The sequence below is a fragment of the Lentzea sp. NPDC006480 genome (assembly GCF_040611995.1).
Classification (GTDB): domain Bacteria; phylum Actinomycetota; class Actinomycetes; order Mycobacteriales; family Pseudonocardiaceae; genus Lentzea.
Genome location: NZ_JBEXPJ010000009.1, coordinates 1 through 55,976 on the forward strand (window position 1 = coordinate 1; position 55,976 = coordinate 55,976).

59 protein-coding genes and 1 tRNA gene (1 of these 60 running past the window's edge) are annotated in these 55,976 nt (G+C 68.4%); 27 read left to right on the top strand and 33 right to left on the bottom strand.

Going from position 1 to position 55,976, the window contains the following annotated elements:
• Positions 1 to 335 precede the first annotated feature (335 nt).
• Complete coding sequence (locus ABZX92_RS05775) at positions 336 to 1,184, top strand: bifunctional DNA primase/polymerase (RefSeq protein WP_355554479.1); 849 nt, start codon at positions 336 to 338, stop codon at positions 1,182 to 1,184.
• Positions 1,185 to 1,301: 117 nt separating this feature from the next.
• Here the strand turns inward: ABZX92_RS05775 and ABZX92_RS05780 are convergent, their stop codons facing one another.
• Positions 1,302 to 1,547 (bottom strand): hypothetical protein, encoded by a 246-nt coding sequence (locus ABZX92_RS05780; RefSeq protein ID WP_355554481.1) that lies wholly within the window; start codon positions 1,545 to 1,547, stop codon positions 1,302 to 1,304.
• A gap of 200 nt (positions 1,548 to 1,747) precedes the next feature.
• Here ABZX92_RS05780 and ABZX92_RS05785 point away from each other — a divergent pair, with 200 nt between their 5' ends.
• The 7 genes from ABZX92_RS05785 to ABZX92_RS05815 all read left to right on the top strand — a co-directional run bounded on the left by ABZX92_RS05785 (position 1,748) and on the right by ABZX92_RS05815 (position 5,814).
• Positions 1,748 to 2,065, top strand: coding sequence for a hypothetical protein (locus tag ABZX92_RS05785; RefSeq protein WP_355554483.1), 318 nt, complete (start codon positions 1,748 to 1,750; stop codon positions 2,063 to 2,065).
• Complete coding sequence (locus ABZX92_RS05790; protein WP_355554485.1) at positions 2,065 to 2,535, top strand: hypothetical protein; 471 nt, start codon at positions 2,065 to 2,067, stop codon at positions 2,533 to 2,535. The genes ABZX92_RS05785 and ABZX92_RS05790 overlap by 1 nt, the downstream gene beginning before the upstream one ends.
• Positions 2,535 to 2,927: a hypothetical protein gene (locus ABZX92_RS05795; protein WP_355554487.1), complete on the top strand. Its 393-nt coding sequence runs from the start codon at positions 2,535 to 2,537 to the stop codon at positions 2,925 to 2,927. The genes ABZX92_RS05790 and ABZX92_RS05795 overlap by 1 nt, the downstream gene beginning before the upstream one ends.
• Before the next feature lie 173 nt (positions 2,928 to 3,100).
• The gene (locus tag ABZX92_RS05800; protein WP_355554488.1) at positions 3,101 to 3,379 is read left to right on the top strand and encodes a hypothetical protein; all 279 of its coding nucleotides are present in this window, start codon (positions 3,101 to 3,103) and stop codon (positions 3,377 to 3,379) included.
• Between the two features lie 238 nt (positions 3,380 to 3,617).
• Positions 3,618 to 4,283 (top strand): DUF3987 domain-containing protein, encoded by a 666-nt coding sequence (locus ABZX92_RS05805; protein ID WP_355554490.1) that lies wholly within the window; start codon positions 3,618 to 3,620, stop codon positions 4,281 to 4,283.
• 346 nt (positions 4,284 to 4,629) lie between these two features.
• Positions 4,630 to 5,583, top strand: a complete 954-nt coding sequence (locus tag ABZX92_RS05810; protein ID WP_355554492.1) for a site-specific integrase — start codon at positions 4,630 to 4,632, stop codon at positions 5,581 to 5,583.
• 57 nt (positions 5,584 to 5,640) lie between these two features.
• Positions 5,641 to 5,814 carry a hypothetical protein gene (locus ABZX92_RS05815; RefSeq protein WP_355554494.1) on the top strand — a complete coding sequence of 58 codons (174 nt, stop codon included), beginning with the start codon at positions 5,641 to 5,643 and terminating at the stop codon, positions 5,812 to 5,814.
• Positions 5,815 to 5,877: 63 nt separating this feature from the next.
• Here the strand turns inward: ABZX92_RS05815 and ABZX92_RS05820 are convergent, their stop codons facing one another.
• From ABZX92_RS05820 to ABZX92_RS05860, 9 genes are all read right to left on the bottom strand, one after another.
• Positions 5,878 to 6,516, bottom strand: coding sequence for a hypothetical protein (locus ABZX92_RS05820; protein ID WP_355554495.1), 639 nt, complete (start codon positions 6,514 to 6,516; stop codon positions 5,878 to 5,880).
• A 444-nt stretch (positions 6,517 to 6,960) separates the two neighbouring features.
• Positions 6,961 to 7,034 (bottom strand) — tRNA-Pro (locus ABZX92_RS05825).
• Positions 7,035 to 7,216: 182 nt separating this feature from the next.
• Positions 7,217 to 8,332: a histidine kinase gene (locus ABZX92_RS05830; RefSeq protein ID WP_355554497.1), complete on the bottom strand. Its 1,116-nt coding sequence runs from the start codon at positions 8,330 to 8,332 to the stop codon at positions 7,217 to 7,219.
• Entirely contained in the window at positions 8,329 to 8,961 is a 633-nt protein-coding gene (locus ABZX92_RS05835) for a response regulator transcription factor (protein WP_355554499.1), read from the bottom strand. The genes ABZX92_RS05830 and ABZX92_RS05835 overlap by 4 nt, the downstream gene beginning before the upstream one ends.
• A gap of 43 nt (positions 8,962 to 9,004) precedes the next feature.
• Positions 9,005 to 10,426: a ribosome biogenesis GTPase Der gene (gene der / locus ABZX92_RS05840; protein WP_355554501.1), complete on the bottom strand. Its 1,422-nt coding sequence runs from the start codon at positions 10,424 to 10,426 to the stop codon at positions 9,005 to 9,007.
• The gene (locus tag ABZX92_RS05845) at positions 10,423 to 11,055 is read right to left on the bottom strand and encodes a lysophospholipid acyltransferase family protein (RefSeq protein WP_355554503.1); all 633 of its coding nucleotides are present in this window, start codon (positions 11,053 to 11,055) and stop codon (positions 10,423 to 10,425) included. The genes der and ABZX92_RS05845 overlap by 4 nt, the downstream gene beginning before the upstream one ends.
• Positions 11,052 to 11,738, bottom strand: coding sequence for a (d)CMP kinase (gene cmk / locus ABZX92_RS05850; protein ID WP_355554668.1), 687 nt, complete (start codon positions 11,736 to 11,738; stop codon positions 11,052 to 11,054). Before cmk ends, ABZX92_RS05845 begins: the two co-directional genes overlap by 4 nt.
• A gap of 93 nt (positions 11,739 to 11,831) precedes the next feature.
• Positions 11,832 to 12,725 carry a hypothetical protein gene (locus ABZX92_RS05855; RefSeq protein WP_355554505.1) on the bottom strand — a complete coding sequence of 298 codons (894 nt, stop codon included), beginning with the start codon at positions 12,723 to 12,725 and terminating at the stop codon, positions 11,832 to 11,834.
• Positions 12,722 to 13,444, bottom strand: a complete 723-nt coding sequence (locus tag ABZX92_RS05860; RefSeq protein WP_355554507.1) for an NUDIX domain-containing protein — start codon at positions 13,442 to 13,444, stop codon at positions 12,722 to 12,724. The genes ABZX92_RS05855 and ABZX92_RS05860 overlap by 4 nt, the downstream gene beginning before the upstream one ends.
• Before the next feature lie 95 nt (positions 13,445 to 13,539).
• Here ABZX92_RS05860 and ABZX92_RS05865 point away from each other — a divergent pair, with 95 nt between their 5' ends.
• Genes ABZX92_RS05865 through ABZX92_RS05875 form a run of 3 tightly spaced genes read left to right on the top strand, consistent with a single transcriptional unit; the run spans position 13,540 to position 18,124 of the window.
• On the top strand, positions 13,540 to 14,571 hold the full coding sequence (locus ABZX92_RS05865) for a 5'-methylthioadenosine/S-adenosylhomocysteine nucleosidase (protein WP_355554508.1): 1,032 nt from the start codon (positions 13,540 to 13,542) through the stop codon (positions 14,569 to 14,571).
• On the top strand, positions 14,568 to 16,721 hold the full coding sequence (locus ABZX92_RS05870; protein WP_355554510.1) for a hypothetical protein: 2,154 nt from the start codon (positions 14,568 to 14,570) through the stop codon (positions 16,719 to 16,721). The genes ABZX92_RS05865 and ABZX92_RS05870 overlap by 4 nt, the downstream gene beginning before the upstream one ends.
• Positions 16,718 to 18,124 carry a hypothetical protein gene (locus tag ABZX92_RS05875; protein WP_355554511.1) on the top strand — a complete coding sequence of 469 codons (1,407 nt, stop codon included), beginning with the start codon at positions 16,718 to 16,720 and terminating at the stop codon, positions 18,122 to 18,124. The genes ABZX92_RS05870 and ABZX92_RS05875 overlap by 4 nt, the downstream gene beginning before the upstream one ends.
• On the opposite strand, the gene aroH is transcribed toward ABZX92_RS05875, so the two are convergent.
• From aroH to ABZX92_RS05905, 6 genes are all read right to left on the bottom strand, one after another.
• Positions 18,114 to 18,476 carry a chorismate mutase gene (gene aroH, locus ABZX92_RS05880; protein WP_355554513.1) on the bottom strand — a complete coding sequence of 121 codons (363 nt, stop codon included), beginning with the start codon at positions 18,474 to 18,476 and terminating at the stop codon, positions 18,114 to 18,116. The genes ABZX92_RS05875 and aroH overlap by 11 nt on opposite strands.
• Before the next feature lie 10 nt (positions 18,477 to 18,486).
• Entirely contained in the window at positions 18,487 to 21,474 is a 2,988-nt protein-coding gene (locus ABZX92_RS05885; RefSeq protein ID WP_355554515.1) for a S8 family serine peptidase, read from the bottom strand.
• A gap of 143 nt (positions 21,475 to 21,617) precedes the next feature.
• On the bottom strand, positions 21,618 to 21,938 hold the full coding sequence (locus ABZX92_RS05890) for an STAS domain-containing protein (protein ID WP_355554517.1): 321 nt from the start codon (positions 21,936 to 21,938) through the stop codon (positions 21,618 to 21,620).
• A gap of 10 nt (positions 21,939 to 21,948) precedes the next feature.
• The gene (locus ABZX92_RS05895) at positions 21,949 to 22,695 is read right to left on the bottom strand and encodes an ATP-binding protein (RefSeq protein ID WP_355554519.1); all 747 of its coding nucleotides are present in this window, start codon (positions 22,693 to 22,695) and stop codon (positions 21,949 to 21,951) included.
• Complete coding sequence (locus ABZX92_RS05900) at positions 22,695 to 23,639, bottom strand: hypothetical protein (RefSeq protein WP_355554521.1); 945 nt, start codon at positions 23,637 to 23,639, stop codon at positions 22,695 to 22,697. Before ABZX92_RS05900 ends, ABZX92_RS05895 begins: the two co-directional genes overlap by 1 nt.
• Before the next feature lie 64 nt (positions 23,640 to 23,703).
• A complete protein-coding gene (locus ABZX92_RS05905) occupies positions 23,704 to 24,804 on the bottom strand; it encodes a DUF1015 family protein (protein WP_355554523.1) in 1,101 nt (366 codons plus the stop codon).
• A gap of 18 nt (positions 24,805 to 24,822) precedes the next feature.
• Between ABZX92_RS05905 and ABZX92_RS05910 the strand changes: the two genes are divergently transcribed.
• From ABZX92_RS05910 to ABZX92_RS05930, 5 genes are all read left to right on the top strand, one after another.
• Positions 24,823 to 25,296, top strand: coding sequence for a TrkA C-terminal domain-containing protein (locus tag ABZX92_RS05910; protein WP_355554525.1), 474 nt, complete (start codon positions 24,823 to 24,825; stop codon positions 25,294 to 25,296).
• A gap of 5 nt (positions 25,297 to 25,301) precedes the next feature.
• The gene (locus tag ABZX92_RS05915) at positions 25,302 to 26,474 is read left to right on the top strand and encodes a cation:proton antiporter (protein WP_355554527.1); all 1,173 of its coding nucleotides are present in this window, start codon (positions 25,302 to 25,304) and stop codon (positions 26,472 to 26,474) included.
• A 61-nt stretch (positions 26,475 to 26,535) separates the two neighbouring features.
• Entirely contained in the window at positions 26,536 to 27,693 is a 1,158-nt protein-coding gene (locus ABZX92_RS05920; RefSeq protein WP_355554529.1) for a S8 family serine peptidase, read from the top strand.
• Positions 27,690 to 27,911: a hypothetical protein gene (locus ABZX92_RS05925; protein WP_355554531.1), complete on the top strand. Its 222-nt coding sequence runs from the start codon at positions 27,690 to 27,692 to the stop codon at positions 27,909 to 27,911. Before ABZX92_RS05920 ends, ABZX92_RS05925 begins: the two co-directional genes overlap by 4 nt.
• Positions 27,912 to 28,075: 164 nt before the next feature.
• Positions 28,076 to 28,435, top strand: coding sequence for a DUF6319 family protein (locus tag ABZX92_RS05930; protein WP_355554670.1), 360 nt, complete (start codon positions 28,076 to 28,078; stop codon positions 28,433 to 28,435).
• A gap of 58 nt (positions 28,436 to 28,493) precedes the next feature.
• On the opposite strand, the gene ABZX92_RS05935 is transcribed toward ABZX92_RS05930, so the two are convergent.
• The gene (locus tag ABZX92_RS05935) at positions 28,494 to 29,465 is read right to left on the bottom strand and encodes an NADPH:quinone oxidoreductase family protein (RefSeq protein WP_355554532.1); all 972 of its coding nucleotides are present in this window, start codon (positions 29,463 to 29,465) and stop codon (positions 28,494 to 28,496) included.
• A gap of 1 nt (position 29,466) precedes the next feature.
• A complete protein-coding gene (locus ABZX92_RS05940; RefSeq protein ID WP_355554533.1) occupies positions 29,467 to 30,261 on the bottom strand; it encodes an SDR family NAD(P)-dependent oxidoreductase in 795 nt (264 codons plus the stop codon).
• 135 nt (positions 30,262 to 30,396) lie between these two features.
• Here ABZX92_RS05940 and ABZX92_RS05945 point away from each other — a divergent pair, with 135 nt between their 5' ends.
• Both ABZX92_RS05945 and ABZX92_RS05950 read left to right on the top strand, forming a co-directional pair.
• Positions 30,397 to 31,149: an SDR family oxidoreductase gene (locus tag ABZX92_RS05945; RefSeq protein ID WP_355554535.1), complete on the top strand. Its 753-nt coding sequence runs from the start codon at positions 30,397 to 30,399 to the stop codon at positions 31,147 to 31,149.
• A 3-nt stretch (positions 31,150 to 31,152) separates the two neighbouring features.
• Positions 31,153 to 31,605 (top strand): MaoC family dehydratase, encoded by a 453-nt coding sequence (locus tag ABZX92_RS05950; protein WP_045314872.1) that lies wholly within the window; start codon positions 31,153 to 31,155, stop codon positions 31,603 to 31,605.
• Here ABZX92_RS05950 and ABZX92_RS05955 read toward each other — a convergent pair.
• Positions 31,592 to 32,161, bottom strand: a complete 570-nt coding sequence (locus ABZX92_RS05955) for a TetR/AcrR family transcriptional regulator (RefSeq protein WP_355554537.1) — start codon at positions 32,159 to 32,161, stop codon at positions 31,592 to 31,594. The two genes, ABZX92_RS05950 and ABZX92_RS05955, sit on opposite strands and share 14 nt — an antisense overlap.
• A gap of 38 nt (positions 32,162 to 32,199) precedes the next feature.
• On the opposite strand from ABZX92_RS05955, the gene ABZX92_RS05960 reads away from it, so the two are divergent.
• On the top strand, positions 32,200 to 33,249 hold the full coding sequence (locus ABZX92_RS05960; RefSeq protein ID WP_355554539.1) for a DUF2855 family protein: 1,050 nt from the start codon (positions 32,200 to 32,202) through the stop codon (positions 33,247 to 33,249).
• Here the strand turns inward: ABZX92_RS05960 and ABZX92_RS05965 are convergent.
• The 3 genes from ABZX92_RS05965 to ABZX92_RS05975 form a co-directional block, all read right to left on the bottom strand.
• Positions 33,239 to 33,424: a DUF397 domain-containing protein gene (locus ABZX92_RS05965; protein WP_355554541.1), complete on the bottom strand. Its 186-nt coding sequence runs from the start codon at positions 33,422 to 33,424 to the stop codon at positions 33,239 to 33,241. The two genes, ABZX92_RS05960 and ABZX92_RS05965, sit on opposite strands and share 11 nt — an antisense overlap.
• A 9-nt stretch (positions 33,425 to 33,433) precedes the next feature.
• Positions 33,434 to 34,246 (bottom strand): helix-turn-helix transcriptional regulator, encoded by an 813-nt coding sequence (locus ABZX92_RS05970; RefSeq protein ID WP_355554543.1) that lies wholly within the window; start codon positions 34,244 to 34,246, stop codon positions 33,434 to 33,436.
• Positions 34,247 to 34,485: 239 nt separating this feature from the next.
• Positions 34,486 to 35,112, bottom strand: coding sequence for a 3'-5' exonuclease (locus ABZX92_RS05975; protein ID WP_355554545.1), 627 nt, complete (start codon positions 35,110 to 35,112; stop codon positions 34,486 to 34,488).
• A gap of 66 nt (positions 35,113 to 35,178) precedes the next feature.
• Here ABZX92_RS05975 and ABZX92_RS05980 point away from each other — a divergent pair, with 66 nt between their 5' ends.
• On the top strand, positions 35,179 to 35,901 hold the full coding sequence (locus ABZX92_RS05980) for an aminoglycoside phosphotransferase (RefSeq protein ID WP_355554547.1): 723 nt from the start codon (positions 35,179 to 35,181) through the stop codon (positions 35,899 to 35,901).
• Here the strand turns inward: ABZX92_RS05980 and ABZX92_RS05985 are convergent.
• The 3 genes from ABZX92_RS05985 to ABZX92_RS05995 are packed head-to-tail and all read right to left on the bottom strand — an operon-like array spanning position 35,891 to position 39,001.
• Positions 35,891 to 36,649: a glucose 1-dehydrogenase gene (locus tag ABZX92_RS05985; RefSeq protein ID WP_355554549.1), complete on the bottom strand. Its 759-nt coding sequence runs from the start codon at positions 36,647 to 36,649 to the stop codon at positions 35,891 to 35,893. The two genes, ABZX92_RS05980 and ABZX92_RS05985, sit on opposite strands and share 11 nt — an antisense overlap.
• Complete coding sequence (locus ABZX92_RS05990) at positions 36,649 to 37,845, bottom strand: acetyl-CoA C-acetyltransferase (protein WP_355554551.1); 1,197 nt, start codon at positions 37,843 to 37,845, stop codon at positions 36,649 to 36,651. The genes ABZX92_RS05985 and ABZX92_RS05990 overlap by 1 nt, the downstream gene beginning before the upstream one ends.
• A 10-nt stretch (positions 37,846 to 37,855) precedes the next feature.
• Positions 37,856 to 39,001, bottom strand: a complete 1,146-nt coding sequence (locus ABZX92_RS05995; protein ID WP_045314878.1) for an acyl-CoA dehydrogenase family protein — start codon at positions 38,999 to 39,001, stop codon at positions 37,856 to 37,858.
• Positions 39,002 to 39,093: 92 nt separating this feature from the next.
• On the opposite strand from ABZX92_RS05995, the gene ABZX92_RS06000 reads away from it, so the two are divergent.
• Complete coding sequence (locus ABZX92_RS06000) at positions 39,094 to 39,717, top strand: TetR/AcrR family transcriptional regulator (protein ID WP_355554553.1); 624 nt, start codon at positions 39,094 to 39,096, stop codon at positions 39,715 to 39,717.
• Between the two features lie 8 nt (positions 39,718 to 39,725).
• Here the strand turns inward: ABZX92_RS06000 and ABZX92_RS06005 are convergent, their stop codons facing one another.
• Together ABZX92_RS06005 and ABZX92_RS06010 are read right to left on the bottom strand one after the other, a co-directional pair.
• Entirely contained in the window at positions 39,726 to 39,998 is a 273-nt protein-coding gene (locus ABZX92_RS06005) for a GlsB/YeaQ/YmgE family stress response membrane protein (protein ID WP_355554555.1), read from the bottom strand.
• 100 nt (positions 39,999 to 40,098) lie between these two features.
• Positions 40,099 to 40,878 (bottom strand): sporulation protein, encoded by a 780-nt coding sequence (locus tag ABZX92_RS06010; protein WP_355554557.1) that lies wholly within the window; start codon positions 40,876 to 40,878, stop codon positions 40,099 to 40,101.
• Positions 40,879 to 41,011: 133 nt separating this feature from the next.
• On the opposite strand from ABZX92_RS06010, the gene ABZX92_RS06015 reads away from it, so the two are divergent.
• The 4 genes from ABZX92_RS06015 (at position 41,012) to secA2 (ending at position 48,674) form a co-directional block, all read left to right on the top strand.
• A complete protein-coding gene (locus ABZX92_RS06015) occupies positions 41,012 to 44,110 on the top strand; it encodes a carboxyl transferase domain-containing protein (protein ID WP_355554672.1) in 3,099 nt (1,032 codons plus the stop codon).
• 10 nt (positions 44,111 to 44,120) lie between these two features.
• Positions 44,121 to 45,410: an MFS transporter gene (locus tag ABZX92_RS06020; RefSeq protein ID WP_355554559.1), complete on the top strand. Its 1,290-nt coding sequence runs from the start codon at positions 44,121 to 44,123 to the stop codon at positions 45,408 to 45,410.
• A 76-nt stretch (positions 45,411 to 45,486) separates the two neighbouring features.
• Positions 45,487 to 46,317 carry an oxidoreductase gene (locus tag ABZX92_RS06025; RefSeq protein WP_355554560.1) on the top strand — a complete coding sequence of 277 codons (831 nt, stop codon included), beginning with the start codon at positions 45,487 to 45,489 and terminating at the stop codon, positions 46,315 to 46,317.
• 71 nt (positions 46,318 to 46,388) lie between these two features.
• Positions 46,389 to 48,674, top strand: coding sequence for an accessory Sec system translocase SecA2 (gene secA2, locus ABZX92_RS06030; protein WP_355554562.1), 2,286 nt, complete (start codon positions 46,389 to 46,391; stop codon positions 48,672 to 48,674).
• A 3-nt stretch (positions 48,675 to 48,677) separates the two neighbouring features.
• Here secA2 and ABZX92_RS06035 read toward each other — a convergent pair whose 3' ends face one another.
• The 5 genes from ABZX92_RS06035 to ABZX92_RS06055 all read right to left on the bottom strand — a co-directional run bounded on the left by ABZX92_RS06035 (position 48,678) and on the right by ABZX92_RS06055 (position 54,684).
• Entirely contained in the window at positions 48,678 to 48,932 is a 255-nt protein-coding gene (locus tag ABZX92_RS06035) for a hypothetical protein (RefSeq protein WP_355554674.1), read from the bottom strand.
• A 43-nt stretch (positions 48,933 to 48,975) separates the two neighbouring features.
• On the bottom strand, positions 48,976 to 50,088 hold the full coding sequence (locus ABZX92_RS06040; RefSeq protein WP_355554564.1) for an aromatic ring-hydroxylating dioxygenase subunit alpha: 1,113 nt from the start codon (positions 50,086 to 50,088) through the stop codon (positions 48,976 to 48,978).
• Positions 50,085 to 51,185, bottom strand: coding sequence for an N-methyl-L-tryptophan oxidase (gene solA, locus ABZX92_RS06045; RefSeq protein ID WP_355554566.1), 1,101 nt, complete (start codon positions 51,183 to 51,185; stop codon positions 50,085 to 50,087). The genes ABZX92_RS06040 and solA overlap by 4 nt, the downstream gene beginning before the upstream one ends.
• A complete protein-coding gene (locus ABZX92_RS06050) occupies positions 51,182 to 53,545 on the bottom strand; it encodes an FAD-dependent oxidoreductase (protein ID WP_355554568.1) in 2,364 nt (787 codons plus the stop codon). The genes solA and ABZX92_RS06050 overlap by 4 nt, the downstream gene beginning before the upstream one ends.
• Positions 53,546 to 53,676: 131 nt before the next feature.
• Positions 53,677 to 54,684: a DUF4037 domain-containing protein gene (locus ABZX92_RS06055; RefSeq protein ID WP_355554570.1), complete on the bottom strand. Its 1,008-nt coding sequence runs from the start codon at positions 54,682 to 54,684 to the stop codon at positions 53,677 to 53,679.
• Between the two features lie 42 nt (positions 54,685 to 54,726).
• On the opposite strand from ABZX92_RS06055, the gene ABZX92_RS06060 reads away from it, so the two are divergent.
• Together ABZX92_RS06060 and ABZX92_RS06065 are read left to right on the top strand one after the other, a co-directional pair.
• A complete protein-coding gene (locus ABZX92_RS06060; protein ID WP_355554572.1) occupies positions 54,727 to 55,050 on the top strand; it encodes an MmcQ/YjbR family DNA-binding protein in 324 nt (107 codons plus the stop codon).
• A 36-nt stretch (positions 55,051 to 55,086) separates the two neighbouring features.
• Positions 55,087 to 55,920, top strand: coding sequence for a hypothetical protein (locus tag ABZX92_RS06065; protein WP_355554574.1), 834 nt, complete (start codon positions 55,087 to 55,089; stop codon positions 55,918 to 55,920).
• Here the strand turns inward: ABZX92_RS06065 and ABZX92_RS06070 are convergent.
• Positions 55,905 to 55,976, bottom strand: partial view of an IclR family transcriptional regulator gene (locus tag ABZX92_RS06070; protein WP_355554576.1) — the 3' end only. 699 nt of this gene lie beyond the right edge of the window; the window shows 72 of its 771 coding nt (coding positions 700–771); the start codon falls outside the window, past its right edge; it ends in the stop codon at positions 55,905 to 55,907. The two genes, ABZX92_RS06065 and ABZX92_RS06070, sit on opposite strands and share 16 nt — an antisense overlap.

Consider the following 55,976-nt stretch of genomic DNA (forward strand, 5'->3'; position numbering starts at 1 on the left):
GTCACGAGTGCGACGACCGTGCCGGTGCCGACGGAGAGGGCGAGCAGGAGCAGCACCAGGCCCGCGACCTGGGCGATGCCCGTGTGCTGCCAGCGACACCGACCACGGCATGTCCAGAAAGGACCGCCTGACCATGACCACTGACCAGACTGTTCAGGCCGCCGCCAACGCCGCGCTGTGGCTGGCAGTGCAACGCGACTGGCACGTGCTGCCGCTCAACTCCGGAACCAAGCACCCCGTTGCCGGGCTGTCGCGACTGCCGCGCAGACGTCCGCGACCGCGACGCACCCGACTGTCCATGTCTGGCGCGCGGCGATGGTGCGCTGTGCCACGGTGTGTGGGCCGCCACCACCAACTCCGACGTGATAAGCCGCTGGGCAAACCGTTGGCGCACCAGCGTGTGGGCCGTGCACCTCGGGGCGTCCGGGCTGTTCGCGGTCGACCTGGACGCGCACGGCGGCACCCCGCCCGCGCAACCTCTCAACGGCCTCCCCTGGCCACAGGCTGACCCGCCACCGGCCGACGGCATCGACACTTACGCGACTCTCGCCGCCTTGTCCGGTGGCGTGGTGGACACCACGACGTTCGCCACCGACACACCAACCGGCAGGCTGCACCTGGTGCACACCGACGGAGAACGCCGGTGGAAAACCAGCCGCGGCTACGTCCGCGACGGCGACGACACCGTGCGCACCGGACTCGGGTGGCAGATCGACATCAAGGCCAACGGCGGCTACGTCGGGCTGCCCGGCTCTGTCAGCACGGCAGGCCCATACCGCCGCGCGTCGACCACCACGACGCCCACACCGCCCGCAGCTTGGCTGGTCGACGCGCTCACACGCACCGGCCACGACCGCACCGCCACCCCGGCCCGGAGACCGCCGGTGTGTGGTGGCGGTCGACGAGCACCGGCCTGCGCGCGCTACGCCGCGTCCGCGCTGCGGTCCGCGTGCTCCCAACTCGCGGCGATGGAGCCCAACACCGGCCGCAACCGCAAGCTGTTCCGCTCCGCCTCCCGGCTGGCGGGGATGGCAGAGGCCGGATGGATCGATCGGCCCGCCGTGGAGGCAGCGCTGGCGCAAGCGGCACACCACGGAGGGCTCCCGGCCGGAGAGATCCGCTACGCCCTCGCGTCCGGGTTCGCCCGGCCCCGGCGAGCACCCGACATCAGGAGCGCCGCGTGAGTCCTACCCGCACCACCGCACCACGGCACCCGACACAGAAAGGAGGACCCGAGCGTGAGCATCACCGAGGACACCACCACCCACCACGACACCGACTCAGACGCCACCCGCGAGGCCTCACCCGCCGACCGTCCGGCAATCCAGATCGGCGGCGAGGCCGAGACGATCCGCGTTCTCACGACCGCGCTCGGGCAGGGCGCGTTGCCCGATGTCTACGTCTCGAGCGGGCAGCTGGTGCACCTCTCGCGTGTGTCCGGCAGTGCCGCCAACGCGGCCGAGCACGCCCACCAGGCTGCCGCCGGAGCGCTCCCAGTGCGGGCCGACCCGCTCACCGCACCCTCGCTTGCCTGGCTGCTTGCACACCACACGTTCCTCTACCGCGACAAGCTCAACAAGCAAACCGACCAGTGGGAGCAGGTCGAAGCCAGCCCCACCAAAGCCGCCCTGTCCGCCGTGCTGACCACCCACTACTGGCCCGACGTCCGGCCGCTCACCGTCTCGGTGTTCTCGCGCCCGGATTTCAGATGGTGTTCCAGAACCCAGGCCAGCCTGTGGACGTCATCGTGCTGCGATCGAGCGTGGAGATCGCGATGGCGCTCAACCTCTCCGGCGTGCCGATCCTGTCACGCCTGTCTGCTCGGCAGCTCGCGCGGCTGGTCGTCGCAGGAGTGCGGCGCTACGGGATCGAGCGAGTGCGTGAGCTGGCGCTGATCAACCGGATGGCCAACCTGGTGGACGAGGACACGGCGCCATCGATCCGGCCCGAGGTGCTTGAGTTGCAGGAACGCATCTGGACTGGGGGCAGGCAGCAGACCTGCACGGACGCGACGTTGGTGCTGACTACGGCGGTCGAACGCAGCCGCGGTTTGGTGGTGGCGTGATGGCGGCCGACGGTGCGGGCTTCGTGCCCAAAGTCGAACTGTCGGCCTACGAGCGTGAGCGGCCAGTGCTGGACGAACACCTCCTCGAAGTGCGTCGCGTGCGGTTCTACGCGGCCGGGCACCGGTGGCCGCTGGTGCTCGGTGACGACGAGATCGCCGTGGCGCTGCACCTGGCGGTTGCAGAGCTGACAGCCGACCCCGACGAGCTGGCGGAGGTCGCGTTCTGGAGCGTGCAGTACGCGAGCCTGGACCACATCGCGGCACTCGCGCGCGAGACCAGGGCGTTCCTTGTGCACTGTGCCGTGGGCGCAGTCCCGGAGCCTGAGCGCGGCCGGTTCCTGCGGCGCTGGCACAGCGCGGAGCGCTACCGCGCGTGCGTGCAGGCCGCGACGATGCTGTGCACGCACGCGCCACGGTCGCCGCGCACGCTCCCGGCCGCCGATGGCCCGGCGCCATGGCAGGTGGCGTGATGCGGGCGCACCTGGGCCGTGAGGGTTTCGAGTTGTCGGCACGGTTCCGTGTCAGCGGCCGTGGTCCGACGGTAATCGCGGCGCGGTTCAACATCCCGCTGCGGTTCGAGGACCTGGTGTCGATCCTGTACAGCTGCGAGCTCACCGGCGAGCAGCTGGGCGACGCCGACCGCATCCGGGAGACGGTGCTGGACGTGTTGCTCAACCACGGCGGGAACAAGGTCGCGGTCGACAAGGCGCGGCTCGAACGAGCGAACGAGGCGGGCGCGGCCGGCGTCGACCGGCCCCGGCTGACGACGTGCAAGCGGCGGGTCGCCGAGCTGTTCCTCACCGCCGACAACGGGTTGCGTGACTCGCGCGAGCAGTCGCCGATCCTGCGCCGCACCGGCTGACGCGTCGATCACGCCACGTGATCACGCGCGCGTCTGACGTCAATTGACGTCGGGAGCGCGAATCCGCGCGCACTCGCGTCCTACGCGTGCGTGTGTGTGCGTATGCGCATCGCGCGCCGGACGTTGCCTGACAACGGTTCTGACGAACTTCCGTCCCTTCGGGACGATCACCCTTGGTCACCTTCTGGAGAGGTCTACGGGCATGGGCGCCGGACCCCGCACTGGACGGGACGCCAACCAACGAGCCGCCCTCCGGCCGATGGCTGCACCCCGTTCGGGACACCGGCACCGAAGCGACACCCGGACTGGGCGAGCTGGAAAAGCTGGCCGCCCACGCCCGCGAACGGGTCGCCCAGGTGCGGCTGTGGCTGCCGCAGATCGAGGAGGCGGTGTTCGACTGCTACCTCGGCAACCTGGCCTCCCAGCTCGACCCGCACACCGAGGCCGACTAGGTCGGCGTTCTCGCCACTCTGCTCGGTGCCGCCGGGGCGCACCTCGGTCCTGGCCCGCACCTGCAACTCGGGTACGAGCGGCACCCGCTGTTGATCTGGCCAATGCTCATCGGGCAGACCGGCGTAGGCAAGAAGGGCACGGCCTACAACGCCGCGAAAGCGCTGCTCTCGTTCACCGACAACGACTTCGTGGCCCAGAACATCCACTCCGGACTGTCTAGCGGAAGGCCTGGCGTCGGTGTACGCCGCCGACACCGAACCCGGCAAGGCAGGCCGCAAGCCGCGGCTACTGCCCGACGGGGACTGCCGTCTGCTCGCGTACGAACCCGAGTGGGGAACCGTTATGGCCAGGATGCGCCGTGAGGGCAACACGTTGTCCGCGACGCTGCGCGCGGCGTGGGAGGGCGGCAACCTGTCCACCCTCAACGTGGACGCGCGCGTGGCCCGCCAGTCGCACATCAGCATCAGCGCCCACATCACCCCGAAGCAGTTCCGCGAGAAGGTCTCCGCCGCCGACATGGCGGGCGGCACCTACAACAGGTTCCTCCCTATCGCGGTCGCGCAGTCCAAGCTGCTCGACACACCGGCCCCGGCCGATCCCACGCTGATGCTCCAGCTGGGAGCCTCGCTGTTCGAGCGACTTCAGCACGCTGGCGACATCGGCGCGGTGGGGTTCACCGACGCCGGAGCACTGGCGTGGCGACGGCTCTACATCGAGTTCGCCAGCCGCGACGGCGACACCGAGACACCGGTCGAGGAGTTCATCTCCCGCGCTGCACCCCACTGCCTGCGCATCGCCGCGATCTACGCTTGCTCGACCATGCCGACCGTATTGGCCCCGGCCACCTCGCCGCCGCATCCGCCCTGGTCCGCTATTCGATCGCCTCCGCAACGGCTGTTCTAAGCCCGAACGACACTGTGGCGCGCCTGGCGGCATGGATTGCCGAGGCCGGACCTGAGGGGCGCACACGCAAGGACGTCACCGTGGAGTTCTTAGGTGGCAACGCAAAGCGGGCGGGCGTTGACCCCTCACGCCTACTCGACCAACTGGTCCAGCGCGGCCGGATCGAGCGCACCACCCGACCACCTGCAAGCGAGCGCGGCCGACCAATCGAGGTCTACCGCGCTCAACCCGGACGAACTTGACGAACTAACGAACTATGCCACCTGACCTGCGGAAACGCTCTTGACTAGTTCGTCACCGACGAACTAGTCAAACACAAAACCGCAGGTCACGGCCACCGATCGGCGTGAAGCTATCGGTCGACATCGAGCACCTGCCTGACCGTCCGACGCCGTACCGGGCTCGCGTGCGGTGGACCGATCCGGTGACCGGCAAACGTCCCTCTCGCTCGCACTCGTGTGAGACCGAGGACGAGGCTGTGGCATGGATCGAGAGCATGGAGCGCGTCGCCGCTGGTGGCGTCGATCCGAACGCCGCGATGGTGAGCTTGGCGGAGTACGGCACCCCGGACGTGCTCAAGCTCGCGTTGCGCGGCCCGGAGGCTAAGACCCTGCCGCCGTACCTTTCTGGCTGGAAACTGCGCATCCTGCCTGCGTTGGGTCACCTTCCGGTTCGGATGATCGCGGCAGGAGCGGTGGACCGAGCGGTGATGGATCCTGAAACGGGATGGATCGCGGAGGATTGCAGCAAGTCCGTCGTCAAGAACACGCCGGCCATGCTCGTTCGGATCATGGAGCAGGCACTTCGGGACGGCATCATCGAGCGCAATCCGGCGCGGATCAAGGGCTGGCAGAAGCAGTACGCGCGCGGGGAGGACGAGCTGGACGACCCGCGCTCGCTCGCACTGCCGGACTGGCCCACACTGCTGCGTCTCGCTGACGCGCTGGCCGCTCGATCGGCCGGCGAGTACGACGGCTGGCGCGACGTCGTGTTGTTCGCCGCGTGCACGGCCGCACGCATCGGCGAGGTGTCGGGCTACCGCGTGCGGGACATCAACCGAGATGAGTGGACGTGGACGGTCCGCCGCCAGACGACCACGGCACCTGGCGGCCTGGTCGACAAGGGCACCAAGGGAAAGCGCGCCCGGATCGTGCCGTTGATCGACGAGATTCGCGAGATGATCGAGCGTCGTATCGCGGCAACGGACGGCACGAAAGACGCGCGGCTGTTGTCGGCCCACGGGGTGGTCAGATCACCACCGCGGTTCTGCGCGACGCGACGCACTGGGATGAGGTCGTGACCAAGCTTGGGTTCGACCATCTGAAGCGACACAGCCTGAGGCACCGGCTTGACGTGGATGGCCGACGCAGGCGTACCGGTCCACCACCTGCAGAAGATCGCCGGGCACGGCTCGATCACGACCACCCAGCGGTACCTGCATCCGAACCGAAATGCCGTCACGGATGCAGGCACCCTGTTGTCTGCCCACCTGCAGAAGACGAAGGCTCCTGTCCAGCTCAGGGCGGTTTAGCCGCTGAGCACGAGGCGCCTTCGGTCGACAGGACTCGATGCCCTGTCGACCAAGGACGACCGGCTAGGCCGCCTTCGCGATCTCCGCCCACATTGCGGTCCACTGGCCTAGCAGGCCAGCGATCCGCAGTGTCTGGCTGCGTGGAGTCGTCCTCTTGTCAATGTCGAGGTATTCACCACTGCGCACGACAAGAATTCGGGGACGTGCGGTCGGCAACACCGCTGACATGACCTCGTTCATCGCGAACAAGATCGGTTGAGCCACGTCCTTGGAGAGCGGAGCGTCCTTGAGGTACAGGAACACCGCCGACAAGTCGCCAGCGGCGTCCCTAACCCCCAGCTGAGGGTTCACACGCATGCCGACGGTGTTCAATGCGAAGATCGTGCTGTGGACAGGCACAAGTGTGCTGTCCCTGTCCCACGCGCCAAGGAACCCGTCGCTGAGCGCGCGATAGTGCCGCGCCTTCGGAGTTCCTACGACCTTCGCGACAACCGCATCGAGCACGCGCTCAGGCTGAGCGTCTGCCGCCGCAGCTTTCGCACCCGCGACGAACGCCCTGTAGTAGTCCTGAGGACGACGGTTCGGGTCGGTGAGCATCTTGTACTGCTCGCGGACGATCTCCGCTTGCCGACCTGGCTTGCTCGCTGCCAGGTCGAGCACGAGCCCTTGGTTGGGGTTGAGTGGGTCCAAAGTGGCCTCCACCAAAAAATGGCAGGCACGCCCCACACAGCATGTTTCGGTACAACCCCATCTAGCGGGGGATCATCACCGACGGTAAGGTTCGAGTGTCGAGTTCGAGCCCTTGCTGATGGGGGTCTGCCCTAAGCAGGCCTTCTGCTTGACCGAGCAGCCTAGCGCACGGAACCGACAAAAACGGACGTGTCGCTCACGTGTTCGACTGACGCGCCGGTGGGTCACATCGTTCGGTCCCGTCGAACTTCCACCACGCTGTCCGCCATCAAGGGTCTTAAGAGCCGGGCCGCCACCTCATGTGGGGCCCGGCTCTTTTATGCCTAATTCGCACCCTGGTCCACAGATGGTCCACAAGTCGCAGGCGAAGTGGATCACGGAGAGATCATTCTGGAATAAACGGAAAAGCCCGCTGACCTGGGCTTTCACCCAGAATCAGCGGGCTGATTCAGACCGTCGGGACGACAGGATTTGAACCTGCGACCCCTTGACCCCCAGTCAAGTGCGCTACCAAACTGCGCCACGTCCCGGCCACACCACCGGTCTCCCGGCGTGCATGAAGAATCCTACAACACCCTGAACAGAGATCAAAAACGGCCCCTCGCACAGGCCCGGAGCTGCGGAAACAGGAGAAATACAGCGGGGACCCGGCGTACGGGTCCCCGCGTCCCTCGGTCCGACCGATCCCCCGATCCTCGACCGACAGCTAGAACTATGCGTTGGCGGAGGATCGTGCACCACCGCCGAAAGTCGAGTCTTGTCCGTCAACCTTCGACTTACCGGGCGGTAGGACGGCCGCGACGCTGAAGCCTCCGTCGGCGCGATAAGACGTGGTCAGGGTGCCTCCGGCCAGGCGTACGCGCTCGGACAGACCGTGCAGGCCGGCGCCTCCGCCGTCGCCCAGCGAGGGCAGCGAACCAGGGCCGTTCACGACAGAGACGCGCACCGGTGAGGAACGGTCGACGGTCACCGTCACCGAGGCGCCCGGAGCGTGTTTTGTCACGTTGGTCAGGGCTTCTTGGACCACTCGAAAGAGTGCTCGGGAGACGGCCGGCGACAGCACTGCCTCGCCGGTCTCGGACAGCGTCACGGACACGCCCGCCACCCGAGCGCGATCGATCAGCTCCGCCAGCGACGGGTACGAGGTGTCAGAGGAGTTCAGCAAGCCGAGAGCGGCGCGCATCTCGGACAAGGATTCCTTTGCCAGAGCACGCAAACGCAAGGCGGTCTCGCGCACCGAAGGATCGGAGGCGGTGGCGGCGAGAGCGGCGGACTCCACGGCGATCAAGGTTGCGTGGTGGCCGACGGCGTCGTGGATTTCGCGGGCGATTCGGGCGCGTTCGGCGGCGCGGGCGGAGGTTTCCTGGGCTTCCAGTTCAGCGGCGCGGGCGCGGCGGGTTTCGTACAGGGATTGGGTGAGGTCCTTGCGGGTTGTCACCAAGGCGCCCAGCGCGGTGGGGGCGCCGGCCAGGCCGAAGGCGAAGGCGGTGGCCAGCAGCAAGGAACCCAGCGGGATGGTCTCGGTCAGGAGGACCGGGGCGATGGCGGCGATGGTCAGCAGGGCCACCCAGAACACCTGCACCGGGATCGACTTCTCCTTGCGGCCCAAGCGGAACTGGGCCACCAGAGCCGGTGCCCAGCCCAGGCCGCCGGCTACTGCGGGGACGCACAGCAAAGAGGCCAGCCACGGCCAGCGCAAACGCAACGGCAGCAACAAAGACGCGCCTATGGCCGTCCACAGCGACCAGGAGAACGGGCGGTCCTGGCTCAGCAGCACGACTCCCGTGGTGATGCCCACGGTGAGGACCTCGCGCGCGAAAGGCTTCACCACACACCGACTTGGTGCGCGACGAGGGCCGCCTGCACCCGGTTCTCCACGCCCAGTTTGGTCAGCACGGTCGAGACGTAGCTCTTCACGGTCGCCTCGGACAGGCAGAGCTCGTCGGCGATCGAGTGGTTCGAGCGGCCGCCGGCCAGCAGCTCCAGGACCTGGCGTTCGCGGGCCGAGAGCGAGTCCAGCGAACGGTTCGCCCGGAAGCCGCGCAGCCGTGGCAGCAGACGGGCCGTGATGCGCGGGTCCAGCACGGCCCCACCAGCGGCGAGATCCACGACGGCGCGGACTAGGGCCTCGGGCTCGGCGTCCTTCAAAAGAAACCCTTGAGCGCCGAGATCCAAAGCGGTGGCCACGTAGTCGTCGAGGTCGAACGTGGTCAGCACGGCGATCGCGGGCGGGGTGGCCCAGGTTCGCAGACGACGGACCGCCTCCAGGCCGTCCACGCCCGGCATCTGCACGTCGACCAGCACCACGTCGGGCAGATGCGCCAGCACGACGTCGACGAGTTCGGCGCCGTCAGCGGCCTCGCCGACCACCTCGACTCGCCTGTCGGCTTCCAGGAGGACCTTGAGGCCCCGCCGCAGCAGGGCCTCGTCATCGGCTAGGACTACTCGTACGGCCACGAACCCAACCAACCGCACCTCATGCCAAAGGGCAACCAAACGGCTACTTCTTGGAAGAGGCGCCGGCCTTCTTCTTCTCGCGCACGCGCACGGAGATCCGGACCGGGCTGCCCTCGAAGCCGAACTCCTCACGCAGCCTGCGCTCGATGAACCGCCGGTACGACGCCTCCAGGAACCCGGTCGTGAACAGCACGAACGTTGGCGGCCGGGTCGAGGCCTGGGTCGCGAACAGCACCTTCGGCTGCTTGCCGCCACGCACCGGTGGCGGCGTCGCGGCGATCAGGTCCGACAGCCACTGGTTCAGGCGGCCGGTCGGCACGCGGGTGTCCCACGAGTTCAGGGCCGTACGCAACGCCGGCGCGAGCTTGTGGACGGAACGGCCGGTCAGCGCCGAGATGTTGACCTTGTCCGCCCACGGCACGCGCACGAGGCCGCGTTCGAGCTCGCGGACCATCTCGTTGCGGCGGTCCTCGTCGACCAGGTCCCACTTGTTGAACGCCAGCACGCACGCGCGGCCCGACTCGACGACCATCGTCAGCACCCGCAGGTCCTGTTCGGACAACGGCTCGTGCGCGTCCAGCAGCACGATCGCGACCTCGGCGGTCTCGATCGCGGACTTGGTGCGCAACGACGCGTAGTACTCGGCGCCGCTCTCGAACTTCACCCGCTTGCGCAGGCCCGCGGTGTCGACGAAGCGCCAGATCTCACCGTCGAGCTCCACCAGCGAGTCGACCGGGTCGACCGTGGTGCCCGCGACCGAGTCGACGACCGAGCGGTTCTCGCCGGTCAGGCGGTTCAGCAGCGACGACTTGCCGACGTTCGGCTTGCCGACCAGCGCGACACGCCGCGGACCACCGGCGCCAGATCGGAAATCATCGCGAGGCGTCTCGGGCAGCTTCGCCAGGATCGTGTCGAGCAGGTCACCGGAGCCGCGGCCGTGCAGACCGGACACCGGGAACGGCTCGCCCAGCCCCAGCGACCACAGCGACGCGACGTCGGCCATCAGCCGCTCGTCGTCGACCTTGGACGCGCACAGGATCACCGGCTTCTTCGAGCGCCGCAGCACTCGGGCGACGGCCTCCTCGGTCGTCGTCGCACCGACCGTCGCGTCCACGACCACGAGGATCACGTCCGCGGTCGCCATCGCGAGCTCGGCCTGGGCGGCCACGGCGGCCTGCAGGCCCTGCGCGTCCGGCTCCCAGCCACCCGTGTCGACCACGGTGAACTTGCGGCCGTTCCACAGCGCGTCATAGGCAACGCGGTCGCGCGTCACGCCCGGCACGTCCTGCACCACGGCCTCACGACGGCCGATGATGCGGTTGACCAGCGTGGACTTGCCGACGTTCGGCCGCCCGACCACCGCGAGCACCGGCTGCGGCGGCGCGGCCTCCTCGCCGTCCTCCGAAAGGTCGTCGAAGGCTGACCAGTCGGCCTCGTCCTCCCAGGTGCCGTCCAGGTCCGTCATCGTCTTCCCTCACTCTTGCGAAGTCCATCAAGTTCGGCGACCAGTGTCGCCAGGCGGTCGCGCACCTGCTCGGTGGCAACGCCGAGTGCGGCCTTCCCCTTCCCCTCGGGAAGGTGGAACGGCTCACCTATCAGCACGTCGACCTCGGGCCGCCAGCCCTTGGCCTCGAAAGTCCCACGGCACGCGACCGGCAGCACCACCGCGCCGCCGACCCGAGCCAGCCACGCCGCACCGTTCTGCGCCGAGGCCACGTCGCCCTCGCCGCGCGTGCCCTCGGGAAAGATCCCGATCACGCCACCAGCCTTGAGCACGGCCAACGCGCTGGTCAGCGCGGTGCGATCGGCTTCTCCCCGCTTGACGGGGATCTGCCCGATCTTGCGCAGCAGGTAGCCCACCAGGCCTTTGAACATCTCCTGCTTGATCAGAAACGTCACGCGCCGGGGCACGACACCGAACAGGATCGGTCCATCAGCCATCGAGCTGTGGTTGGCGACGACGACCACGCCGCCGCTCAAGGGTACGCGGTCGCGGCCGTGCACCCGAATCCGGAACTGCCACGCGTACGGCACGCGCGCGATCCAGCGTCCGAGGTCGAACAGCCACCCCAGACTCCCGGAGGGAACGCTCACCCGGTCACCCTCAGTCCGCGCCGTTCCACGAGGTCGAGCAACGCGCCGATCGTCCCGGCGAGATCGAGCTCGGTGTTGTCCAGCACCACCGCGTCCGCGGCGGCCTTCAACGGCGACACCGCGCGCGTCGAGTCGTAGTTGTCGCGCCGCTGCACGTCTTTCAGCACGGCGTCCAAAGTGGACGCACGCCCGGCCGCGTTGTCCTGCTTGGTCCGCCGCGAGGCCCGCGCGTCCTCGGACGCCGTCAGGTACACCTTCAGCGGCGCGTCCGGCGACACGACCGTGCCGATGTCCCGCCCCTCCACGACGATGCCGCCCACGTGGTCGACGGCGTCCGCGATGATCGCCCGCTGCTGCGCCACGAGCAGTTCCCGCACGTGCGCGGTGGCCGACACCGGCGACACGGCCAGCGTCACCTCGGGCCCGCGGATCTCCACCGAGACGTCGTCGCCGTCCAGCGTGATGCCGGGCTTCGCGGGGTCGGTGCCCACGACGAGCTTCGCACCGTCGGCCACCGCGACGACCGCGGCCTCGTCCGCCGGGTCGGCTCCGGCCCGCAGCACGGCCACCGTGATCGCCCGGTACATCGAACCGGTGTCGAGGTAGCGCGCGTCCAGCGCCATCGCGAGGCGCTTCGCGACGGTGGACTTGCCGGTGCCGGACGGTCCGTCGAGTGCCACCACACCGCGCAACTGACCCTGGCCCACGACAGCTCCCTCCGAGACACCCACGGCCCACATTGTGCCTGGTGCGGACGCTCACACCGGCAGCGGGACTCAGAGCAGCCCCAGCAGGTCCGGATGATCGGCCAGCAACTCCCGCAGGACCGGTCCCGGCCGCGGGTCGTGCAACGCCAGCATCACCCGCGCGAACGTGACCTCGTCCACCACGCCGGACCGCGCCGCCGCCGTCACCGCCGCGGCGAAGTCGTCGTGTTCCCGATGGACGATCACGTTGCCCTGCACCACCCCGGCCTGCACCACCACGCCGTTGACGTCGCCCGACACGATGTTCTTGATCACGTGGCCGGTGCGGGCACCCGACGACGGCAGCGCGGCGATCACCGCCAGCGCGAACGCGGCCGCCGGCGCCGCGGTGCCGATGCCCCGAACGGTGAGCGTGGGGGTCGCATCGTGCAGATGCCCCGCGCCGGCCAGGCCCGCGCTCTCCATGTCGACGGCGACCGCGTCGTTGTACACAGCGTGCAGCCGGCCCTCCAGCGCGGCGCCGGGCGCGAGCAGGACCTCCCCCGCCGCGATCGGCTGGAACTCCACCCGTGCGCCGGTGAACGACCGGGCGACGTGCCGGGCCAGCTGTTCGAGGCGGTGCGGCGCCTCCCAGGCACGGGGCCGGGCCTGGAACCCGGACGCGTCCTCCCGCCCGCCCTCGTAGGCGTAGATCTTGGTGGCCACGACGACGTCGCCCGGCTCCAGCCACGACCGCAGCGGGCCCGCCTCACCCACGAAGAACACGGCGGCAGGCGAGAACTCGGCGATCGCCCGTTCGGTGAGCGCGGCAGCGGCGTGGTTCCCCGTGCCCGTCAACCCCAGCGCGACCGAACCGGACACCTCGAACAACGTTCCCGCCGGAGTCTCATGCAGTGATAGATCCGGCAGCAGCGCGCGCACCGCGCCGTAAGCGGCCTCCGTCGCCGTCAGCACGACGATCACGCCGTCACCTCCAAAGAAGAAGCGCGGGAACGCAGCAACGCCGGGTGCAACAACGACGCAGGCCCGCGCCGGTACAGCTCCGCCGGACGGCCGCCCTGCCGCAACGTCTTCTCCCCCGTCGGCACCAGGAACCCGTCCGCCCCGGTCACCTTCCGGTGGAAGTTGCGCGGTTCGAGCTGCTCACCCCACACGATCTCGTACACCCGCCGCAGCTCCGTGACGGTGAACTCGGCCGGGCAGAACGCGGTGGCCAGCGTCGTGTACTCCAGCTTGCCGCGCGCCCGTTCCACCGCGTCCGAGATGATCCGGGAGTGGTCGAACGCGAGCGGACCGGCGAGCGCCTCGGCGACCGGCACCCACCGCGCGACGTCCGCGTCCCCGCCCGCGCGCGGCACGGGCAGGTTCGGCACCACGGCCAGGTAGCAGACCGTGATCACGCGCCGGCGCGGATCGCGGTCCGGAGTGCCGTACGTGCGCAGCTGTTCGAGGTGAAGATCTTGAGCCGCTAAACCGGTCTCCTCCGCGAGCTCCCGGACCGCCGCGCCGTCGATGTCCTCCCGCGCCGACGCGAGGAAGCCACCCGGCAGCGCCAGCGCTCCCCGGAACGGCTCTATCCCGCGCTCCACCAGCAGGATCTGCAGCTGCTCCGCGCGGACGGTCAGCACGGCGAGATCAACGGCCACGGCCACGTCCGGGATCGTCCACTCCTCCTCGGTCATGCTCCGAGACTAACCCACTATCCGTCAGATTGACGGAAACTCGCCGCGTCAGCTACCTTCTTCGCACTCGGATCCAAACGAGCGGAGCCCGCCCCATGATCGTGATGCTCACCGCGCTCGAAGTGGAGTACGCCGCAGTGCGCGCGCACTTGTCCGGCATCACCACCCACCACCACGCGTCCGGCACGTTGTTCGAGATCGGCCACGTGGGCGGCTGCGAGATCGCCCTCGCCCTGACCGGCATGGGCAACACCGGCGCCGCCACCCTCACCGAGCGCGCGATCACCGAGTTCGACCCGGACGTCGTCATGTTCGTCGGCGTCGCCGGCGGGCTGGCCACCTGGCTGGAGCTCGGCGACGTCGTGGTCGCCACGCGCGTCTACGGCTACCACGGCGGGCGGGAGACCGCGGAGGAGTTCCGGTCGCGGCCGCGCGCCTGGGAGCTCCAGCACCACGTCGAGCAGCTCGCCCGGCACGTCGCCCGTTCGTTTCCCGGCCCTCGCGTGGAGTTCCAGCCGATCGCGGCCGGCGAGGTGGTGCTCAACTCGACCAGCGCGCCGCTGGCCAGGCAGATCAACCGGCACTACGACGACGCCGTCGCGGTCGAGATGGAGAGCGCCGGAGTCGCCAACGCCGCACACCTCAACATGGCGACCCCGACGGTCACCGTGCGCGGCATCAGCGATCTCGTGGACGGCAAGGACGCCACGGACCTGCAGGGCTGGCAACCGATCGCGGCCGCCAACGCCGCGAAGTTCGCCGTCGCGCTCGCCGCGGCGCTCAGTACACCTCGCACGGAATCCCGCCGCAGCAAGGGAAAGGCACAGCCCGTGGGCGACATCGTCTTCAACAACCACGGTTCGGTCGGCAACCAGGTCGGTACGAACAACGGCACGATCAACGTGTCACAGAATCAGGCCCGCGAGCGATTGAACGACCTGACAACGGTCGTGGTGCGCGCGCATCAGGCCGGTGAGCTCGACCAGGACCTGTTCTCGGCCGCCATGGTGGCCCTCGACGAAGCCCGCAACTCCACCGGACCGATCGACCTCCGCCGCATCAGGGTGCTGCTCGCCGGGATCCCCGCCGTGCGCCCGGTGCTCGACTCCATTGTGGACTCTTTATGACCCCGCCACACGCCAACACCTTCAACAACGAGGGCGACGTCGAGACGCAGGTCGGCGTCAACAACGGCGTAATCCACCAGACATCCATCTACAACAACAACACCGGCGAACCACCCGAGACGAAGTTCGAGAACGCGCTCACCTACCTGAGGGGTGGCCAGCCGCGCGAGGCGGAGGGCCTGCTCGAACAGGTGCGGCAGGCGGGTCTGGTGTCCGCGCGCTTCTACTACTACTTCGTGCTCACGATCCTCAGCGACCGCACGCTGAACGAGCTGCCGCCGCGCGAGTTCAACAAGATCGTCTCGGCGTTGGCGGCCGCTTCCGTGCTGCCGGAGGAACCGGGCGGCTACCGCGAGGCGCTGCGGGTGATCGAGCGCCTGATGACCTACATCGAACGGCAGGACCGCGCGGCCGAGCCGAGCGACGAGGAGCTCGACGGGGCGGCCGCGGACTTCCGCGACCTCCCGCAGGCGCGCCAGGACGAGATCGCCCGCCACCTGGACATGATCCTCGACGGCGCGGTGCAGGACGAGCTCGACGCGTCGATCGCGGCCATCGCCTCGCGCCGCCGGATGGACAACCGCCGGGAGAACCGGGTGTGGCTGTACTTCCAGCCCGACCCGGCGCCGCCGCTGCTCGCCGTGCCGGACAAGCAGAAGATCGACTTCCGGAACTGGGCGATGTTCGTGCTGGGCGGGCTCGCCGCGTTGTGGGGCCTGGTCGAGGTGATCGGGTTCGCCACCGGTCCCACGCCCGTCGAGTCCGCGGCGGCGCTGTGGATCTCGCTGCTCCTGGTGCTGGGCGGCGGTTTCCTGTTCGTGTGGTTCCGCATCCAGGCGAAGTCGTCCGACCTGCACCGCGGGGTGCGCGAAGCCCGTTTCCAGGGCAGGCACGACGGACCGCCGCGGCACGTCCCGGCCTGGAAGGTCGAGGACATCACCTGGAAGGTCCAGGCGAAGTTCGCGGACGAGCGGCCGCCCAAGCGCACCAACAACCGCTACCAGAACAACGGCCACGACGACCCGAACCGGCCGGACTGGGACCGCGACACCGCCGGGCTGACGCAGTCGATGATCGACTGGTTCGTCCGGATCTACGGCCCGACCAAGACCACGCCGGCCGGGCTCACCTGGCTGATCGGCTGGCACGTGCGCCGGGTCAAGGACGACTGGGAGGCGGGCAGGCTCACGGACTTCCGCAAGGAACTGCGCACTCCCTGGTACGCCAAGGCGTTGGGGCCGATCGGCGTGGTGCTCGTCGTGCTGCTCACCCTGTCGCTGGTCGGCCAGGGCGCGGCGGGACCGGCGGTGCTGCTCGGCGCGGGGATCATCGTCGGCGGCATCGGCGCGATCCAGGTGTTGTCGCTGCTGCGGGTGCGCGCGAAGCTGCGGGCCGAGTACGCCGCGCTGCTGCACGAGGAGGAGCAGGCCTACCAGGGCTGGCTCGACCTGCTGCGCGACCGCCCGCTGGACGACGAGATCGCCTACTGGCTGCGGTTCGACGTGCTGCACCTCAAGTCCCGGGCGATGCGCCGCACCCAGTTGTCCAGCAAGGACATCATCTGTCACGTCGAGCTCACCGAGGGCGCGCCGGGCGCGCTGCGGGCACGCGACAAGATGGCGCCGGTCCGCTACTCGAAGTACCTGGTCAAGGTCTTCCTGCTGACCGACGGCGGCGTGCACGAGACCGAGTACGAGCTGGACTTCTTCACCGGCAACGTGCGCGACCCGCTCGACACGTCGTTCCGCTACGACGCGGTGGCCTCGGCGCGGCTCGCCGAGGTGAGCGTCCAGTTCGCCGGCAACCGCAGGCACATCGCGTTGCTGGACAACAGCGTGCAGTACGGCCACGAGTTCGTCTTCCAGCAGTCGCTGCGACTGTCCCTTCTGGACGGACAAGTGATCGACGTGCTGGTCGAGGACTTCAAGGGCATGACCGACGACTCCGAGGACACGACGAAGCTGCGCGAGATCGCCCAGGCGGCTTCCGGTGTGCAGAGCGCGTTGCACATCCTGCAGGCCGTCGCGCGCGAGGGCCGGGAGTGGATCCAGCGGCAGCGCGACCGGCGCCGGCGCTGGTGGGATGATTACCACCAGAAGGCCGCGCGTGAGATCGAGAGCGGCTGGCAGCGTCGCAAGGAGATCAGTTGATCGATCCGCGCAAGCTCGTGAAGCGGCTGCCGGTCGCCGATTCGCTGCTCGACCACCGGGCGTACAGCCGCGCTGGTGGCGACCGGCGGGCGGCGCTGCTGACCCACGGGTTGCTGGACGCCCTCGACACGGCGCTGACGTTCGCGGTGGTTCCAGCGCATCCGGCGGTGCTGTCGTGGCCCGTCAGGCTGCCGCCGTTGATCGCGTTGCTGGCGCCCGGCACACCGCTGACCGGCGCGCAGGTCGTAGTGCACACCGAACCGCCGGCGCCGGACGCCTACCGGGAGTTGATCCGGCACAGCTGCGCGGCGAACAGGTGGACGTGGGTCTCGGTGAGCTCGCCGGATGCCGCCGCCGCTGCGGTGTGGACGCGGAACGTGCTGGCACAGCACGGTTTCACGGCTGTTCAGCTCGACCGCGACGGCGTGCTCGACGTGGTCGCCCTGATCGGCGGGCTCGATGCCGGTTCGACGTCGACCAAGCTGGTCGAACGCGGCTTCGAGTCGTGCACCATGGGCTCCTTGGCGCACGCGTGCTTCACCTGGTCCGCGCCGCCGGCGCTGGAGGCGCTCACCCAGTTCCCCTCGGTGCGGGCCACCACCGGCGTCCGGCTCGCTCCCGCCGGCGGCGAGTTCGTCGCGGAACGGGTGCTCAAGCTGAGCAGCCCGGACACCAAGTCGCTGCAGAACGCCGCGACGTGGCTCGGCCAGGTACCGCTGACCCGCCTGAACGGCCGCCACGCCTCCGCCGTCATGACGACGATGCCGGTCTGCGTCCCGCCGTCGTGGCCGTCTCAGGACGCCTGGATCCACGTCGAACCCGCTGCCGTGGCCGGGCAGTCGGCCGCGTGGACCGGCGGCGCGGGGATCGTGCTCGGCTGGGACGTGGTCCGGCAGACGCACGCGCCGCTGCGCCTGTTCCAGGAGCGCCCGGTGACCGGTGTGGTCAGCAGTCCCCGCCTGGCCCACCTGATCGCCGCCCGTACGGTGAGCTGCGGCGCCGCCGTCACCGTGCAGGGCCCGCACCCGTGGCGCGGCCCGTTCGGTCACGCCGCCCCCGGCCCGCTCGCGCCGGCTTCCGGTACCCCGCGGCAGCCGCACCTGCTGGTCGTGGACCGGCCCACTGCGCTGCCTTCCCTCGCGGACCTCGCGGGGTCGCACTACGCGGTGCTGGTGGTGGCCGATCCGCTCGGCCCGGAGCACGTGCCGCTGCTCGACGTGGCTGACGTCGTGGTGGTCGGTGAACTCTCGAGCCCGCAGCAGGCGTTGCTGCGGGGCGTGTTCAGCGGCTGGCTGGACGAGCTCTCGCCGATACCGGGCGAGGTGACCGTGCTCAGCCACGGCGTCGCGGCGCGCGTCGGGATCACGCTCACCAAGCCGGAGCAGCACTTGCTCAGTGGTTGAGATCAGTCCGCAACGCCGCCGCCCCGCGCAGGTAGACGTGCTTCACCGACGACCGCGGCAGGTCCGTCTCCACGTGCGCGAGCAGCCTGATCACGCGCGGCATCGCACCGGGCACCGCGATCTCCGTGGCCGACAGCAGCGGCACGTCCGAGAGCCCCGCCTGGCGTGCCGCGTAGGCGGGGAACTCGGACGTCAGGTCGGGTGTGGCGGTGAGCACGACGCTGATCAGGTCCTCGGCTGTCAGGCTGTTGCGCGAGAGCACCTCTCGCACCAGCTCCGCCGTCGCTTCCAGCAACAGGTCGCGCGAGTCCGCGTCGATCTGCGTGGCACCCCTGATCGCTCGTACCGCCATGCAACCGACATTAGCGCGGTACGGCCTCGTACGCCCGGATCACCGTGTGAGTGGCCGAGTTGCCCAACGAGTCGGACACGGACATACGGAGCGATACGAACGCTTTGCCGCGTGGGTGGAACAACAGCGCGTGCGAACCCACCACGAGAGCGCGCTCCCACGTCACACCGTCGTCGTAGGACACCTCCACGCGCGGTACACCTACACGGCCGTACACAGCGCCCTTCTGCTTGGAAACCTTCAGATCGAGCAGGAACGCGCGGCCGGACGGCGCCAAGCCCTCGCTGTCCGTGCGACCCGACGCGCGCACGACCATCAACGGCAGCGCGGTCTTCTCAGCAGTGGTGCCGGGCGAGTTGAACGTCCACGAAGCCGAAGCGTGCGTACCGAACGCCGAGTAAGGCGCAGGCCGGTCCGTCACGGTGGACAACGTGTACTTGCCGGCACCAGGCACCGGAGTGGCGATCCAGCCGGGATATGACGAGGAAGCGACCTCCTTGCCGTCCAACGACAACGTGGTAGAAGCGTTGGCGTAGGAACCCCACGACTCGGTGTACGCCCACTCACCCGCGGTGGAGAACAAAGGGATCGAGGCGTTCAGAACATCACCGGTCCGCGACAGCCCCCAGTTGTCCTCATAGGACCCCAGCGACGGCCCAAGCGGCGACCTGTTCCACACCACCGTGTACGAACGCGCCGAATACGCACGCTTGGGCGACCGCTGATACTCACCCCAACCACCACCGCGGAAGCCGAACGTGCTGTCCCACTCCACATCCGGCCCAGGCGTGTAGAACTCGGTCCGCGTAGTAGGTACCGGCATGTCGAGCAACACGGTCACGGAAGGCGCAACCCCCTTGTAGTAGCCATACCCGCCACGCACACCAACGGCCGGTGTGCCACCTTGCGACTGATAAGTCGCATGTACCCGAGCCAAAGAAGAGTCGTGCACCACGAGAGAATCGGGATCCGGAATCGCCCCGTCCCGCACGAACATCAGGTTGTACACGGCATCGGAAGCCACGAGCACCGGTTGGTACCAGAACTGGAAGATCCGCCCCGAGACAGCACGCGTAGGTGCCACGAACGTGTCGCCGCCAACCGACGAGATCAACCCGATCCCGGTCGACCGCGAGGCATTGCCCGAGTACAGCGACAGCAGGAACATCCCGGCCTTCGCACCCGGCCGATCCACCTTGGGCAACAAGGCAGACGCTGACCGCGCATCGAACCGAACCGTTGTGTCGCCACCAACAACAACCTCCGGCGACGACATCAGAGTCGTGTCCCGCTTGTACCCGTTCACCATCGCATGCACGTCATAACGCCCCTTGGGCACCCGCACAGACCCATGAGCGCCATCGGTGAAGAAGTACCCGTGCGAGATACCAGTGGCCACGTCGATCACCTGCACGGTCGCGAACCACGGATCAGCACCGTCACGACCCACGACGTCCAACGACAGCGTGTACTTCTCCTCCTCCACCACCGCACCCACAGGCGTCCGAACAACAACATCTGAACCAGTGGCGACCAACGAACCACCGAACTGGCCAGCAGCACCAGGAGTGAAGGTCACGTCAACGGAAGCCGTGCCACCAGCCGGAACCACAAGAGAAGACGCGCTCAACGAGAACGGTCCGGCAGGAGCCTTCAACGCCAGCGAAACCGGCGCGGCCGAAGCGTTCGAGTAGGTCACCGTGCGCGTCACCGCACCCAAAGGCCACGCATCGAACGGGAACGACAAAGAAGAAGGCGACGAAGTCACCGACTGTCCCAACGCGCGCGCAACATCCAGCCGCCCAGCACCCTGCTCGTACACCGAGAGTCCCAAGTCGAAAGACGAAGCCATCACAGCGGACTTCAGCTCGCCGGCACGCCAAGACGGATGTGCCTGCTTCAGCAACGCCACCGCACCGGTCACGTGCGGAGTGGCCATCGAAGTGCCAGAAGCCGACGTGTACAGAGCGTCAACAGGCGTGCCCATCGAAGTCCCCGCAGCCCGCGCCGCCACGATCGAAGTCCCCGGCGCCGCAACGTCCGGCTTCACCGCGTAGTCCCCAACACGAGGCCCACGAGACGAGAACGAGCTCAACGCGTCCTGCTTCGTCACCGACCCCACGGTCAACGCCGCGTCAGCCGCGCCAGGCGTCCCGACAGTGCCCGGCGCACCGGAGTTGCCCGCCGCCACGACGAACAACGTCCCGTACTTCGCCGTCAAAGCGTTGACGGCCAACGACATCGGGTCAGTGCCATCGGTAGGAGAACCACCTAACGACAGGTTCACCGCAGTGGCACCAGACGAAGCAGCCCACTCCATCCCGGCGATGATCGCCGACTCGGGACAGCTGCCGTCATCGGTGCAAACCTTGCCCACCAGCAACCGTGCGTCCGGCGCGACACCACGGTACCGAGCACCACGCCCAGCGATGATCGACGCGGTGTGCGTCCCGTGCCCGTACCCGTCGCGAATCCCCGTCCCGGTGAAGTCACGCGCCTCCGCGACGGCACCGAGATCAGGATGCGCGGGATCCCAGCCACCATCCAGATCAGCGATCGTCACACCGGACCCGGTGATCCCCGCGTCCCACGCCGCGGGCGCCCCGATCTGCCGCGTGCTCTGGTCCAGCACCACCCGCGCCCGCCCGTCCAGCCACACCCGAGCCGACCCGTGCACCGCCGCCTGCCACACGTCAGCGGAAGCACGAACTGCGGTCGCGTCCAACGACTTCAGCGACCGGATCCCGGGCAGGCCCGACACGATCAGCGGCAGCGCGGACCCGGCGAACCCCTGCCGTTCCAGCTCCGAGATGTTGAACAGCCGCGGATCCAGCCGCCCGTCCCGCAGCAACGGCGCCGCGTCCGACGGCACGATCGAGATGTCCGCAGTGCCGGTCTGCTGCAGGAAGCTCACCGAAGACCGCCCAGGCCCTGGCCGCACCGCGACCCGGGACGACCCGGTGAGCACCACCTCGTCCCCGGTGATCAACGTGATCACCCGATCGGCCGGTGGAGGAGCGGCGGAAGCCACCGCCGGTAGTCCCAACGCAACTAAAGCAACCACCAAGAGCACAGGTCTGCGCATGAACGTCCCATCACTCGACGGAACATCCAGGACCCGCGGCAATCAGGAAAACTAACTCATCGGTCAACTACGATGTTGGGATACCGCAGGGTGAGACCGAGCAGGTTCACGACGTACACGGCCCACCCGCCGCCGAGCAGCACCAGCCGCCGCTCCCCCAGCGCCGTCGCGGTCTCGATCAGCACGTGCAGCCCGCTCGACCCGATGAACGTCAGGTCCGAGAAGTCGATCACGACATCGCCGAGACCGTCCCCGAACGCACAGGCCAGAGCCAGTTCGGACCGCAGCAGTTCGCTGGTGTTCAGGTCGACCTCACCGGCGAGCGACACCACCGCGCCCCGGCGGCGCACCTCCAGCAAGCCTGGTTCGGGTTCCATCGCGTGTGCCTCACGAGTCGGGAGACAGCAGGTCGCGCACCGCCGCGAGCACGCGAAGTGGATGCGCCGGTTTCGGTAAGTAAGCATCGGCAACGTGAGTGGCCGGCTCGATCGCCGAAACGGCTACAACCGGCACTCCGAACGTCCGTGCGACGGCTGCGAACCGTGTCCCCTCACCATGAGACGTCAGCAGATCCACGACCGCCAGTGCCGGAGGGCTCTCCAGCATCGGCTCGGCGGCGGCCACGGAGGTCACGAGCGTCACGTCGTAGCCCTCCGCGTGCAGGAACGCGGCCAGCGACTGGCCGGAGAACCTGTCGCCGTCCACGAGCAACACGCGCGGGCGTCCCGATGGCGCGGGCAGGTCCGGGACGCCCGCACGTGACCAGACCCGGACGAGCGCTCGCACGACCGTTCCGGGCCAGGTCGGTCTGCCGGGCCGCACCTGCACCTCGTCGGCGATGCCGAACAGCAGCCGCAGCCCCAGCGGCCGGGCGGCAGGCCCGGCTTCGAGGTCGAACACCCCGTCGTCCTCGATGGTCAGCAACACCGCGTGATCAGCCGGCTCCCAGGTCACCCCGACGACGGACGCCCCGGCTCGTCGCACCGCGTTGTCCGCCGCCTCGGACACCGCCAGCAGCACATCCCGCGCGTCGTCCCCGTTCAGGCCCGACTCTCCGGCGAGTTCGCGCACGAAGGCCCGGATCTCGGGCAACGACCCCGGGACCGCCGGAAACCACCGGGTCTGCGCGCTCATCACGCGGCGTGCGACGGAGCCGTCAGCAACGGCGTGATCAGCTCTCTCAGCCTCGTAGCACGGCGTCTGCCCGCCTCGGCGTGCAACGGCTCCAGTTTCTTGCGCGTGCGTGCGGACAGCACGTCTCCGGACTGCACGATGGCCAACGCCGCGACCGTCGCCGCCTCGTCCGCATCTCCGTCCACGAGATGGTTGAGCGACAACGCGATGAGAGCGAACGTCCTGCTGCGTGCCATGTCATCGCGATAACCCTGGACGGCCTGCCCCAACGACGTGATGGCCGGCCGCGCGAAACTCCCGTCCACCGTGCGCCCGAGCGTCGTGTAGACGGCACCAGTGATGCCCGCGAGGTCGTGCACGTCGAAGAACGCCGCCCACGGCGCCGCACTGTTCACATCCGCGCGTGCGAACTCGTCGTGCGCACGCCCGAGCATCGCCAGCGCGGGCACGCGCTGCCCCAGCTCGCCGTAGCACCACGCCTGGTTCGCGGCCAGGATCGCGTTGGTGTGGTGACTGGTCGAGACGAGCCCGGCCAGCCGGAACATGCCGAGCGCCTCGGCGGGCCCACCGTGGTGCAGGTGGACCCGCCCCATCCGATAGCGGATGTTGGCCACCAGATCACCGTCCTGGGCGAAGTTCAGGGCGAGATGAAAGTGGCGGTGCGCGGACCCACCGAGCCCGGCGTCGAAAGCGGTCCAGCCCGCGAGTGCGTGCAGTTCCGCGATGGCACTGCTGAAATCACGGCGTACCGCGGCACTGGCCGAGTGCGCGAACGCCTTGTCACACCAGGACAACAGAGCCTGCACCTGCGTGCGGCACGATCCACCGCCGTAGCGGTAGTCGACGGCACGCAACGCCGCAGTCATCGCCCTCAGGTGCCTGACGTGCACAAGTCCGATCTTCGAGTGGGGCGGCGGTAACGAGGGTGACGCGTCCTGGCGCATGCCGTGAAGTCTCACCGCGCGGTTGACCGGTCAACAGGGCCGAACGAACCCGCCCGGCAGGGCCCTACGGTTGGAGGTCCGCCAACAGAAGACCGCTGCGCGGCTTGGGCGTGAAATACGTGCTCTTGCGCGGCATCTTGGTGCCCGCCAGCACTTCCGCCAGCGGCACCGGCGCGATCAGCAGCACCGCTTCGGCTTCCACCGAAGGGTCCGCGACCGGCCGCACGCAAGGACTTTCGGGGTCCAGCCCGAGCGCCGCGTCCAGCAGCAACGACTCCACCACCGCGTGGTCGATCCCTTGCCCCGCAGGCAGTTCGACCCGCAGCACCTCGTCCGCGCAGCGCACCACGACGACCCCGGGCTCCGGCTCGACCACGTACGGCAACGACGACACCGTCAGCCCGACTCGTTCCCACGCCGTCACCAGATCGGACGCGCCCAACCCGGTGCCGACGATCGCGCGGTGGATCGGCCCGACCCGCAACCCCGGCCCGGACGTCACCAGCGCCAGCAACCCGGACAGCCCGGCCGACCGCGCCGCCGCCACCCGGTGGTTCCCGTCCGCCACGAGCAGCGGATGCGCACCTGCCGCTTCGAGGAACTCGTCCTGCAACTCACCGGGCCCGACCAGCCACACCCAGTGCCTGCGCCCACCGGAGTCCACAAGCGACACCGCGGGTTCGTCCGTCATGCCGAGCACCAACGACGTCAGCCCATCGTGCGGCGTGACGGGAATGAGCATGGCCGCGCTCGTCGCACACCCCAACGAAGCCAGCACCTGACCGCGTTCGGCGACCACGTCCGGGTAGACGTCCTCGGTGTGCGCGATCGCGTCCGGGTCGACGAGGCACAACACCCCGCACGCCGTCCCATCCGGTCCGTCCACCCGGTACGGCGCCACGACGTCGGTCACCTCGCGGTACGCCCGCCGGATCAACGCCGCGAGCTCGGCCCGCGCGTGCGGCAGCGCGTCGAGCAGCCCGGTACCCGCCGCGAGTGCCGCGGGCGTGCGATGCGGGTGCTGAACGGCCAGCAACGTGCCGTGCGGAGCTCTGGCGAGCGCGCCGATGACCTGTCCGGGTTCGGCGAACTCGTCGACATCCGGGCCGGGCACGCGGTCGCGCACCACCCACCCCCGTCGCACTGGGCGTACTCGCAGAGTCATCCCCGTATCATGATCTGTGTGAACGTAGAGATCACGCCCCTTCCGGGTATCGGAACGCGCCAGGACTTCATGATCCGCGCCGGACGCCGCGTCGGCGTGATCACCTACCGGGACGGCCGGTTCGAGCTGATCCTCTCCAAAGCGAGCGATCCCGACTCCTGCGCCGCCTCGATACCCCTCTCACCGGAAGAGGCGAGCACCCTCGCGGGCCTGCTCGGCGCGCCGCAGCTCGTCGCCCACCTGCGCGAGGAGCACCGCGACATCAGCGGCATCACCACGCGTCAGCTGCCGGTCACCGCGTTCGCGAACCACAGCCTCGGCGAGACCGCTCTGCGCACGAGGACCGGTGCGTCCATCGTGGCCGTCGTGCGCTCGGGCAACGCGCATCCGTCGCCCGGCCCCGACTTCCTCTTCGAGAACGGCGACCTCGCTGTCGTCGTCGGTACCGTGGACGGCCTCGACGCCGCCGCGCAGATCCTCCACGGCGGTTAAGCACAGTGCACGAGACAACTCTCGCCATGATCCAGCTCGGTGGCGTGTTCTTCGGTCTTGGTCTCCTCGGTCGCGTCGCTCGCCGGATCGGCATCTCGCCGATCCCGCTCTACCTGATCGGCGGGTTGGCGTTCGGCTCCGGCGGTTTCGTGCCATTACACGGAATCGACGAGTTCACCCACATCGCCAGCGAGATCGGCGTGGTGCTGCTGCTCCTGCTCCTCGGCCTGGAGTACTCGGCTTCCGAGCTCACCACGGGCCTGAAGCGCTCGTGGATGGCGGGCGTGCTCGACCTCGTCCTCAACTCCGCACCGGGCGCGATCGCGGCGTTGTTGCTGGGCTGGGGCCCGATCGCGGCGCTGGCGATGGCCGGCGTCACCTACATCTCGTCGTCCGGCATCGTCGCGAAGGTGCTCGGCGACCTCGGGCGGCTCGGTAACCGCGAAACGCCGGTCGTGCTGTCCGTGCTGGTGTTCGAAGACCTCGCGATGGCCGTCTACCTGCCGGTGCTCACCGCCGTGCTGTCGGGCGTGAGCTTCCTCGGCGGGCTCACGTCGGTCGGCATCTCACTGCTCGCGATCACCGTGGTTCTGGTGGTGGCGCTCAAGTACGGCCGGTTCATCTCGGCCATTGTGGACAGTCCGGACCACGAGGTCTTCCTGCTCAAGCTGCTCGGCTCAGCCCTCCTGGTCGCCGGTGTCGCCTCGCAGCTGCAGGTCTCGGCGGCGGTCGGCGCGTTCCTGCTCGGCATCGCGATCTCCGGCTCGACGGCCGAGAACGCCACCCGCCTGCTCGAACCGCTCCGGGACCTGTTCGCCGCGATGTTCTTCGTCGTCTTCGGGCTCAACACGCACCCCAAGTCGATTCCACCTGTTCTTGGAATCGCGCTGGCCCTCGCCGCCATCACGACCGTCACCAAAGTCGTCACGGGCTGGTGGGCGGCACGACGGCAGGGCATCGGCAAGATGGGCCGCATGCGCGCGGGCGCGGCCCTCGTGGCGCGCGGCGAGTTCTCCATCGTCATCGCGGGCCTGGCCGTGGCGTCCGGGCAGGTGGACGAGCGGCTGGCCGCCCTGGCGACCGCCTACGTGCTGCTGATGGCGATCCTGGGGCCGATCGCGGCCAAGTACGTTGAGCCAATCGGGGAATTCTTTCAGCGCAGACGCCAATTGGCCTGAAACAACTGCCCCGAAGTGACGACTCTCTAGTGAGAGCTAGACGGAGAGTGGGGCGAACGTCATGACCGAACCCGCGGAAGTGGAGACCACCGGCCGGTTCCTGGTGTTGTTGCAGGAAGACGCCGTCGATGAGGGGGTGGCCGAGCTCGGCGCGATCGCCGGGTTCGACCCGAACACCGGCGACCTCGGCTCCGACACCCTGGAGGTGTTCCCGGAGCTCGGCGTCGCGGTGGTGTCCGGAGACCCGAACCTGCTGGCCGGGCTGAACGGCGCCGCCGAAGGCCCCGGTCCGGTGCTGATCGTCGAACCGGAACGCGTCGTGCACGTGTTCGACGCGGCACCAGCCGAGGACGACGTCGAACCTGAAGCCGACGAGTCCGTGCTGACCTGGGGCCTTCAGGCCGTCGGCGCGGACGTCAGCACGGCCACCGGCAAGGGCGTGAAGATCGCCGTGCTGGACACCGGCTTCGAGAAGAACCACCCGGACTTCGCCGGCCGCACGATCACCACGAAGTCGTTCATCACCGGCGAGGACGTGCAGGACGGCCACGGCCACGGCACGCACTGCATCGGCACGTCCGCGGGCCCGCGCAAGCCCGCCACGGCCCCCGGCTACGGCATCGCCTACGAGGCCGAGATCTTCGCGGGCAAGGTCCTGTCCAACGCGGGCTCCGGCTCCGACGGCGGCATCCTCGCGGGCATCGACTGGGCGGTCGCCAACGGCTGCGCGGTCATCTCGATGTCCCTGGGCGCCGACGTCGCCCCCGGCACGCCCGCTTCGCAGATCTACGAGACCGTGGCCCAGCGCGCCATGGCCAAGGGAACCTTGATCATCGCGGCGGCGGGCAACGCCTCCAACCGCCCGGCCAAGGTCGCCCCGGTGGGCCACCCGGCCCGCTGCCCGTCCATCATCGCCGTGGCCGCGATCGACGTGAACCGCGCGATCGCGTTCTTCTCGTCCGGCACGGTCGACAAGATCGGCCAGGTCGACGTGGCGGGCCCCGGCGTGGACGTCTACTCCTCCTTCAAGCTCCCGGAGAAGTACGCCCGCCTGCGCGGCACCTCCATGGCCACCCCGCACGCGGCGGGCGTGGCGGTCCTGATCGCCGAGAAGACCGGCGCCCGCGGTTTCGAGCTCTGGGCGCGCCTGGCCCTCACCGCCCAGCGCCTGGCCCTCCCGTCCACCGACGTCGGCGGTGGGCTAGTCCAGGCGCCATGACCACTTCGGTGGACCAGGTGATGGTCTCCGTGACCGAAGGCAGCCTCCCGAAGGTACTCGACGGCCTGCGGGAGGCCGGCCTGGTCGTCGACACGGTCCTGGATGCCCTCGGCGTGGTGACCGGCACGGTCGAGGTCCGCTCGATCCCCGCACTGCAGGCCGTGCCAGGTGTCATCGACGTAGAACGGCAGTGGCGCGTGCAGCTCCCGCCGTACTGACTAGGCTCTCCGTCGACCCCATCGCCGCCTGATCGAACAGGTGTTCTAGCATGTGCGGCGGGTCACGTCGTTGCGGAGAGAGGAACCTGATCGTGTCGGACACGCTCACCGAGGTCGAGGCAGTCGAGGAGACCGTCGTGGAGGAAACCCCCGCGCCGGCCCCCGTGGCCGAGGCTGCGAAGCCGGTAGAGGCTCCGGCTCCCAAGGCCGAGAAGCCGAAGCCCGCCGCCCGCGCCAAGAGCACGGCGAAGAAGACCCGCACCGTGGAGCTCACGCTCACGGTGACCGGTACCGCCGAGGGCGAATGGCAGGCCGACCTGGTCCACGGCACGCAGCGCGTCGTGTCGGGCCTGGTGATCCCGGCCATCGCCGTGGCCAAGGCGGCCAAGGAACTGCACGCGGACATCGCCGAGGGCATCGAGGGCGTCCTGGAGGCGGCCCGCGACCAGCACCGCACCCGCATGGAGGAGCTCGAGGCCGAGCTCGCCAGGGTGAAGGCGCAGCTGGCCGAGCTCTCCGAGTAAGCCCAGCGCACGCGAAAGGGGGCGGCCCGCACCAGCGGACCGCCCCCTCTCTGCGTTCTTATCGCGACGGGTCGAGCACCAGCTTGCCCGCGGTCTTGCGGGAGCGCAGGTCCTCGTGGGCCTGGCGGATGTCGCCCATGCCGTACTCGCCACCCGGGACGGCCTTCAGCTTGCCGTCGACGACGAGCTGGAACAGCTCGGCCATCGCGCGGTGAGCCAACGTTCCGTGCTCGGCGTCGCGCACCTTCAGGGCGTGCGGCAGCCACATACCCGCAACGGTCGTGGAGTGCACGAGCAGCGCTCCGAGATCGACCGGCTTCGGCCTTTCCCGCGAGGCCATGCCATAAAACGCAAGCCGCCCGAACGGAGCCAGCGCAACCAGCGACTGATCAGTGGTAGCACCCCCGGTCATGTCCAGCACGACGTCCACCCGCCGGCCGTTGTTCGCCTCGATCAACGCCGCGGTCATGTCCTCGGCCCGCGAGTCGATCGCCACGTCGGCGCCGAGGTCGAGCGCCAACTTCCTCTTGTCATCGGAAGAAGCGGTGGCGATCACCCGGCCGGCACCCCACAACTTGGCCAGCTGCACGGCAATCGTGCCGACACCACCGGCAGCCGCGTGCACGACGACCGACTCACCGGGCTCCTGGTGAGTCGACTTCCGCAGCAGCAGCCACGCGGTGGCGCCCTGCACGATCAACGACAGGGCGGTGAGGTCGTCCACACCGTCCGGCACGTCGAACGTCGTGAGCGCGGGAGCGACAGCCTTCTCCGCATACCCGCCGGAGTTCTTCGTCAGCGCGACAACTCGACGACCGTCCTCAGTCGTACCAACGACTTCACCACCGGGCACGAGCGGCAGCGTCATCTTCGCCAGGTACGAGTTCTCCGCCTGGTGCGTGTCGGCGTAGTTGAGCCCGGCACGGCTGACGTTGATCAGCACCTCGCCCTCGGCCGGCACCGGGTCGGGCAGCTCCACCTGCTGGAGCACCTCGGGTCCACCGAACTCGGTGATCTGAATAGCACGCACGTCAGCTCTCCTTGAGCGCGATGGAAATGGGGTCCTTCTTGGCGGCTTCGAGGCGCGACCCGTCAGCGGCGCGCGGCCCGGGCGGGTTGCGGAAGCCGAACGGCTCCGACTCCCTGCCGGACTGCACGAACCAGGCCTCGCCGGTTCCCGAGCCCTCCACAATGGACATGAACGCGTCCACCACAGCAGAAACGGGCAGGATCGGCATGCCGATCTCGTCCAGCGTCGACCGCAGCGGCGTGATGATGTTGGTGTCGGCGAACGCCGGGCAGAGGGCGTTCACCCGGATGTCGGAGTGGGCGCCGGCCAGCGCACGCACGAGGGCCACGACAGCAGCCTTGTTGGCGCCGTACACGGGGTCGCCGGGCATCGGCATGAGCCCTGCCATCGAGGCCGTGGCGATGATCTGGCCACCGCGCTTCTGAACCTCGGGCAACGCGTGGTGCGCGCCGTAGACCACCCCGTCGAGGTTGATGGCCATCGCGCGCCGGTACGTCTCCACGTCGAAGTCGTCGCCCAACGAGCACCCGGTGCCGATACCGGCGTTCAGGAACGCGATGTCGAGCCCGCCGAACTCCCGCACCGCGACCGCGACCGCCTCAGCGGAGTCGGCGGGCTGGGTCACGTCGCAGCGTACGAACACGCCACCGACCTCGTCGGCGACGAGTTTGCCCTGCTCAACGTCCACGTCGGCCACCACGACCCGCGCGCCGAGCGATGCCAGGCGCCGGGCGGCCGCGGCACCGATGCCGTTCGACCCACCCGTGATGAGTGCGACTTTGCCGGTGAGTTCCACGGGCACCTGCCTCCATCTATCGCAACATTCCGACCAGTCGGTATGGTCGTCCGCACGACGCTGGACGTCAAGCGGACTGATAGGTACGTTACTAAGCGCTTGCTTAGCTCACCATCCCCCAACGAAGGAGGACCCGTGGCCGACAGGGTTGCGATCGTCACCGGCGCGGCTCGTGGCATCGGTGCCGCGGTCGCGCAGCGTCTCGCCGCGGACGGCCTGGCCGTCGCGTTGCTCGACCTCGACGAGCAGGGTGTGCTCGACGGCGCCGACAAGATCGTCGCGGGCGGTGGGCGCGCCATCGGCCTCAAGGTCGACGTGTCCGACGAGGAGCAGGTCAACGCCGCGGTCGCGAAGGTCGCCGAGCAGCTCGGCGCACCGACCGTGCTGATCAACAACGCCGGCGTGCTGCGCGACAACCTGCTGTTCAAGATGACCGCGAGCGACTGGGACACGGTCATGAACGTGCACCTGCGCGGCGCGTTCCTGATGAGCAAGGCCGTCCAGGCCCACCAGACGAAGGAAGGCTTCGGCCGCATCGTCAACCTGTCGAGCACGAGTGCGCTCGGCAACCGCGGCCAGGCCAACTACTCCGCCGCCAAGGCCGGTCTGCAGGGCTTCACCAAGACCCTCGCGATCGAGCTCGGCAAGTTCGGCGTCACGGTCAACGCGATCGCGCCCGGCTTCATCGCCACCGAGATGACCAAGGCGACCGCCGAGCGCATGAAGATCTCGTTCGAGGACCTGCTCAACGGTGCCGCGCAGACGATCCCGGTCGCGCGCGTCGGCCAGCCCGAGGACATCGCGCACACCGCGTCGTTCCTCGTCAGCGAGGGCGCCGGGTTCGTGTCCGGCCAGGTCATCTACGTCGCCGGCGGACCGAAGGACTGATCGATGCGCGTATTCGAGGGTGTTGACGAGCTCGTCGCGGCGAAGGGCGAGCACCTCGGCTTCGGCGAGTGGCACGAGGTCACGCAGGAGCAGGTCAACCTGTTCGCCGACGCGACGCTGGACCACCAGTGGATCCACATCGACGTCGAGAAGGCCAAGAAGGGCCCGTTCGGCGGCCCGGTCGCGCACGGCTACCTGACGCTGTCGCTCGTCCCGTTCCTGGTTCGCGACATCTACACCGTCAAGAACATCAAGATGGGCGTCAACTACGGCAGCAACAAGGTCCGCTTCCCGCAGCCGGTGCTCGTGGGAGCTCGCGTCCGCGCTTCGGTCGAGCTGCTGGACATCTCGGACATCTCGCTGGGCAAGCAGCTCGTGACCAAGGTCGTCATCGAGATCGAGGGCAACGACAAGCCAGCCTGCGTGGCCGAGATCGTCAGCGTCATTGTTCCTTGATCGAGTGGATCAGCAGATCCGCGTAGTGCTCTGCCAGCCGCCCGGCCGGGATCTCCCCGTCCGGGCGGTACCACGTCCCCAGGTGGTGCAACGAGCCGAAGAAGTAGTGCGTGGCCAGGTCCGCGGGCACGTCCGTGCGAAAGACCCCGTCCCGCTGCCCTTCCTCGACCAGACCGCGGAACTTCTCGTGGTAGCGCCGCCGTTCCGCCCGCACTTCCTTCTGCTTCTCTGCGGAGAGATGATCGATCGACCGGAAGAACACCTTGGCGGCGTCGAAGTTCTCGACGCTCGTGACGATCACGTCGATGGCCGCCTCGCGCAGCCGTTCGGTGATCGGCCCGGCACCTTCCGCGATCTTGTCGAGCCGTTCGGTCTGCATCCGCAGCAACCGCCCGTAGATCTCGTGCAAAAGGTCGTCCTTCGACCCGAAGTAGTGGTACATAGCGCCTTTGGTGACCCCGGCGCGCTCCACGACCTCCTGCACGGCGACGCGTTCGTACCCCTTGTCCGCGAACAGGCGGGTGGCGGCGTCGATCAGTCTTTCAGGCACGGTCACGACCGGAGCGTACCTCCCGACCAAGGAGAATCCTGGCAATGATCAGTCGCTGGACCGTCGTCGTCGACCGCGACGACCTCACCAAAACCGAAGTCCTGCACGACGAACTCTCCCCCGAGCTGGGCGACTGCGAGGTGCTGCTGCGCGTCAGCCACGCCGGCCTCACCGCCAACAACGTCACCTACGGCGTGATCGGCGACCTCATCGGCTACTGGAAGTTCTTCCCCACCACCGCCGAGGGCAAGGGCGTCATCCCGCTGTGGGGCTTCGCCGACGTGGTCGACTCCACATTGGACTCCCTGCCACCCGGCACCCGCGTCTACGGCTACCTGCCGATGTCGAGCCACCTCGTCGTCCGCGCCAAGCTGACGTCGTCCGGCTTCGTCGACACCGCCGACCACCGCGCCGAGCTCCCCGGCGTCTACAACGGCTACCTGGTGACGTCCACGGACCCGGCCTACGACCCGCAGCAGGAAGACCTCCAGGTGCTGTTCCGGCCGCTGTTCATGACGTCGTTCCTGCTCGCCGACCAACTGGCGGACAACGACTTCTACGGCGCCCGCACGGTCGTGATCTCCTCCGCCTCCAGCAAGACCGCGTTCGGCACCGCCCAGTGCCTGCGCGGTTCCGGCGTGCGGCTGGTGGGCCTCACCTCGCCGCGCAACGTCGAGTTCACCGAGAGCCTCGGCCTCTACGACACCGTGCTCCCCTACGACGCGGCCGTGGACGTCGAACCCAGCGTGTACCTCGACTTCAGCGGCTCAGCCGACGTGCGCTCAACGCTGCACGACCGCCTCGGCTCCTCGCTCGTCAAGGACATCTCGATCGGCCTCACCCAGCAGAAGCCGTCGTCGGACCCGCGCTCGCAGTTCTTCTTCGCCCCGGAACAGCTCCGCAAGCGCTCGGCCGACTGGGGCCCCGAGGGCCTCGCTGAGCGCTTCGGAGCGGCCTGGCGCGCCTTCACCGCCCAGGCAGGCGACTGGGTCGGCATCGCACGGCACAGCGGCCCGGACGAGCTCGTCGAGGTGTGGCAGGCCGTGCTCGCGGGCAAGGCGAACCCGGACACGGCCGACGTCATCACCTTCTGAACAGGTCACCCTTGACGGTGTCGAGGAACGCGGCCCAGGCGGGCGCCGCAACCGTGGCGTCCGCCAGGCCCTTCGAGTCACGGATGCGGGCAGCGGAGCCGTCCAGAGCGATCTCCACGCAGTCGGCGTCCTGCGACCCGTTGCTGCGGCTGCTCTTGCGCCACACAGCGGACACGATTGATCCCTACCTCTCGGCAGCCAGCCTCCCGATCCACTCGGCCGACTCGTCGGGAGTCAACGCCAGTTTCGAGAGGTGCTTGAAGACCAGTTTACTGGCCTTCACCTGCTCGATTTCCTCGACGTGTGTGGAACCCGCGGGATGCTCGACGTAAAGCACCGACATTTCTCCGGGGTAGGCGAAATCCAGGAGGACGAACGCTCCCGTGTGCCCGTCGTTCAGTCCCGCCGAATCCGACAGCACCTGCACCGTCACGTTGGCCAGCTGCGCCATTTCGTTGATGTGCAGCAACTGCTCCCGGTCGGCGTGCCGGAAGGCGGTCTCCGCGATGACCGCGTGATACTCAAGTGGATCGTCGCCGGCCAGGCGTTGTTTCCGCCGGATTCGGATCGCGATCTGGTCCTCGATCCATCTCCGCGAGCGTTGTACATGCCATCCCACGAACACCGCACGCATGTAGCGCTCGGTCTGCAGCAGACCTGGGATGTAGCCGAGCGAGAACGCACTCACCCGGATGGCGTCGTGTTCCAGGCTGATGTAGCCGTTCTTGTCCGGGCCGTAGGGGTGCCACCAACCCCTCTCGTTGGCGCGCTCCCACATGTCGATGAACGGCGGTTCCTCAGCCACGATCACGCCGTAGAGGTCGAGCATCGCCCGCAGGCCGTGATAGTCCGGCAGCTGACCGTTCTCGATGCGGCTCAGCTTCTGGTAGTTGTAGCGGAGCCGGTCCGCTGCGTCCCGCTGGCTGAGCCCCGCCTGCTCACGCAGCCTCTTCAGCGCCTCGCCTAGGCGCGCCTGGCGGAAGGTGGGGTCGGACATAGCCCCAAACGTTACGGATCAGATCTGACATTCGTGAATCACGCTGGCGAAGTCTGCTGAGGACCGTCCAAGCCATGGAGTACGTCCACAGCATCCAGTACCACCGCCGCAGCCAGAACGGCCGGATGACCCTCGCCTACGTCGAGACCGTGGAAGATCATGGTTGGTACATAAGGAAAGAAGACGACTGGAAGGCCCGCTACACCGTCGCCTGCGCCACCGACTACCTCACCCGAGTGTCAGCGGCTGCGGGCACGTTCGCCGTCACGGTGTGGCGGGACGCGATCCGCGTCTGCACGGTCGGCGTCGACTGGAATCCTCCGAACAGGTGAAATCAACTCCGCCAGCAGACCTGCGATGTTGTAGGCGTCGTCGTGGCCGCGGTGATGGGTGCCGTCGAGCTCGTGCCCGGCGATGCGCATCGCTTCGGCCATCCCGACTTCGCGTTTCAACGCGTGCGAGAGAGCGAAGAGCGTCTTCACGTTGACGTGCCTCGGCCCGAACGGATACCCCACGCCGAACGACGCGCATTGGCGCTCGAACATCTTGCGGTCGTAGTCGCCGTACGACGCCCACACCCGGCGATCCGACCGGAACTCCTTGCGCAGCAACGTGCACGCCTCGGCGAACGAGACGCCACCGTCGACCTGCTCCTGCGTCAGCGTCGTCAACCGCGTGCAGAACGCACTGACGGAAGACCGCGAAGGCCGCACCAGCACGCTGCGCCGCTCTCCGCGCACGCCGGTGGAAACCTCCACCGGGCAGAGCCCGATCTCGATGATCTCCGACACTTCACCCGGCGGCGGAGATCCTTCCCAACACGTCGACTCCACGTCGACGACCAGTACCTGATCCAGTGATATCACGTGCTGATCGTCCCGGACGTGTCCACCGACTTACTTGGAGTGATTCCAAGCGGTACCAATGAAGTCGTGCAGGAACAGCTCATCCAGGCAGGCATCAGGTTCCGGCAGTGGATGCACGAGAACCTCGCCCACGCCGCCGCGCACTTCGGGCTCGCCGTCACCGGTCCGCCCAGGTTCGGCTGGCAGGACCGGTCGATCGGCGCGCCCGTCGAACGAACGCTCTGGCTCCGGGTCGTGTCCGAGGAGGAGCAGTGGGCGGGCGACGCGCTCTGGACCGGCAACTTCGCCGCCAACGCGTTCACAGACGTGCGAAAGCCATACGTTCTCGACGTCCACGAGTGGGAGGACTGGCGGCGGCAGCGGGCCGAGCTGATGACCCTGATGCCAGGTTCGCCCGCCGAAGCCTTGAGCCTGCCGGACGAGTGGTGGACCGAGCTTCGCAAGACGACGGACGCGATCGCAAGGACGCCCACAGACCGCGTCAACACGGACCAGGCCGAGGTAGCCGGCCGGATCCAGCAGCACTACGGGAACTCGGTCAACCCGACCGTGCGGCGCTGGGAGACAGCGCACGGCGACCTGCGCTGGGCGAACCTGCGAGGACCGGACTTCGGGCTGCTGGACTGGAAGCAGTGGGGCCGCGCCCCCGTTGGGATGGACGCGGCCACACTGCTCTGCGACAGCCAGGAGACACCAGAACTGGCCGAGCGGGTGCGTGACGTGTTCGCCGATGTGCTCGACGCCGGACGACTCGCTCAGCTGTACGTCGCGGCCAGGGTCAGACGATGACCGCGCCACCGTCGACGACGAGCGTCTCGCCCGTCACGTAACCACCAGCGGGCGAAGCCAGGAAGACGACGGCCGCCGCCAGCTCCTCCGGGTCACCGATGCGACCGGCGGGCAACGCGGCCTGCATCTTCTCCAGGTAGCCGGGCGGGTACTGGTCGGTCATCTCCGAGGCGAAGAAGCCGGGGCAGATCGCGTTGACCCGAATCCCCTTGCGGCTGGTCCACTGCTGCGCCAGATCCCGCGTCAGGCCGAGCAGACCGGCCTTCGACGCCGAGTACGCGGCCTGCGGGATACCGCCGGTCACGAGCCCCAGAACGCTGGAGATGTTGATGATCGACCCACCGGACTTCATCACCGCAGCTGCGGCCTGAGCCATCCAGTACGCGCCGTTGAGGTTCACGTCCATGACGCCGAGGAACTCCTCCGGCGTCTCCCGCGAGGCAGGCACGGCCGAAGCGACACCCGCGTTGTTCACGAGCACAGCGACCGTGCCGAACTCGGCAGCCGCACGCGCCACCTCGCGGCAGTCGTCGGGCTGCGAAACATCGGCCTGCACAACGAGAGCACGACGCCCAACGGACTCGACGAGAGCCGCGGTGTCCTTCAGCTTGTCCGCACGACGAGCCGCGAGAACGACATCCGCCCCAGCCTCAGCGAGACCCTTGGCGAAAGCCACGCCGAGACCCGAGGACGCGCCCGTGACGATCGCGACCTTCCCGTCGAGCCGGAACTTGTCCAGGATGCCCACTACGAAAGCCTTTCCAGGATGATCGCCATGCCCTGACCGCCACCGACGCACATCGTCTCAAGGCCGAACTGCGCGTCACGGGCCTGCATGCCGTTGATCAGCGTCGTCATGATCCGCGCACCGGTCGAGCCGAACGGGTGCCCAAGAGCGATCGCGCCACCGTGCACGTTCAACCGATCAATGTCGATGCCGAGAGCACGCTGGCTGCCGAGCACCTGCACCGCGAACGCCTCGTTGATCTCCACCAGGTCGATGTCCGAAATGGACAGACCCGCGTGACCGAGAGCCTGACGAGTGGCGTCGACCGGGCCGAGACCCATGATCTCCGGCGAAAGCCCGGAGACACCGGTGGACACGATGCGCGCCAACGGCGTGAGCCCGAGCTCCTTCGCCCGCGTCGAGCTCATGATCACCACAGCGGCGGCACCGTCGTTCAACGGACAGCAGTTGCCCGCCGTGATCGTGCCCTCGGGCCGGAACGACGGCTTCAACGAAGCAACAGCCTCGTACGTGACACCGGCACGCGGTCCGTCATCGGTGGAAACCACAGTGCCGTCAGCAAGAACGACCGGCGTGATCTCGCGGGCGAAGAACCCGTCCCCGATCGCCTTCTCCGCGAGGTTCTGCGACCGCACGCCGAACTCGTCCTGGTCGTGCCGCGAGATCCCCATCTGCGTGGCGACGTTCTCGGCCGTCTGCCCCATCGAGATGTAGTAGTCCGGCAGCTTGCCCTCAAGCCGCGGGTCGGTCCACGCGGCGTTGGACGCGGCCGTGTCGAGCGTCCGCTGCTGCGCCTCGTCGAACAACGGGTTGAACGACGGCACACCCGAGTGCATGTACCGCGAAACGCACTCGACGCCGGCCGAGATGAACCCGTGCCCCTCCCCCGCCTTGATCGCGTGGAAGGCCATCCGCGCGGTCTGCACCGAAGAGGCGCAGAACCGGTTCACGGTCGTGCCGGGCAGGTTGTCGTACCCGAGCTGCACGGCGATGCGGCGGGCGATGTTCTGCCCGTGCTCGTCCTGCGGTTCGGCGCACCCGAGGTGCAGGTCGGTGATCTCGGACGCCGGAATGTCGCCCAGTGCGGCGGAGATCACCTGCGCGGCCAGGTCGTCCGGCCGCATGGAGACGAGAGAACCCTTGCGCGCACGGCCAATGGGCGAACGCGCGGTGGAAACGACGACTGCTTCAGCCACAGAACACCCCTTACAGGCCCAGGTCGCGGCCGATGAGTTCCTTCATGATCTCGTTGGAGCCCGCCCAGATCTTCGTGACGCGGGCGTCCATCCACGCGCGGGCGACGCGGTACTCGGTCATGTAGCCGTAGCCGCCGTGCAGCTGCACGCAGGCGTCGATGACCTCGTTCTCGATGTCGGCGCTCCAGTACTTCGCCTGCGCGGCCTCGACCGCGGTCAGCTCGCCGCGGACGTGCTGCATGGTCAGGCCGTCGATGAACGCCTGCGAGACGTCCAGCTTGGTGCGCAGTTCGGCGAGCAGGAACTTGTTGTGCTGGAACTTGCCGATCGCCTGGCCGAACGCCTTGCGCTCCTTGACGTACTCCAGCGTCTCCTCGAAGACGCCCTGCGCGTGCGCCAGGTTCGAGATTGCGCCGCCGATCCGCTCCTGGGGCAGGCGTTCCATCATGTAGATGAAGCCCTGGCCCTCCTCGCCGATCACGTGCTCCTGCGACAGGCGCACGTCGGAGAAGAACAGCTCCGCGGTGTCGGACGGGTGCTGGCCCACCTTGTCGAGCTTGCGGCCGCGCTCGAAGCCGGGCATACCGGTCTCGACGGCGAACAGCGTGATGCCACGCGCGCCCTTCGAGGGGTCGGTCCGCGCCGCGACGACGATCATGTCGGCGGTGTAGCCGTTGGTGATGAACGTCTTGGAGCCGTTGAGGATCCAGTCGTCACCGTCCCGGACGGCGTTGGTCTTCAAAGCAGCGAGATCGGAGCCACCGGAGGGCTCGGTCATCGCGATGCCGGTCTTGATCTCGCCGGTGCACATGCCGGGCAGCCAGCGCTGCTTCTGCTCCTCGGTGCACAGGTCGACGAGGTACGGGGCCACGACGTCGCCGTGGATGCCCAGAGAAGACGCCACCGCGGCGTTGACCCGGCACAGCTCCTCGGCGAACACCGTGTTGAACCGGTAGTCGTTCGCGCCGCTGCCGCCGTACTCCTCGGGGATCTCCAGGCCGAGCAGGCCCTGACGGCCGGCCTCCAGCCAGACGTCCCGGTCGATCACGCGCTGCTCGATGAACTTCTCGACGTTCGGCGTGATCGTGCGCTCGACGAACGCCTTCGCCGACTCCCGGAACGCGGCGTGATCCTCGTTGAACAGCGTCCGCTGCACGACTACCTCCATACTAAGCGGTTGCTTAGCGCTAAGCGCCCGCTTAGCGTGCAGTACGATTCTGCACCTGTCAACACGCGAGGAGCAGCACGATGACGACGACCGGCCTGGACGAGTTCGCGCTGCTCGACGAGACCTGGCGCGCGGTCACGCCGGACGCTGCCCGCCGCATGCTCATCGCAGCCGCGCACGCGTTCGCGGGCAAGGGATATCACGCCACGACGACCCGGGACATCGCCTCTCTGGCCGGAATGTCACCGGCGGCCGTGTACATCCACTACCGGTCCAAAGAGGAACTGCTCTTCAACATCTCCCGCGTGGGCCACGAGCTGTCGCTCACCGCTCTGTCGTCGATCGAAGGCCGTGACGCGACGGAACGGCTGCACAACGCGGTGAAGTCGTTCGCGAGCTGGCACGCGGAGTTCCACACGACGGCGCGGGTGGTGCAGTACGAGCTCGGCGCGCTCTCCCCGGAACACCACGCGGAGGTGGCGTTGCTGCGCCGGCAGATCGACCAGACGATGCGCTCGTTCATCGAGGACGGCGTCGCTGAAGGCACGTTCGACGTGCCGGACCTGAAGGGCGCGACCCTGGCCGTGCTGTCGCTGTGCATCGACGTCGCGCGCTGGTACCAGCCGGGCGGGAAGCGGACCCCGGACGAGATCGGCGCCTTGTACGCCGACCTCGTCCTTCGCATGGTGCGTCCCGCTAACTAGCCAAATCGCTAACTGACCGACTTGCGGCCGTACACACCTGCCACGACGGATACACCGATCGCCGCGACGATGATCTGCACGATCACCTCGATCCAGTCGATGCCCGGCGTGTCCTGCACACCGAGCAGCCGCGCGATCCACGACCCGACGAACGCGGCCGCGATACCGACCAGCAGAGTCAGCCAGATCGGGATGTTCTGCTTGCCCGGCGCAAAGAGCTTGCCGAGAAAGCCCAGGACCAGACCGATGATGAGCGCGCCGAGAATGCTCTCGATGGTCACGGACGCCTCCTCCCGCTACTCCCCGATGCAGTTCGGGGATCTCGGTGAAAATCATCCCGTCACCCGGCAAGATCCGCAGCTTGAGATCGTCGAGCGGTCGTTACCAGCGGCTACCGGAGACCTGCGCCATCCACTGGTTGATCGTGGCGGTCCAGTCCGTCCCGACCGACTGCTGGTGTGACACCGCGAAACGGCCGTACGCGTCACCGCCCGAACGCAGCAGCCCGGCGCGCTTGTCCGCCTCCAGGATCACGTGCAGCTCGTGCGGCGTCGTGACGAACGTCAGCTCGACCTGCTTGAGGCGGCCGGCGAACTGCGGCGGCGGGTAGAACTCGATCTCCTGGTAGAACGGCAGCTCCTGCGGCACGCCGTAGATGCGGCCGCGCTCGTTGTCCGCCTTGGTGAAGCGGAAACCCATCTGCCCGAACGCCTGCAGCACCGCGTCCTGCGACGGCAGCGGGTGCACCCAGATCGGGTCGAGGTCGCCGGGGTCGACCGCGCCGCGGACCTCCAGCTCGGTGCGCAGGCCCAGCTGCATGCCGGACAGCTGCATGCCGCCGACGACGTTGAGCGGGCACTCGAACGGCACCGGGATCTGGAACGGCAGCGAGAGGTTCTGGTGCGGCTGGGCGACGATCCGCTGTCCCACGGAGAACTTGTGGAACTCCATGTTGGTGTTGTACTCGTTGTCGCCGCTCTCGACCTCGACGCGGGTGAGCAGCGCCAGCGTGACGTGGTCGATCTCGGCGGGGTGGTCGCCGCCGGCGATGCGCACCTCGCCACTCAGGAGCTCGCCCGGACGCACGTTCGGGTTGGTGAGCACCGTGTCGACAGTCGGCCCGCCCACGCCGAACGCGCGCATCATCCTCTTGAACACCACTGCGGCCTCCTGAAGCCCAGATCTTTGCGGGGAAGTCTGCCTGCTGAATCGCCCAAATGCGGTGAAGCGTTCCGTTGACGCCTCAACCCCCCGATCGGTTCCGTATGGACTTCCGTTGACTTCAGATGGCAACATGCGACCGCCGTCACATACTAAGCGGTCGCTCAGGAGGATTGCCGTGCTGCTCGTCGCCAACCGGGGTGAGGTCGCTGTCCGCGTGCTGCGTGCGGCCGCTGACCTGGGCATTCGCACCGTGGCGGTGTACGCGGAGGACGACGCTTCCTCGCTCCACGTCACGCTCGCGGACCGCGCCGTCGCACTGCGTGGAGACTCTCCTTATCTCGACGTGGATCAACTTCTGGACGCCGCTTCCGGGTGCGTCGCGGTGCATCCGGGGTGGGGCTTCCTGTCCGAGAACGCGGCTTTCGCGCGGGCGTGTGCGGAGCGCGGCCTGGCGTTCGTCGGACCGTCCGCCGACGTTCTGGAACTGCTCGGTGACAAGCGGCGGGCTCGTTCGCTGGCCGCGTCGCTGGGGATTCCCGTGCTGGACGCCGCGCCGGGCGAGTTCCCCGTGATGGTCAAGGCCGTGCTCGGTGGTGGCGGCAAGGGCATGCGGGCTGTTTTTGCGCCCGAAGACCTCGACAGCGCCGTCGAGGCGTGCCGGGCGGAGGCGCTGGCGGCGTTCGGGGTCGGGGACGTCTACTTCGAACGCCTGATGCCCTCGGCCCGGCACATCGAGGTGCAGCTGGTGGGCACGTCGGTGATCGGCGACCGCGACTGCTCGCTGCAGCTGCGGCACCAGAAGGTCGTCGAGATCGCTCCGGCTCCCCTGCTGGATCCCTTGATGCGCAAGGCACTTCACGAGGCTGCTTCGGCCGTTGCCGTCGCCGTCGGCTACACCGGCGTGGGCACGGTCGAGTTCCTGGTGTCCGGCGACTCGTTCGCGTTCCTGGAGGTCAACCCGCGGCTGCAGGTCGAGCACACCGTCACCGAGATGGTGTCCGGTGTGGACCTCGTGCGCACCCAGTTGTTGCTGGCGTGGGGCGGCGACGTCGACTACACGCCTCTTGACCGCGGCTCGGCCGTGCAGGTCCGTGTGAACCAGACCTCGGGCGGGGTCCTGTCCTCGTTCGGTTTGCCTTCCGGGCCTGGCGTGCGCGTCGACACGCACGGCTACGTCGGCTACCGGGTCGGGACTCACTACGACGGCCTGCTCGCGAAGCTCGTCGTGCACGGCGAGGACCTCGACGTGGCCCTGAACCGCGCTCGTCGGGCGTTGCGCGAGTTCCGCATCGACGGCGTCTCCACCAACCTGGACTTCTTGAAGTCCTTGCTGTCTCAGGACATCGTGGGCGTCACGACCGATTTCGTGGTCGAGGAACCTGTGGACGGCATGCGCGCGCCTCTCGCGGGCACGGTCGTGGCGGTGTCCGCCGACTCGGTCGTGCTGGAAGCGATGAAGATGCAGCACGTGGTCCGCGTGTCCGGCGACGTGCTGGTGTCGGTCGGCGACACGGTCTCCGAGGGCCAACTGCTCGCGTCCGGCTCCGGTGAGTCCACGGAGGATTCTCTTGAGGTCGACCTGGAGGAGATCCGCCCGGATCTGGCCGAAGTGCTCGCGCGGCACGACTTCTCCCGCCCTGAGGCCGCGGCTCGCCGGCACGCCGCAGGAGGTCGGACCGCCCGCGAGAACATCGCCGACCTCTGCTCCGACTTCGTCGAGTACGGCGGCCTGGCCATCGCCGCCCAACGCGCGCGCCGTTCGCTGGACGAGCTGATCGACCGCACGCCCGCCGACGGCATGGTGGCGGGCATCGGCGTCGTCAACGGCCAACGGATCGTGGCGATGTCCTATGACTACGCCGTCCTCGCCGGCACTCAAGGCCTCCGCAACCACCAGAAGAAAGACCGGCTGTTCGCCCTGGCCCAGCAGGAGAACCTGCCCGTGGTCCTCTTCGCCGAGGGCGGCGGCGGACGTCCCGGCGACACCGACCACAGCATGGTCAGCGGCCTGGACTGCGGCTCGTTCCACGCGTTCGCGTCGTTGAGCGGCCAGGTCCCGCTGATCGGCGTGGTGGCCGGCCGTTGCTTCGCGGGCAACGCCGTCCTGCTCGGCACCTGCGACGTGATCATCGCCGTCGAAGGCGCCAACATCGGCATGGGCGGCCCGGCGATGATCGAGGGCGGTGGCCTCGGCGTGTTCCGCCCCGAGGACATCGGCCCGCTCGACGTCCAGATCCCCAACGGCGTGGTCGACATCGCGGTCTCAACCGAAGAAGAAGCCGTGGCCGTCGCCCGGAAGTACCTCTCCTACTTCCAGCCCACCGCACCCGCCGGCCACGCGCCCGCAGGCGTCCCCCGCGCGAGTGCGCAGCCTTCGTCCGCGCCCTCGGGGGGACCCCTAGATTCAATTATCCCAGACAGCACCGACAATTCCGGGCGGTCCGGCTCAGGCCAGACCTGGTCGTGCGCGGACCAGCGTCTCCTCCGCCACGCCATTCCCGAGAACCGCCTCCGCGCCTACGACATCCGCAAGGTCATCGACACCCTCGCCGACACCGACAGCGTCCTCGAACTGCGCAAGGGCTTCGGCAAGGCCATCGTCACCGCCCTCGTCCGCGTAGAAGGCCGCCCGATCGCCCTGATCGCCAACGACCCGAACGTCCTCGGCGGCGCCATCGACGCCGACGCAGCCGACAAGTGCGCCCGCTTCCTCCAACTCGCCGACGCCTTCGACCTCCCGGTCATCTCCCTCACCGACACCCCGGGCTTCATGGTCGGCCCCGAAGCCGAACGCACCGCCACCGTCCGCCACCTCACCCGCATGGTCGTGACCGGCGCGAACCTCACCATCCCCTTCGGACTGATCATCCTCCGCAAGGCGTACGGCCTGGGCGCCCAGGCCATGGCCGCCGGATCCCTCAAGGTCCCCCAGTTCGCGATCTCCTGGCCCACCGGCGAGTTCGGCCCGATGGGCCTCGAAGGCGCCGTGAAACTCGGCTTCAAACGCGAGCTCGACGCCATCGAGGACCCGCAAGAACGCCAGGAACGCTACGACCAGATGGTCAAAGCAGCTTACGAACACGGCAAAGCGCTCAACGTCGCCAGTGTCTTCGAGATCGACGACGTGATCGACCCGGCCGACACCCGCCGCTGGATCGCCACCGCGCTGGCCCCGACAACTTCCCAGCGACAACAGGGGAAGAAACGCCCGTTCATCGACACGTGGTGAAGGAGAAACCGTGGTCAGTGTTGCCCCGGAGAAGAAGACCCTGCGCAGACTCATGGCGGCCGGACTCGTCGGCAGCAGTATTGAGTGGTACGACTTTTTCATCTACGCAACCGCCGCGGCCTTGGTTTTCCCCAAGCTGTTCTTCCCTGAAGCGACCCCGATCGTCGGCCTGCTGCTGAGCTTCAGCACGTTCTGGGCGGGCTTCATCGCCCGCCCCGTCGGCGGTCTGGTCTTCGGCCACGTCGGCGACAAGTTCGGCCGCAAGCCGGCCCTCGTCATCTGCCTCGCCCTGATGGCCGCCGCGACGTTCCTCATCGGCCTGCTCCCGACTTCGAGCAGCATCGGCGTCGGCGCGCCGATCCTCCTGGTCGTACTCCGCTTCCTCCAAGGCATCGCGGTCGGCGGCCAGTGGGGCGGCGTGGTCCTGCTGCTCACCGAATCGGCGCACCCCGGCAAGCGCGGCTTCGCGGGCACGTTCGGCCAGGCCGGCGTCCCGATCGGCGTGTTCCTGGGCAACGTGGCGTTCATCCTCGCCACCACCACACTGTCCAAAGAGGACTTCGCATCATGGGGCTGGCGCATCCCGTTCCTGGCGTCAGCGCTCCTCTTCCCGGTCGTCCTCTTCATCCAGCTGAAGGTCGAGGACAGCCCGGTCTTCCGCGAGCTCAAGGAAAGCCGCAAGCCGACCGCCCAAACCCCGCTCACCGAAGCCCTGCGCACCCACCGCAAGCCGATCCTGCTCGGCGCGGGCCTGATGTTCGCCTCCAACGCGATCTTCTACGTCTCGATCGCGGGCGTCCTCTCCTACGCCACCACCACGCTCGGCCTCAGCCGCGAGTCGGTGCTGATCGTCAGCCTGCTCTCGTCGGTCGTGAGCATCCCGGTGATCCTCTGGGCAGGCCACGCCTCCGACCGGATGGGCCGCCGCCCGCTGATCATCGCGGGGGCCATCGGCCTGGTCCTGTGGGCGTTCCCGTACTTCCTGCTCGTCGACACGGGTTCGCTCGTCTTGCTGTTCGTCGCCGCGACGGTCGGAGGCATCGCGTCCTCGCTCGTCTACGGCCCGATCGCCGCGTACCTGGGCGAACTGTTCGAGCCGCACGTCCGCTACTCGGGCGCCTCACTCGCCTACCAATTGGCGTCGATCCTGGTCAGCGGCGGCACGCCGTTCATCATGACCGCGCTGCTCGGGGCGACGGGCAGCTCGATGTCGGTCTCGGCGTTCCTGTGCCTGATGGGCCTGGCCACGCTGTTCTCGGCGCTCAAGCTCCCGGAGACGCATCGAGCGGACGCCAGTTAGTCGTTTGACCACGTTTCTCGCGCGGACGAGTCTGGCAACCCTTCCACCGGAAGACTCGACGTGAGGGGATGACACCTTGTCCGACAAGGTTTGGCTGATCACCGGCGCCAACAGCGGCTTCGGCCGCGCGATCGCGGAAGCGGCGATCGGAGCGGGCGACCGCGTCATCGCCGCCGCACGACGCACGGAGACGCTGGACGACCTGGTGAGGACCTACCCTCGCCAGGTCGTCCCCGTCGCGCTCGACGTCACCGACCACGAGGCCATCCGCACCACGGTCGCCAACGTCATCGCCGAAGAAGGCCGCATCGACGTCCTCGTCAACAACGCGGGCCGCTCCCACGTCGGCGCGGTCGAGGAAACCACCGACGAAGAGCTCCGCAGCCTCTTCGAGGTCCACGTGTTCGGCCCGGCGGCACTGACGCGAGCCGTCCTGCCCCACATGCGCGCCGCCCGCCAAGGTGCCATCGTCCAGATCAGCAGCATGGGCGGTCAGCTGAGCTTCGCCGGCTTCGGCGCGTACAGCGCCACCAAATGCGCTCTGGAAGGCCTGAGCGAAGCCCTCGCCGACGAGGCCAAGGAGTTCGGCATCAAGGTCCTCATCGTCGAACCCGGCGCGTTCCGGACCAGCCTCTTCGGCAACTACAGCGGATCCCAGCAAACCGAGATCTACGAGAACAGCGTCGGCAAGACCCGGCAGATGATCAGCGCGGGCGACGGCAAGCAGCCCGGCGACCCGGAGAAGGCGGCAAAAGCCATCCTGACCGCCCTGAACGCCGCCGAAACCCCGCTCCGGCTCCCCCTCGGCTCGGACGCCGTCGACGCCATCACCGCCCACCTCGACGAGGTCAAAGCCGAGATCGAGCTGTGGGAGAAGGTCGCCCGCGAGACCGAACTGGACGGATGAACCGGACAAATCGATCCTTCACTGTCAAGACCTCTGCGGAACCCTGAGCCGATGCCGTACGTTGCTGCGTCGTGACCACTCTCATGGCGCGCTTCAAGCAGCGGATGCGCCGGTTCGCGCAGAAACCGGCGTCGGTTGACCTCGCCCCGTTCTCGGCACTGCTGGGAGACGTGGAGAAACACGCTGAGACGTTCAAAGCGTTCAGCGACGAGGAGCTGACGGCTCACGCCGCGAAGCTGCGCGAAGACCACGACGACACCGAGCTGGTGGCCCTCACCCGAGAGGCCGCCGAGCGCGCGATCGGGCAGCGTCCGTTCGACGTGCAGGTGCTCGGTGCGCTGGGCATGCTCAGCGGGCTCGTCGTCGAGATGGCCACCGGCGAGGGCAAGACCCTCGCCGGCGCCATGGCCGCGGCCGGGTTCGCCATCAAGGGCAAGCGCGTCCACGTGGTCAGCGTCAACGACTACCTGGCCCAGCGCGACGCGGAGTGGATGGGGCCGCTGTACCGGCTGCTCGGCGTCACGGTCGGCTGGATCAACGGCAGCTCGAAGGCCGAGGAGCGCCGCGAGGCCTACCAGTGCGAGGTCACGTACGCGCCGGTCAGCGAGATCGGCTTCGACATCCTGCGCGACCGGATCGTCACCAAGCCCGAGGACCTGATCGTCCCCGAGCCGGAGGTCGCGCTGATCGACGAGGCCGACTCGGTGCTCGTCGACGAGGCCCGCGTGCCGCTCGTGCTCGCCGGCTCGACCAGCGCCGAGGCCGCCGACCCCGTCATCGCGGACCTGGTGAAGCGCCTGCGGCAGAACCTGCACTACGAGATCGACGACGAGGAGCGCAACGTCTTCCTCACCGGCGCGGGCTCCGAGGCCGTCGAGCGCGCGCTCGGTGAGATCGACCTGTACTCGCAGGAGCACGTCACCTCCACGCTGTCGAAGGTGAACGTCGCCCTGCACGCGCAGGTGCTGCTGCACCGCGACGTCGACTACATCGTGCGCGACGGCAAGGTGCACCTGATCAACGACACGCGTGGCCGGGTCGCGAAGCTGCAGCGCTGGCCGGACGGTCTGCAGGCCGCGGTCGAGGCCAAGGAGAACGTCCAGACGACCGAGTCGGGCGAGATCCTGGACTCGATGACGGTGCAGGCGCTGCTGTCGCGGTACCCGACCCGCTGCGGCATGACCGGTACCGCGGTCGCCGTCGCGGAGACCCTGCGCGAGTTCTACGAGCTCGAAGTGCTCGTGATCCCGCCGAACAAGGAGAACATCCGCGAGGACGAGCACTTCCGCCTCTACGCGACGCTGGAGCAGAAGGAAGACGCGATCGTCGAGGAGATCAAGACGGTCCACGAGACCGGGCGGCCGATCCTCGTCGGCACGCTCGACGTCGCGGAGTCCGAGCGGATCTCGTCCAAGCTGCGCGACGCCGGCATCGAGTGCGTGGTGCTGAACGCGAAGAACGACGCCGAGGAAGCCTCGATCATCGCCGACGCCGGCTCGTTCGGACGCGTCACGGTCTCCACGCAGATGGCCGGTCGCGGTACGGACATCCGCCTGGGCGGCCACGAGGGCGAGGACCACGACCGGATCGCCGAGCTCGGTGGCCTGTACGTGATCGGCACCGGCCGCCACTCGTCCTCACGCCTGGACGACCAGCTGCGCGGCCGCGCCGGCCGTCAGGGCGACCCCGGTGGCTCGGTGTTCTTCTCTTCCATGCACGACGAGCTCGTCACCCAGTACGCGCCGGACGCCGAGGATCCGTCCGAAGTGGACGGCGACGGCCGGGTGCACGACAAGGGCCTGCTGCACACCTTCGAGCACGCCCAGCGCGTCGCCGAGGGCGTGAACCTGGAGATCCACCGCAACACGTGGCGCTACAACAAGCTGATCGAGCACCAGCGCGACCTGCTGCTCAAGCACCGCGACGTGGTGCTGCGCACGGACGCCGCGCTGGAGAAGCTCGGCGAGAAGGAGGGCGTGTCCAACGAGGTGGCCGGCGACGCCGCCCGCAAGATCACGCTCTTCTACCTCGACGACCTGTGGACGCACCACCTGACGTTCCTGTCGGACCTGCGCGAGGGCATCCACCTGCGCGCGCTGGCCAGGCAGAACCCGCTGGACGAGTTCCACCGCGAGGCCATCCCGGCGTTCAACAAGATCGTGCCGGAGTCGTGGGAGCAGGCCCAGGACAAGTACGACGCCGCGAAGATCACCGACGACGGCTACGACCTGTCCGACTCCGGGGTGAAGCGCCCGAGCTCGACCTGGACGTACCTGGTCCACGACAACCCGTTCGGCTCCGGGCTGGAAGAGACGATGAAGGGCCTGGTCAAGATGGTGCGCGGCCAGCGCCGCTGACCGTCACAACTTTCCCGGGACGACGAGATCGTCCGCTGGTCTGGCGGGCCGGGGCAAAGCCTCGGCCCGTCTGCTCGTGGTCATCTCCTCGGTTAGCGCTCTGATCTCCGCGAGGATGTCCAGGTGTTCCTGCGACGGCGGCGGGCCAACGAGGTTGGACCGGTTGTGCGCCGTCCGTTCCGCCCGCTCGGCCAGTTGCCGGATGCGGCGGAGGAGATCGTGCTCCCCGTCCGGGAGCAAGAAGTCCGTCTGCTCCATCACCCGTGCAAGCTTTCGCGTGCACGGGTGACCCGTCGATCCCCTAGTCGGCTGATTCCAGTTTCTGGACCAGCCACTCGTGGAAACCGCCGATGTGGTGCTCCGAGGGCACCAGCACCCCGCCGCGCGCGTATGCACGCGAGGCCATCGCGGGCTGGCAACGCTCGCATGCTTCGAAGTCCTGTTCGTTCACCCGGTGGAACAGCTCGACCGAGCGACTGACGTCACGCCCGGTGTCGACCACTTCCTTTGCGTACAACCAATCGCACTCGACGATCGTCCGGTCGACCGCCACCGGGAACATGCGGTGCAGGATCACGTGGTCCGGCACGAGGTTGATGAAAACCTGCGGCTTGATGGTGATCGCGTAGTACTTCCGGTCGCGTTCTTCCTCCAGGGCGGCAAGTTTTTCGAAGCCCTCCCCGCCGTCGACGGTGAAGCCCTTGATCTCGTCACCGAACTCCGCGCCGTGCCCGACGTAGTACTGCGCCGCGTAGCCGTCGGCGAACTCGGGCAGCACCTCCGTCAGCTCGGGGTGGATCGTCGCGCAGTGGTAGCACTCCATGAAGTTCTCGATGATCAGCTTCCAGTTGGCCTTGACGTCGTAGACGATTCGTTTGCCCACGGACAACTGGTCGATCTCGTAGCCGTCGATCCCGTCGAGGCTGCCGAGGCGTTCCGTCACGGCGCTCAGCACGTCGTCCTCGAAGCTGGGCGGGTCGTCCGCGAGGTTCACCCACGCGTAGCCGAGCCATTCCCTGAGATGCACTTTTGTCAGCCCGTACTCGACCCGGTCCACGTCCGGCATCGAGGTGAGGTTCGGCGCGGCGATCAGCTTGCCGTCCAACGCGTACGTCCACGCGTGGTACGGGCACTGGAACGCCCGCTTGACGCTGCCCGCCTCGTCAACGCAGATCCGCGCGCCACGATGCCGGCAGACGTTCAGGAACGCGTTGAGCGCGCCGTGGCGGTCCCGCGCGATCAGCACGCTCTCCCGCCCGACCTGCACGGTGCGGAAGTCGCCGGGGTTCGCCAGGTCGCCGGACTTGACCGCGCAGAACCACATCTTCTCGAAGATCTTCGCCTGCTCGTCGGCGAAGATCTGCGGGTCCGTGTAGTAGCGGCCCTCAAGGGTGGAGATCAGGCTGCCGGTCATTCTCTGCCTCTCAGGCGAGCAGGGTCGAAGAGTGCGATCGGGTGCCGCGTGGCCCCGTCGGTGACGAGGTCGGCCAGGATCTCGCCGACGACGGGCACGAACTTGAAGCCGTGCCCGGAAAAGCCGCACGCCACTGTCACGGTGTCGTGGCCGGGGTGTTTCGCTACGACGAAGTGCCCGTCCGCGGTGTTGGTGAACATGCAGGTGGCGGCTCGCTGGAGGGTGCCGGGGATGCCCGGCATTCTGGGTTGCACGTAGTCCGTGATGTGCCGGACCTCGTGGTCGTGGACCGTGCGGTCGATCGTGTCGGGCGTGCAGGTCTCGCCCTCGCCGAAGATCGCGATCTTCACCGCGCCGTCGAGCTCCGGGAAGCCGTAGAAGGTGCCTTCGCGTTCCCAGATGTAGACCGGGTGGCCGCGGAAGTCCTCCGTCGGGGTGAAGAAGAACTGGACCTGTCGTTCGACCTCGAACGGGATCTCCAAGTCCCTCAACAACTCCGGTGCCCACGGACCTGGGCACACGACGATGTGCTCGGCCTCGTAGATCGCTCGCGCGGTGGTCACCTTGCCGTCTTCCCAGTGCGTGACCTGTTCTTCGAAGTGCAGCTCGGCACCGGCCTTCGCAGCCAGCTCCAGATGCGCCCGCACCGACCTCTCCGGCACGACGAGGCCGGCTCCGGCTTCGTAGAGCGCGATCTCGTCGTCGGCCGGGTGCATCGTGGGGAACCTGGCGCGGATCTGGTGCGCGTCGAGCAGTTCGTGCTTCAGCCCGTACTGCTCGGCGCTCGCCCTGCTCCCGCTGATCGTGCGGCTGTCCGGCGCACCGACGAGAATCCCGCCGACCCGATGGAAGATCTGTTCACCGCTGTCGCGCTCGATCTGGTCCCACATCTCGTGCGCCCGCAGCAGCAACGGCACGTACGCGGGGTCCTCGAAGTAGGCCTGCCGCGTGATCCGCGACCCACCGTGACTCGACCCGTGCGCGTGCACCGCCGTGAACTTCTCCAGCCCCAGCACGCGTTTCCCGCGCTGGGCGAGCCGGTACGCGGCCGCACTGCCCATGCCGCCGAGCCCGATGACGATGACGTCGTACGTCACCCCCGGAGCCGCTTCATCTCGGGGTCGAACAACGGCTCCTGCGCCGGCCGCGCCTTCACGCGCTCGCCGAAGTACTCGATCTCCACCTCGTCGACGCCGGCCGGCAGCCACGCATACGCGATGTTGAGCCCGGTCGTGTAGCCGTAAGCCGCGCTCGTGACGTACCCGACCGGCTTCCCCTGGTGGAAAACGGGTTCGCTGCCCAGGACGACGCTGTGCGGGTCGTCGATGACCAGGCAGGTGAGCAACTTGTCGCTGGAGCGCTCGCCGAGGGCCTCCTTGCCGAGGAAGTCCTTGTCCTTGCGCACCGCGAACCCGAGCCCGGCCTCGAACGGGTCGTGCTCGTCGGTCATGTCCGTGCCCCAGGACCGGTAACCCTTCTCCAGCCGCAGGCTGTTGAACGCCCCGCGCCCGGCCGCGATCACCCCGAGCTCCTGCCCGGCCTCCCACAACGTGTCCCAGAGCTTCGGCCCGAGATCCGCCGTGGTGTACAGCTCCCAGCCGAGTTCGCCCACATAGGACAGTCGCAGCGCGGTCACCGGAACGTTCTTGATGAACGCCTTCTGCGCGGCGAAGTAACCCTTGGCCGTGTCCAAGGAGTTCGGGATCTTCTCCACGAGATCACGCGCAAGAGGCCCCCACAGCCCGATGCAGCACGTTCCGGCCGTGATGTCGCGGATGAAGACGTTGTCCGGTGCGTGTTTCGTGAGCCACGCGAGGTCGAGGTTGCCGTTCGCGCCGACCTGGAAGGTCTGAGCGTCGAGCCGCGCGATCGTCAGGTCGCTGCGCACACCGCCGGTCTCGTCCAGCAGCAGCGTGTAGACCACCGCGCCGGGCTTGCGGTTGAGGTTGTTGGTCGTCATGCGCTGCAGGAACTCCAGCGCCCCCGGTCCGCTGACCTCCAGCCGCTTCAACGGCGTCATGTCGAACATCGCCACGCGCTTGCGCGTCACCAACGCCTCGGCCCCGCAGATCGGCGACCAGTACCGGCTCGCCCACTCGCCCCGCCCCGGCACCTCCGCGACCTCGGGCAGTGAAGCGTTGGCCTCGTACCAGTGCGGCCGCTCCCACCCGGACGCCTCCAGGAAGAACGCGCCGAGCTCCTGCTGCCGCGCGTAGAACGGGCTGGTGCGCAGCGGCCGCGGGCTTTCCATGGGCTGCAACGGGTGCAGCACGTCGTACACCTCGACGAAGTTCTGGCAGCTGCGTTCCAGCACGTAGTCCGGCGCCAGCTGCACCTGCTCGAACCGGTTGAGGTCACTGGAGTGCAGGTCCAGCTGGGGCTGCCCGTCCACGATCCACTCGGCCATCGCCTTGGCCACCCCGGCGGAGTGCGTGATCCACACCGCCTCCGCGACCCAGAACCCCTGCACGCCAGGGTGTTCGCCGAGCAACGGCATCCCGTCGCTGGTGAACGAGAACAGCCCGTTGAACCCGCGGTCCAGCCCAGCCTCGGCCAGCGCTGGGATCAGCTCGACGGCCGCCTCCCACGACGGCTCGAAGTCCTCCTTGGTGAACGGCTCCTCCGAACCCGTGATGTCGTGCGCCCTGATCGGCATGGGCCGATGCCCGTACGCCCCGATGCCCAGCGCGGAACCGTGCGACCGGAAGTAAAGGTCAGCGTCCTGGTGCCGGAGAATGGGCTGCCGCGCAAGCGCTTCCGCATTGACGTTCAGGTCACCCGTGAACGCGTACTGGTGCGCCATCGGCACGAGCGGAATGGTCAGCCCGACCATCTCCCCCAGCACCGGCCCCCACATCCCGGCGCACGACACGACGATGTCGGCGGGATAGGTGTCCGTCTCGGTGCGCACCCCGACGACCCGATCACCGGAAGTCTCGACCGCGACGACCTTCTGCCCGAACTCGAACCGCGCGCCCCGGTCGATGGCCCGCCGCGCCTGGATCTCCGCCGCCAGCACGGGCTTCGCGAGCCCGTCGCTCGGAATCAGGAACCCGCCGAGGACACGTTCCCGGTCCACCAGCGGATGCAGCGACGCCACCTCGTCCGCGTCGATCAGCCGGCTCTCGACACCCCACGACGTCGCCCACCCGTGCCGCCGCGCGAGGTCGGCGAGCCGCGTCTCGGTCGTGGCGATCTCCAGCCCGCCGATCTGGTCGAAGCACCCGAGCCCGGTGTACTTCTCGACCGTGTAGCGCGCGAAGGCGGTCATGCTCCGGCAGGAGTTCGTCTGGAACACGAGCCCCGGCGCGTGGCTGCTAGAACCTCCGGCGGCGAGGCCCTGCGCCTGGTCCAGGACCGTGACGTCGGTGAATCCTCGTTCGGTGAGCTCGTCGGCGAGCGCGCAGCCGACGATCCCCGCCCCCACGAGCACCACGCGAGGCACCTCTCCAGGCATCTGGACACCCCTTCGCCGCCGTTGCGCGGAACGGAACTTGTTCCGCTATCTGCAACAAGGTGCGTCCAGCGCGTCCTGGTGTCAATACCGCGTTCGGGCATCGCGGGATTGACGCTCGGTGAAACCCGACATCAGGGGAGGTTCAGCGCGTCCGCGAACCGTCCGGCGTCCAAAACCCGGTACGGCCGGTCGTGGAACGGACGCGTGCGAGGGTCGATCGGCTCGGTCAGCCCGGCGTCGTTCTGCAGACCGGCGACGATCTCGCAGGCCTCGCAGAGGTGCCGCTCCCGAGTCCGCCAGTCGGTGGCCGCCAGCACGGCGGTCAGCACCGGCACCAACCGCGGCCCACACGGCAGGCGGGCGAAGGCGGTGCCGAGCCACTTGCTGTAGGGCGGGTAGACGCGGGCGAGCAGCAGGCACAGGCGCATGAGCTCGCGGGTCAGGCGCGCGGCGATGACGGCGGAACCCAGCTCGTCACCGACGTCACCACACCGGCCGACGAACGACTCCTCCTCGCCGACAAGATGCCAGTGCCGGGCCAGCACCTGCCGCCACACGTCGTCGGGATACCAGGCCAGCTTCCGCCGCACGGCTTCGACCCCGAGCCCGTCGTGAAACACCGCCCCGCCGCTGGCCTCGGCGAACACCTGCGTGGGCGTTCCCAGCCAGTCGACCTCTCCTGCGGGGTCGAAACCGAGCAGTCCGGTCAGCCACTCCCCTGGCTCGGCGACGACGACCCCGTGCCGAACAGGCCCGTCCGCCGGCCTCATGTGCACCGTCCCGCGCTCACCGGTCGGCACCAGGTTCGTCGAGTAGCCGCAGACGGACGCGGGCAGTTCTCGCGCGAGCATCTCGCTCACCGCGGGAGCGCACGCAAGATCATCGGCGTGCAGGAACAACTGCAGCCGCGGCCCCCAGTCGTGATCGGTCGACCGGGCGGTGTCGAACCCGAGCACCTCCGAGCCGGGCCCGATCAGCGCCGCCGTGTGCACGAGTCCTGGAAAGCGCCGCTCCAGCAACGGACGGACCGCTTCGCGGTAGAAGCGGCCGGACAGCTCCAGACCGGGGATGAACTCCACACCGAGCAGCGTGGCGGAAGCAGCGCCGGGCCCGCGACCGAATTGGGGGACAGCTTCCATTCGTACAAGGCAGGTGAGTGGTCCGGCCCTCAGCATGGACCCATGCCAACCTGGGACGAAGTGGTCGCGACGGCCGAACGGCTACCGGAGGTGGAAGCGACCACCTGGTACCGGACCCCGTCGCTGAAGGTGGCCGGGAAGGGGTTCGCCCGGCTGCGGACCGAGGCCGAGGGCGGGCTCATGCTCCTGTGCGACCTGGACGAGAAGGCCGCACTGCTGGCGTGCGGCGACCCGGCTTTCTACACGACGCGGCACTACGACGGCCACGGATCGATCCTGGTCGACCTCGAGAAGGTCGATCCGGGTCAGCTGACGGAACTGATCGAGGAGGCGTGGCGGATCAGGGCCCCGGCCAGGCTCAAATGAGGAGCCCGGCGCCCTGACGTCGCGCACAATCCCCGCATGGAGTCCGCGACCCTGCACACGATGGCGCGCAGGTACCTGATGAGCCGCAACGACAAGCTGCACGCCGAGTACGCCGAGGTCCAGAAGCACACCCGGCGGATGACCGGCGCCCCCGGCAACTACGCCGACGAGGAAAAGCGGGTCTACCCCCGCTACAACGTCGTCGCCGCGATGCTGCGCGAGGTCGAGCGCCTCGACCCGGACGACCTGCCACCGCTGAGTCAGCTCGCGTCAGCCCTGGCCACCGCCGCCACGACGGCGCAGTCGGTCTTCACGACGAACCTCGGCCCGATCGAGGCCGAGGCGACCGCCGCCGAACGCGAGCTGTTCCGCCGGGCGATCAAGGGGTGGCTCGCCGCGCCGGACCCGCGGGTCGAGCCGCTGCCCTACCGCCGCGTCTTGAGCGACGAGGAAGCGCAGGGGTGGCGCCGCCGGCTCGAACAGCGGTGGGGATTCCAGCGGGACATGACCGTGTGGCACCCGATCATCGGCGAGGTGCCGGAGGGCGTCATCGCTCTGAACTCCGCCGCGGTGTGGGACGGCCCCGGCACCGAGCTGGTCCGGGCCGCACTGCGGGACATGGGGCTGCGCAGGGTGATCGAGATCAGGGAGCACGGTGACCTGGGCTCCCTGCTGGACCTCGACGCGTTCGAACCGACCTACACGGGCGCGGAGGGCATCTGGACCGACGAGACGCTCGAGTGGGTCGCCTACGCCTCGCACGAGGCGTCAGTGGCCTTCGCTGGAACGCTCGCCGACCGCCTCAGATCCTCCTGGCCGGACCTGGACGACTGGACCTGGGCTCCGTGGTGGGATCAGCCCGCGAAGTAGCCGAGCTGCGCCGAGAGGTCCCCCGCCGCCGACACCATCGCCGGCACGATCTGCTC

Excerpts from the sequence above, each read along its gene's own strand:
- ABZX92_RS05790 (WP_355554485.1), top strand. The coding sequence starts at position 2,065 with ATGGCGGCCGACGGTGCGGGCTTCGTGCCCAAAGTCGAACTGTCGGCC.
- ABZX92_RS05795 (WP_355554487.1), top strand. The coding sequence starts at position 2,535 with ATGCGGGCGCACCTGGGCCGTGAGGGTTTCGAGTTGTCGGCACGGTTC.
- ABZX92_RS05815 (WP_355554494.1), top strand. The coding sequence starts at position 5,641 with ATGGCCGACGCAGGCGTACCGGTCCACCACCTGCAGAAGATCGCCGGG.
- der (WP_355554501.1), bottom strand. The coding sequence starts at position 10,426 with ATGACGGACCTGGACGGCACCTGGGAGGACGAGGCCGACTGGTCAGCC.
- ABZX92_RS05860 (WP_355554507.1), bottom strand. The coding sequence starts at position 13,444 with ATGACCGAGGAGGAGTGGACGATCCCGGACGTGGCCGTGGCCGTTGAT.
- ABZX92_RS05865 (WP_355554508.1), top strand. The coding sequence starts at position 13,540 with ATGATCGTGATGCTCACCGCGCTCGAAGTGGAGTACGCCGCAGTGCGC.
- ABZX92_RS05870 (WP_355554510.1), top strand. The coding sequence starts at position 14,568 with ATGACCCCGCCACACGCCAACACCTTCAACAACGAGGGCGACGTCGAG.
- aroH (WP_355554513.1), bottom strand. The coding sequence starts at position 18,476 with ATGGCGGTACGAGCGATCAGGGGTGCCACGCAGATCGACGCGGACTCG.
- ABZX92_RS05890 (WP_355554517.1), bottom strand. The coding sequence starts at position 21,938 with ATGGAACCCGAACCAGGCTTGCTGGAGGTGCGCCGCCGGGGCGCGGTG.
- ABZX92_RS05895 (WP_355554519.1), bottom strand. The coding sequence starts at position 22,695 with ATGAGCGCGCAGACCCGGTGGTTTCCGGCGGTCCCGGGGTCGTTGCCC.
- ABZX92_RS05900 (WP_355554521.1), bottom strand. The coding sequence starts at position 23,639 with ATGCGCCAGGACGCGTCACCCTCGTTACCGCCGCCCCACTCGAAGATC.
- ABZX92_RS05905 (WP_355554523.1), bottom strand. The coding sequence starts at position 24,804 with ATGACTCTGCGAGTACGCCCAGTGCGACGGGGGTGGGTGGTGCGCGAC.
- ABZX92_RS05920 (WP_355554529.1), top strand. The coding sequence starts at position 26,536 with ATGACCGAACCCGCGGAAGTGGAGACCACCGGCCGGTTCCTGGTGTTG.
- ABZX92_RS05925 (WP_355554531.1), top strand. The coding sequence starts at position 27,690 with ATGACCACTTCGGTGGACCAGGTGATGGTCTCCGTGACCGAAGGCAGC.
- ABZX92_RS05950 (WP_045314872.1), top strand. The coding sequence starts at position 31,153 with ATGCGCGTATTCGAGGGTGTTGACGAGCTCGTCGCGGCGAAGGGCGAG.
- ABZX92_RS05960 (WP_355554539.1), top strand. The coding sequence starts at position 32,200 with ATGATCAGTCGCTGGACCGTCGTCGTCGACCGCGACGACCTCACCAAA.
- ABZX92_RS05970 (WP_355554543.1), bottom strand. The coding sequence starts at position 34,246 with ATGTCCGACCCCACCTTCCGCCAGGCGCGCCTAGGCGAGGCGCTGAAG.
- ABZX92_RS06000 (WP_355554553.1), top strand. The coding sequence starts at position 39,094 with ATGACGACGACCGGCCTGGACGAGTTCGCGCTGCTCGACGAGACCTGG.
- ABZX92_RS06015 (WP_355554672.1), top strand. The coding sequence starts at position 41,012 with ATGCGACCGCCGTCACATACTAAGCGGTCGCTCAGGAGGATTGCCGTG.
- ABZX92_RS06035 (WP_355554674.1), bottom strand. The coding sequence starts at position 48,932 with ATGGAGCAGACGGACTTCTTGCTCCCGGACGGGGAGCACGATCTCCTC.
- ABZX92_RS06040 (WP_355554564.1), bottom strand. The coding sequence starts at position 50,088 with ATGACCGGCAGCCTGATCTCCACCCTTGAGGGCCGCTACTACACGGAC.
- ABZX92_RS06050 (WP_355554568.1), bottom strand. The coding sequence starts at position 53,545 with ATGCCTGGAGAGGTGCCTCGCGTGGTGCTCGTGGGGGCGGGGATCGTC.
- ABZX92_RS06055 (WP_355554570.1), bottom strand. The coding sequence starts at position 54,684 with ATGGAAGCTGTCCCCCAATTCGGTCGCGGGCCCGGCGCTGCTTCCGCC.
- ABZX92_RS06060 (WP_355554572.1), top strand. The coding sequence starts at position 54,727 with ATGCCAACCTGGGACGAAGTGGTCGCGACGGCCGAACGGCTACCGGAG.
- ABZX92_RS06065 (WP_355554574.1), top strand. The coding sequence starts at position 55,087 with ATGGAGTCCGCGACCCTGCACACGATGGCGCGCAGGTACCTGATGAGC.